At 33.2% G+C, this 54,200-nt stretch carries 78 protein-coding genes, 1 tRNA gene and 1 pseudogene (2 of these 80 cut by a window edge); 23 read left to right on the forward strand and 57 right to left on the reverse strand.

All coding sequences use genetic code 11. From position 1 onward, the window contains the following. Window positions 1–891: the 3' portion of a peptidase gene (locus tag ACW9XH_RS06125; RefSeq protein ID WP_457759754.1), read on the forward strand. The gene continues 18 nt to the left of window position 1, outside the view; 891 of the gene's 909 nt are visible here — the last part of the coding sequence; the start codon falls outside the window, past its left edge; the stop codon is at window positions 889–891. 105 nt (window positions 892–996) lie between these two features. Here the strand turns inward: ACW9XH_RS06125 and ACW9XH_RS06130 are convergent, their stop codons facing one another. Further along, the gene (locus ACW9XH_RS06130) at window positions 997–2,088 is read right to left on the reverse strand and encodes a DUF1297 domain-containing protein (RefSeq protein ID WP_457759755.1); all 1,092 of its coding nucleotides are present in this window, start codon (window positions 2,086–2,088) and stop codon (window positions 997–999) included. A gap of 95 nt (window positions 2,089–2,183) precedes the next feature. Between ACW9XH_RS06130 and ACW9XH_RS06135 the strand changes: the two genes are divergently transcribed. Genes ACW9XH_RS06135 through ACW9XH_RS06145 form a run of 3 tightly spaced genes read left to right on the forward strand, consistent with a single transcriptional unit; the run spans window position 2,184 to window position 3,379 of the window. Then, complete coding sequence (locus ACW9XH_RS06135; protein WP_457759756.1) at window positions 2,184–2,327, forward strand: hypothetical protein; 144 nt, start codon at window positions 2,184–2,186, stop codon at window positions 2,325–2,327. A gap of 58 nt (window positions 2,328–2,385) precedes the next feature. Then, window positions 2,386–2,943 carry a UbiX family flavin prenyltransferase gene (locus ACW9XH_RS06140; RefSeq protein WP_457759757.1) on the forward strand — a complete coding sequence of 186 codons (558 nt, stop codon included), beginning with the start codon at window positions 2,386–2,388 and terminating at the stop codon, window positions 2,941–2,943. Window positions 2,944–2,950: 7 nt separating this feature from the next. Next, window positions 2,951–3,379: an SRPBCC family protein gene (locus tag ACW9XH_RS06145; RefSeq protein ID WP_457759758.1), complete on the forward strand. Its 429-nt coding sequence runs from the start codon at window positions 2,951–2,953 to the stop codon at window positions 3,377–3,379. Here ACW9XH_RS06145 and ACW9XH_RS06150 read toward each other — a convergent pair. From ACW9XH_RS06150 to ACW9XH_RS06160, 3 genes are read right to left on the reverse strand one after another with little or no spacing between them, the layout of a single operon-like run. Then, the gene (locus ACW9XH_RS06150; RefSeq protein ID WP_457759759.1) at window positions 3,376–3,582 is read right to left on the reverse strand and encodes a Sec-independent protein translocase subunit TatA/TatB; all 207 of its coding nucleotides are present in this window, start codon (window positions 3,580–3,582) and stop codon (window positions 3,376–3,378) included. The genes ACW9XH_RS06145 and ACW9XH_RS06150 overlap by 4 nt on opposite strands. A gap of 26 nt (window positions 3,583–3,608) precedes the next feature. Then, complete coding sequence (tatC, locus tag ACW9XH_RS06155) at window positions 3,609–4,403, reverse strand: twin-arginine translocase subunit TatC (protein WP_457759760.1); 795 nt, start codon at window positions 4,401–4,403, stop codon at window positions 3,609–3,611. A 29-nt stretch (window positions 4,404–4,432) separates the two neighbouring features. Further along, entirely contained in the window at window positions 4,433–4,900 is a 468-nt protein-coding gene (locus ACW9XH_RS06160) for a hypothetical protein (RefSeq protein WP_457759761.1), read from the reverse strand. 59 nt (window positions 4,901–4,959) lie between these two features. Here ACW9XH_RS06160 and ACW9XH_RS06165 point away from each other — a divergent pair, with 59 nt between their 5' ends. Together ACW9XH_RS06165 and purS are read left to right on the forward strand one after the other, a co-directional pair. Next, window positions 4,960–5,382 carry a hypothetical protein gene (locus ACW9XH_RS06165; RefSeq protein ID WP_457759762.1) on the forward strand — a complete coding sequence of 141 codons (423 nt, stop codon included), beginning with the start codon at window positions 4,960–4,962 and terminating at the stop codon, window positions 5,380–5,382. A 135-nt stretch (window positions 5,383–5,517) separates the two neighbouring features. Beyond that, window positions 5,518–5,778 (forward strand): phosphoribosylformylglycinamidine synthase subunit PurS, encoded by a 261-nt coding sequence (gene purS, locus ACW9XH_RS06170; protein WP_457759763.1) that lies wholly within the window; start codon window positions 5,518–5,520, stop codon window positions 5,776–5,778. A gap of 2 nt (window positions 5,779–5,780) precedes the next feature. Here purS and ACW9XH_RS06175 read toward each other — a convergent pair whose 3' ends face one another. Both ACW9XH_RS06175 and ACW9XH_RS06180 read right to left on the reverse strand, forming a co-directional pair. Further along, on the reverse strand, window positions 5,781–6,083 hold the full coding sequence (locus tag ACW9XH_RS06175) for a CBS domain-containing protein (RefSeq protein WP_457759764.1): 303 nt from the start codon (window positions 6,081–6,083) through the stop codon (window positions 5,781–5,783). Between the two features lie 3 nt (window positions 6,084–6,086). Next, a pseudogene (locus ACW9XH_RS06180) lies at window positions 6,087–6,236 on the reverse strand (hypothetical protein); the annotation flags it as partial. A gap of 37 nt (window positions 6,237–6,273) precedes the next feature. On the opposite strand from ACW9XH_RS06180, the gene purQ reads away from it, so the two are divergent. From purQ to ACW9XH_RS06200, 4 genes are all read left to right on the forward strand, one after another. Next, the gene (gene purQ, locus ACW9XH_RS06185; protein ID WP_457759765.1) at window positions 6,274–6,954 is read left to right on the forward strand and encodes a phosphoribosylformylglycinamidine synthase subunit PurQ; all 681 of its coding nucleotides are present in this window, start codon (window positions 6,274–6,276) and stop codon (window positions 6,952–6,954) included. Continuing rightward, a complete protein-coding gene (purL, locus tag ACW9XH_RS06190; RefSeq protein WP_457759766.1) occupies window positions 6,951–9,131 on the forward strand; it encodes a phosphoribosylformylglycinamidine synthase subunit PurL in 2,181 nt (726 codons plus the stop codon). The genes purQ and purL overlap by 4 nt, the downstream gene beginning before the upstream one ends. Before the next feature lie 283 nt (window positions 9,132–9,414). Then, window positions 9,415–10,857, forward strand: a complete 1,443-nt coding sequence (locus tag ACW9XH_RS06195; RefSeq protein WP_457759767.1) for an amidophosphoribosyltransferase — start codon at window positions 9,415–9,417, stop codon at window positions 10,855–10,857. A 52-nt stretch (window positions 10,858–10,909) separates the two neighbouring features. After that, on the forward strand, window positions 10,910–11,188 hold the full coding sequence (locus ACW9XH_RS06200; RefSeq protein ID WP_457759768.1) for a DUF427 domain-containing protein: 279 nt from the start codon (window positions 10,910–10,912) through the stop codon (window positions 11,186–11,188). Window positions 11,189–11,296: 108 nt separating this feature from the next. Here the strand turns inward: ACW9XH_RS06200 and ACW9XH_RS06205 are convergent, their stop codons facing one another. Next, window positions 11,297–11,473 (reverse strand): hypothetical protein, encoded by a 177-nt coding sequence (locus tag ACW9XH_RS06205; RefSeq protein WP_457759769.1) that lies wholly within the window; start codon window positions 11,471–11,473, stop codon window positions 11,297–11,299. A gap of 519 nt (window positions 11,474–11,992) precedes the next feature. Here ACW9XH_RS06205 and ACW9XH_RS06210 point away from each other — a divergent pair. Beyond that, a complete protein-coding gene (locus ACW9XH_RS06210) occupies window positions 11,993–13,228 on the forward strand; it encodes a sensor histidine kinase (RefSeq protein WP_457759770.1) in 1,236 nt (411 codons plus the stop codon). Here ACW9XH_RS06210 and ACW9XH_RS06215 read toward each other — a convergent pair. The 3 genes from ACW9XH_RS06215 to ACW9XH_RS06225 form a co-directional block, all read right to left on the reverse strand. Next, window positions 13,223–13,594 carry a response regulator gene (locus ACW9XH_RS06215; RefSeq protein WP_457759771.1) on the reverse strand — a complete coding sequence of 124 codons (372 nt, stop codon included), beginning with the start codon at window positions 13,592–13,594 and terminating at the stop codon, window positions 13,223–13,225. The two genes, ACW9XH_RS06210 and ACW9XH_RS06215, sit on opposite strands and share 6 nt — an antisense overlap. A 19-nt stretch (window positions 13,595–13,613) precedes the next feature. Then, complete coding sequence (locus ACW9XH_RS06220; protein WP_457759772.1) at window positions 13,614–14,468, reverse strand: hypothetical protein; 855 nt, start codon at window positions 14,466–14,468, stop codon at window positions 13,614–13,616. 432 nt (window positions 14,469–14,900) lie between these two features. Then, entirely contained in the window at window positions 14,901–15,098 is a 198-nt protein-coding gene (locus tag ACW9XH_RS06225; protein WP_457759773.1) for a hypothetical protein, read from the reverse strand. A gap of 83 nt (window positions 15,099–15,181) precedes the next feature. Here ACW9XH_RS06225 and purC point away from each other — a divergent pair, with 83 nt between their 5' ends. From purC to ACW9XH_RS06245, 4 genes are all read left to right on the forward strand, one after another. Continuing rightward, window positions 15,182–16,006: a phosphoribosylaminoimidazolesuccinocarboxamide synthase gene (gene purC / locus ACW9XH_RS06230; protein WP_457759774.1), complete on the forward strand. Its 825-nt coding sequence runs from the start codon at window positions 15,182–15,184 to the stop codon at window positions 16,004–16,006. Between the two features lie 21 nt (window positions 16,007–16,027). After that, complete coding sequence (locus tag ACW9XH_RS06235; RefSeq protein WP_457759775.1) at window positions 16,028–16,333, forward strand: hypothetical protein; 306 nt, start codon at window positions 16,028–16,030, stop codon at window positions 16,331–16,333. A gap of 336 nt (window positions 16,334–16,669) precedes the next feature. After that, complete coding sequence (locus tag ACW9XH_RS06240) at window positions 16,670–17,173, forward strand: winged helix-turn-helix domain-containing protein (RefSeq protein WP_457759776.1); 504 nt, start codon at window positions 16,670–16,672, stop codon at window positions 17,171–17,173. Between the two features lie 148 nt (window positions 17,174–17,321). After that, a complete protein-coding gene (locus ACW9XH_RS06245) occupies window positions 17,322–17,726 on the forward strand; it encodes a PPOX class F420-dependent oxidoreductase (protein ID WP_457759777.1) in 405 nt (134 codons plus the stop codon). 81 nt (window positions 17,727–17,807) lie between these two features. Here ACW9XH_RS06245 and ACW9XH_RS06250 read toward each other — a convergent pair whose 3' ends face one another. Beyond that, window positions 17,808–18,188, reverse strand: a complete 381-nt coding sequence (locus ACW9XH_RS06250) for a hypothetical protein (RefSeq protein ID WP_457759778.1) — start codon at window positions 18,186–18,188, stop codon at window positions 17,808–17,810. A 92-nt stretch (window positions 18,189–18,280) separates the two neighbouring features. Then, the gene (locus tag ACW9XH_RS06255; RefSeq protein WP_457760028.1) at window positions 18,281–18,766 is read right to left on the reverse strand and encodes a DUF4352 domain-containing protein; all 486 of its coding nucleotides are present in this window, start codon (window positions 18,764–18,766) and stop codon (window positions 18,281–18,283) included. Between the two features lie 286 nt (window positions 18,767–19,052). Here ACW9XH_RS06255 and ACW9XH_RS06260 point away from each other — a divergent pair, with 286 nt between their 5' ends. After that, entirely contained in the window at window positions 19,053–19,460 is a 408-nt protein-coding gene (locus tag ACW9XH_RS06260; protein ID WP_457759779.1) for a hypothetical protein, read from the forward strand. 43 nt (window positions 19,461–19,503) lie between these two features. Further along, window positions 19,504–19,662 (forward strand): hypothetical protein, encoded by a 159-nt coding sequence (locus tag ACW9XH_RS06265; RefSeq protein ID WP_457759780.1) that lies wholly within the window; start codon window positions 19,504–19,506, stop codon window positions 19,660–19,662. A 239-nt stretch (window positions 19,663–19,901) separates the two neighbouring features. On the opposite strand, the gene ACW9XH_RS06270 is transcribed toward ACW9XH_RS06265, so the two are convergent. From ACW9XH_RS06270 to psmA, 25 genes are all read right to left on the reverse strand, one after another. Then, window positions 19,902–20,057, reverse strand: coding sequence for a hypothetical protein (locus ACW9XH_RS06270; RefSeq protein WP_457759781.1), 156 nt, complete (start codon window positions 20,055–20,057; stop codon window positions 19,902–19,904). A gap of 390 nt (window positions 20,058–20,447) precedes the next feature. Further along, the gene (locus ACW9XH_RS06275) at window positions 20,448–20,597 is read right to left on the reverse strand and encodes a hypothetical protein (RefSeq protein WP_457759782.1); all 150 of its coding nucleotides are present in this window, start codon (window positions 20,595–20,597) and stop codon (window positions 20,448–20,450) included. Between the two features lie 61 nt (window positions 20,598–20,658). Further along, window positions 20,659–21,108: a DUF2299 family protein gene (locus tag ACW9XH_RS06280; RefSeq protein ID WP_457759783.1), complete on the reverse strand. Its 450-nt coding sequence runs from the start codon at window positions 21,106–21,108 to the stop codon at window positions 20,659–20,661. A gap of 127 nt (window positions 21,109–21,235) precedes the next feature. After that, window positions 21,236–21,556, reverse strand: coding sequence for a hypothetical protein (locus tag ACW9XH_RS06285; RefSeq protein WP_457759784.1), 321 nt, complete (start codon window positions 21,554–21,556; stop codon window positions 21,236–21,238). Window positions 21,557–21,568: 12 nt separating this feature from the next. Continuing rightward, entirely contained in the window at window positions 21,569–21,817 is a 249-nt protein-coding gene (locus tag ACW9XH_RS06290; RefSeq protein WP_457759785.1) for a hypothetical protein, read from the reverse strand. A 190-nt stretch (window positions 21,818–22,007) separates the two neighbouring features. Beyond that, window positions 22,008–22,081 (reverse strand) — tRNA-Asn (locus ACW9XH_RS06295). 71 nt (window positions 22,082–22,152) lie between these two features. Continuing rightward, window positions 22,153–22,440 (reverse strand): hypothetical protein, encoded by a 288-nt coding sequence (locus ACW9XH_RS06300; RefSeq protein WP_457759786.1) that lies wholly within the window; start codon window positions 22,438–22,440, stop codon window positions 22,153–22,155. 16 nt (window positions 22,441–22,456) lie between these two features. Beyond that, window positions 22,457–23,014: a 50S ribosomal protein L6 gene (locus tag ACW9XH_RS06305; protein WP_457759787.1), complete on the reverse strand. Its 558-nt coding sequence runs from the start codon at window positions 23,012–23,014 to the stop codon at window positions 22,457–22,459. Next, entirely contained in the window at window positions 23,004–23,396 is a 393-nt protein-coding gene (locus tag ACW9XH_RS06310; protein ID WP_457759788.1) for a 30S ribosomal protein S8, read from the reverse strand. Before ACW9XH_RS06310 ends, ACW9XH_RS06305 begins: the two co-directional genes overlap by 11 nt. A 6-nt stretch (window positions 23,397–23,402) precedes the next feature. Next, window positions 23,403–23,579, reverse strand: a complete 177-nt coding sequence (locus tag ACW9XH_RS06315) for a 30S ribosomal protein S14 (protein ID WP_457759789.1) — start codon at window positions 23,577–23,579, stop codon at window positions 23,403–23,405. Next, window positions 23,579–24,100 carry a 50S ribosomal protein L5 gene (locus ACW9XH_RS06320; RefSeq protein WP_457759790.1) on the reverse strand — a complete coding sequence of 174 codons (522 nt, stop codon included), beginning with the start codon at window positions 24,098–24,100 and terminating at the stop codon, window positions 23,579–23,581. The genes ACW9XH_RS06315 and ACW9XH_RS06320 overlap by 1 nt, the downstream gene beginning before the upstream one ends. A gap of 4 nt (window positions 24,101–24,104) precedes the next feature. Beyond that, the gene (locus ACW9XH_RS06325) at window positions 24,105–24,821 is read right to left on the reverse strand and encodes a 30S ribosomal protein S4e (protein ID WP_457759791.1); all 717 of its coding nucleotides are present in this window, start codon (window positions 24,819–24,821) and stop codon (window positions 24,105–24,107) included. Next, window positions 24,821–25,288: a 50S ribosomal protein L24 gene (gene rplX, locus ACW9XH_RS06330; protein ID WP_457759792.1), complete on the reverse strand. Its 468-nt coding sequence runs from the start codon at window positions 25,286–25,288 to the stop codon at window positions 24,821–24,823. The genes ACW9XH_RS06325 and rplX overlap by 1 nt, the downstream gene beginning before the upstream one ends. Window positions 25,289–25,292: 4 nt before the next feature. After that, on the reverse strand, window positions 25,293–25,715 hold the full coding sequence (locus ACW9XH_RS06335) for a 50S ribosomal protein L14 (RefSeq protein WP_457759793.1): 423 nt from the start codon (window positions 25,713–25,715) through the stop codon (window positions 25,293–25,295). Further along, on the reverse strand, window positions 25,715–26,038 hold the full coding sequence (locus ACW9XH_RS06340) for a 30S ribosomal protein S17 (protein WP_457759794.1): 324 nt from the start codon (window positions 26,036–26,038) through the stop codon (window positions 25,715–25,717). The genes ACW9XH_RS06335 and ACW9XH_RS06340 overlap by 1 nt, the downstream gene beginning before the upstream one ends. Then, entirely contained in the window at window positions 26,035–26,301 is a 267-nt protein-coding gene (locus ACW9XH_RS06345) for a ribonuclease P protein component 1 (RefSeq protein ID WP_457759795.1), read from the reverse strand. The genes ACW9XH_RS06340 and ACW9XH_RS06345 overlap by 4 nt, the downstream gene beginning before the upstream one ends. Continuing rightward, on the reverse strand, window positions 26,298–26,504 hold the full coding sequence (gene rpmC, locus ACW9XH_RS06350; RefSeq protein ID WP_457759796.1) for a 50S ribosomal protein L29: 207 nt from the start codon (window positions 26,502–26,504) through the stop codon (window positions 26,298–26,300). Before rpmC ends, ACW9XH_RS06345 begins: the two co-directional genes overlap by 4 nt. Next, window positions 26,501–27,289, reverse strand: a complete 789-nt coding sequence (locus ACW9XH_RS06355) for a 30S ribosomal protein S3 (RefSeq protein ID WP_457759797.1) — start codon at window positions 27,287–27,289, stop codon at window positions 26,501–26,503. Before ACW9XH_RS06355 ends, rpmC begins: the two co-directional genes overlap by 4 nt. Before the next feature lie 2 nt (window positions 27,290–27,291). Then, entirely contained in the window at window positions 27,292–27,750 is a 459-nt protein-coding gene (locus ACW9XH_RS06360; RefSeq protein ID WP_457759798.1) for a 50S ribosomal protein L22, read from the reverse strand. A 5-nt stretch (window positions 27,751–27,755) separates the two neighbouring features. Beyond that, window positions 27,756–28,151, reverse strand: a complete 396-nt coding sequence (locus ACW9XH_RS06365) for a 30S ribosomal protein S19 (RefSeq protein WP_457759799.1) — start codon at window positions 28,149–28,151, stop codon at window positions 27,756–27,758. A 41-nt stretch (window positions 28,152–28,192) separates the two neighbouring features. Beyond that, window positions 28,193–28,459 carry a 50S ribosomal protein L23 gene (locus ACW9XH_RS06370; RefSeq protein WP_457759800.1) on the reverse strand — a complete coding sequence of 89 codons (267 nt, stop codon included), beginning with the start codon at window positions 28,457–28,459 and terminating at the stop codon, window positions 28,193–28,195. Continuing rightward, entirely contained in the window at window positions 28,456–29,268 is an 813-nt protein-coding gene (gene rpl4p, locus ACW9XH_RS06375) for a 50S ribosomal protein L4 (protein WP_457759801.1), read from the reverse strand. The genes ACW9XH_RS06370 and rpl4p overlap by 4 nt, the downstream gene beginning before the upstream one ends. Continuing rightward, window positions 29,268–30,263 carry a 50S ribosomal protein L3 gene (locus ACW9XH_RS06380; RefSeq protein WP_457759802.1) on the reverse strand — a complete coding sequence of 332 codons (996 nt, stop codon included), beginning with the start codon at window positions 30,261–30,263 and terminating at the stop codon, window positions 29,268–29,270. The genes rpl4p and ACW9XH_RS06380 overlap by 1 nt, the downstream gene beginning before the upstream one ends. Before the next feature lie 205 nt (window positions 30,264–30,468). Then, window positions 30,469–31,281, reverse strand: a complete 813-nt coding sequence (locus ACW9XH_RS06385) for a putative RNA uridine N3 methyltransferase (RefSeq protein ID WP_457759803.1) — start codon at window positions 31,279–31,281, stop codon at window positions 30,469–30,471. A 30-nt stretch (window positions 31,282–31,311) separates the two neighbouring features. Further along, window positions 31,312–32,049 (reverse strand): archaeal proteasome endopeptidase complex subunit alpha, encoded by a 738-nt coding sequence (psmA, locus tag ACW9XH_RS06390; RefSeq protein WP_457759804.1) that lies wholly within the window; start codon window positions 32,047–32,049, stop codon window positions 31,312–31,314. A gap of 135 nt (window positions 32,050–32,184) precedes the next feature. On the opposite strand from psmA, the gene ACW9XH_RS06395 reads away from it, so the two are divergent. Beyond that, a complete protein-coding gene (locus tag ACW9XH_RS06395; RefSeq protein WP_457759805.1) occupies window positions 32,185–32,601 on the forward strand; it encodes a DUF371 domain-containing protein in 417 nt (138 codons plus the stop codon). 244 nt (window positions 32,602–32,845) lie between these two features. Beyond that, on the forward strand, window positions 32,846–33,187 hold the full coding sequence (locus ACW9XH_RS06400; RefSeq protein ID WP_457759806.1) for a hypothetical protein: 342 nt from the start codon (window positions 32,846–32,848) through the stop codon (window positions 33,185–33,187). A gap of 16 nt (window positions 33,188–33,203) precedes the next feature. On the opposite strand, the gene ACW9XH_RS06405 is transcribed toward ACW9XH_RS06400, so the two are convergent. The 6 genes from ACW9XH_RS06405 to bioA all read right to left on the reverse strand — a co-directional run bounded on the left by ACW9XH_RS06405 (window position 33,204) and on the right by bioA (window position 39,469). Further along, window positions 33,204–33,854, reverse strand: coding sequence for a Snf7 family protein (locus tag ACW9XH_RS06405; protein ID WP_457759807.1), 651 nt, complete (start codon window positions 33,852–33,854; stop codon window positions 33,204–33,206). A gap of 93 nt (window positions 33,855–33,947) precedes the next feature. Then, window positions 33,948–35,057, reverse strand: coding sequence for a redoxin family protein (locus ACW9XH_RS06410; protein WP_457759808.1), 1,110 nt, complete (start codon window positions 35,055–35,057; stop codon window positions 33,948–33,950). A 4-nt stretch (window positions 35,058–35,061) separates the two neighbouring features. Further along, a complete protein-coding gene (locus ACW9XH_RS06415) occupies window positions 35,062–35,793 on the reverse strand; it encodes a cytochrome c biogenesis CcdA family protein (protein WP_457759809.1) in 732 nt (243 codons plus the stop codon). A gap of 186 nt (window positions 35,794–35,979) precedes the next feature. Further along, the gene (locus ACW9XH_RS06420) at window positions 35,980–37,113 is read right to left on the reverse strand and encodes an aminotransferase class I/II-fold pyridoxal phosphate-dependent enzyme (protein WP_457759810.1); all 1,134 of its coding nucleotides are present in this window, start codon (window positions 37,111–37,113) and stop codon (window positions 35,980–35,982) included. After that, window positions 37,097–38,074, reverse strand: a complete 978-nt coding sequence (gene bioB, locus ACW9XH_RS06425) for a biotin synthase BioB (RefSeq protein WP_457759811.1) — start codon at window positions 38,072–38,074, stop codon at window positions 37,097–37,099. Before bioB ends, ACW9XH_RS06420 begins: the two co-directional genes overlap by 17 nt. 72 nt (window positions 38,075–38,146) lie before the next feature. Continuing rightward, a complete protein-coding gene (gene bioA / locus ACW9XH_RS06430; RefSeq protein ID WP_457759812.1) occupies window positions 38,147–39,469 on the reverse strand; it encodes an adenosylmethionine--8-amino-7-oxononanoate transaminase in 1,323 nt (440 codons plus the stop codon). Between the two features lie 74 nt (window positions 39,470–39,543). On the opposite strand from bioA, the gene bioD reads away from it, so the two are divergent. Further along, window positions 39,544–40,230 carry a dethiobiotin synthase gene (gene bioD / locus ACW9XH_RS06435; protein ID WP_457759813.1) on the forward strand — a complete coding sequence of 229 codons (687 nt, stop codon included), beginning with the start codon at window positions 39,544–39,546 and terminating at the stop codon, window positions 40,228–40,230. A gap of 3 nt (window positions 40,231–40,233) precedes the next feature. On the opposite strand, the gene ACW9XH_RS06440 is transcribed toward bioD, so the two are convergent. Beyond that, entirely contained in the window at window positions 40,234–40,782 is a 549-nt protein-coding gene (locus ACW9XH_RS06440) for a hypothetical protein (RefSeq protein WP_457759814.1), read from the reverse strand. Between the two features lie 78 nt (window positions 40,783–40,860). Here ACW9XH_RS06440 and ACW9XH_RS06445 point away from each other — a divergent pair, with 78 nt between their 5' ends. Further along, entirely contained in the window at window positions 40,861–41,331 is a 471-nt protein-coding gene (locus ACW9XH_RS06445) for a hypothetical protein (protein ID WP_457759815.1), read from the forward strand. A 28-nt stretch (window positions 41,332–41,359) separates the two neighbouring features. Here the strand turns inward: ACW9XH_RS06445 and ACW9XH_RS06450 are convergent, their stop codons facing one another. Further along, on the reverse strand, window positions 41,360–42,754 hold the full coding sequence (locus ACW9XH_RS06450) for a hydroxymethylglutaryl-CoA synthase family protein (protein ID WP_457759816.1): 1,395 nt from the start codon (window positions 42,752–42,754) through the stop codon (window positions 41,360–41,362). Between the two features lie 110 nt (window positions 42,755–42,864). After that, a complete protein-coding gene (locus ACW9XH_RS06455; RefSeq protein ID WP_457759817.1) occupies window positions 42,865–43,569 on the reverse strand; it encodes a DsbA family protein in 705 nt (234 codons plus the stop codon). Window positions 43,570–43,641: 72 nt separating this feature from the next. Here ACW9XH_RS06455 and ACW9XH_RS06460 point away from each other — a divergent pair, with 72 nt between their 5' ends. Further along, window positions 43,642–44,598 (forward strand): TackOD1 domain-containing metal-binding protein, encoded by a 957-nt coding sequence (locus tag ACW9XH_RS06460; protein ID WP_457759818.1) that lies wholly within the window; start codon window positions 43,642–43,644, stop codon window positions 44,596–44,598. Here the strand turns inward: ACW9XH_RS06460 and ACW9XH_RS06465 are convergent. From ACW9XH_RS06465 to ACW9XH_RS06505, 9 genes are all read right to left on the reverse strand, one after another. Beyond that, on the reverse strand, window positions 44,585–47,260 hold the full coding sequence (locus ACW9XH_RS06465) for a polysaccharide deacetylase family protein (RefSeq protein WP_457759819.1): 2,676 nt from the start codon (window positions 47,258–47,260) through the stop codon (window positions 44,585–44,587). The genes ACW9XH_RS06460 and ACW9XH_RS06465 overlap by 14 nt on opposite strands. Window positions 47,261–47,267: 7 nt before the next feature. Further along, window positions 47,268–49,094: a glycosyltransferase family 2 protein gene (locus ACW9XH_RS06470; protein WP_457759820.1), complete on the reverse strand. Its 1,827-nt coding sequence runs from the start codon at window positions 49,092–49,094 to the stop codon at window positions 47,268–47,270. Window positions 49,095–49,324: 230 nt separating this feature from the next. Further along, the gene (locus tag ACW9XH_RS06475) at window positions 49,325–49,477 is read right to left on the reverse strand and encodes a hypothetical protein (protein ID WP_457759821.1); all 153 of its coding nucleotides are present in this window, start codon (window positions 49,475–49,477) and stop codon (window positions 49,325–49,327) included. 171 nt (window positions 49,478–49,648) lie between these two features. Then, complete coding sequence (locus tag ACW9XH_RS06480; protein ID WP_457759822.1) at window positions 49,649–49,774, reverse strand: hypothetical protein; 126 nt, start codon at window positions 49,772–49,774, stop codon at window positions 49,649–49,651. Window positions 49,775–49,841: 67 nt separating this feature from the next. Beyond that, window positions 49,842–50,150, reverse strand: coding sequence for a hypothetical protein (locus tag ACW9XH_RS06485; RefSeq protein WP_457759823.1), 309 nt, complete (start codon window positions 50,148–50,150; stop codon window positions 49,842–49,844). A 49-nt stretch (window positions 50,151–50,199) separates the two neighbouring features. Then, window positions 50,200–50,388 carry a hypothetical protein gene (locus ACW9XH_RS06490; RefSeq protein WP_457759824.1) on the reverse strand — a complete coding sequence of 63 codons (189 nt, stop codon included), beginning with the start codon at window positions 50,386–50,388 and terminating at the stop codon, window positions 50,200–50,202. A 328-nt stretch (window positions 50,389–50,716) separates the two neighbouring features. Then, a complete protein-coding gene (locus ACW9XH_RS06495) occupies window positions 50,717–50,932 on the reverse strand; it encodes a hypothetical protein (protein ID WP_457759825.1) in 216 nt (71 codons plus the stop codon). 263 nt (window positions 50,933–51,195) lie between these two features. Beyond that, entirely contained in the window at window positions 51,196–51,381 is a 186-nt protein-coding gene (locus ACW9XH_RS06500) for a hypothetical protein (RefSeq protein ID WP_457759826.1), read from the reverse strand. Between the two features lie 67 nt (window positions 51,382–51,448). Beyond that, the gene (locus ACW9XH_RS06505) at window positions 51,449–51,646 is read right to left on the reverse strand and encodes a hypothetical protein (RefSeq protein ID WP_457759827.1); all 198 of its coding nucleotides are present in this window, start codon (window positions 51,644–51,646) and stop codon (window positions 51,449–51,451) included. A 78-nt stretch (window positions 51,647–51,724) separates the two neighbouring features. On the opposite strand from ACW9XH_RS06505, the gene ACW9XH_RS06510 reads away from it, so the two are divergent. Then, window positions 51,725–52,774, forward strand: a complete 1,050-nt coding sequence (locus tag ACW9XH_RS06510) for a type II glyceraldehyde-3-phosphate dehydrogenase (RefSeq protein ID WP_457759828.1) — start codon at window positions 51,725–51,727, stop codon at window positions 52,772–52,774. Window positions 52,775–52,776: 2 nt separating this feature from the next. Here the strand turns inward: ACW9XH_RS06510 and ACW9XH_RS06515 are convergent, their stop codons facing one another. Beyond that, window positions 52,777–54,030 (reverse strand): hemolysin family protein, encoded by a 1,254-nt coding sequence (locus ACW9XH_RS06515; RefSeq protein WP_457759829.1) that lies wholly within the window; start codon window positions 54,028–54,030, stop codon window positions 52,777–52,779. A 137-nt stretch (window positions 54,031–54,167) separates the two neighbouring features. Beyond that, window positions 54,168–54,200, reverse strand: partial view of a threonine synthase gene (gene thrC, locus ACW9XH_RS06520; RefSeq protein ID WP_457760029.1) — the 3' end only. 1,305 nt of this gene lie beyond the right edge of the window; only the last 33 of its 1,338 coding nucleotides appear in the window; its start codon lies beyond the right edge, outside the window; the stop codon is at window positions 54,168–54,170.

Below are 54,200 nucleotides of genomic sequence, written 5' to 3' on the forward strand. Positions count from 1 at the left end.
GCAATTTCGACAATTGCTCTACTTTTAGTAGTAACCTCAACTATATCGTCTGCATATGCAGAAGTACCTAGTTGGGTAAAAAACAATGCAGGATGGTGGGCTGATGGGACTATCACTGAATCTGAATTTATTTCAGGTATAAAATTTTTAATAACTGATGGAATAATCGTAGTGCCTCCAACAGCCGTATCCTCTGAAACATCTGACGGTGTTCCTGCTTGGGTAAAAAACAATGCAGGATGGTGGGCTGACGGAACTATCACTGATGGTGAATTTGTAAATGCAATTCAACATTTAATGTCAGTTGGAATAATCAATCTCCCCCCATCTCAAACCACTCCTATAGAAGATAAATCTGTAATTTCTGATAGTTCAGAATTAGGTTTACTAGAAGCCCAGTTGGATAGATGTTCAGAAATCAAAAAATCCTATGATCGACTCAACTGTGAGAGATCCGCCAAATATGACATCACTGCATATCACTACAAAATGGTTGCAGAATCATATCCTGCAGGACCTGTGACTTTCTACTGGGCTGGATTGGGAACTGATGGAAATAGTCTCGAGATTACTTCTTCAGGTCAAGCAATGCTGAGACTACGTATTCTAGTTGAAAATACTGGTTCTAGTCAAGAATCATTGTTTTGTACTGGACCTGCAATCTGCAACTATGATGTAACAAACGGTGACACTGACTTCAAGTATTCAGGAATGGATTTCACAAATGGTCAGATCATTCTAAAACCTGGTGAGTCCAAAATATTCAACATGTTCTTTGGACCAAATATTGGCGGTGGCGGAACTACATTTGAATATGATTCCGGAAAAGACTACTACTTTAGAGGCAGTGAATCCTTTGGTAGTGTTTCAATCCCATTAAATTTGGGATGAGCACTTTTTTTAAATTTTTTAAAATCATTTATTTTATTTTGCCTGCAAATTTCTTAATTTTAGGCGTAATTTTTGGCAAAATATTGATTAATTTTAGAAAAATTACTATGTGACAATCTCATCCAACCTGTCTTCTTCTTGAGCCCGTTTAATCTCCATTGCAATTCTTCTGCCAACACCAAATGTTTGACCGTATTGATATTTTGTATAAGGACTAGTTGTTGCAACAATTGGGTTTCCTGGAACTCTTAATGACACATCATACACGATTAACTCTAAATCTTTTGTAATTACGCTTTGTAACGAAAACGGGCCAATTATCCCTGGAGCATATTCCTTCTTTACTGCTGCTACAAATTTGTCTCCCATTTTGAGTACCTTTTCAAGAAGTGATTCCCTAATGCTTGCAGGAGTGTGTCCTACTTCGATATTTTGTAAATCAACGTCCATTTCTAATTGCTCTTTTGCTGGAAGTGCATTGTAATCATGAATGTTAGTCTGCAGTCTCCTCTCAATTCCAATAAAATCCACTTGGTTTGAAATCGGGGTGTGAAAGAAATTAAAATTCATATATGTTCCTATTGCCAATTCTTCAATACTTGATTTTTCGAGATCCTTTCTTGCAATCACACCTTGCTTGATTTTTTCTTCAGATTTTGTCACATAGTCTTTGTATGATGAAACTGTAAAGAATGCTCTTTCTAGGGGTCTCTTTTTTTCTTGAACTTTGACAATACATGGCTTGTTGATTCGTTTAGGATCTTTGAATAATTTTGGATATTTTATTCTGGCTTTTTCTAAAAGATAGTATTGTCCTTTTTTAGCAGTTCTTTCTTCTGCTTGAAATAATTTTCTGTTTCCAAAAATTGGAACTTTGAATGAATTTTCTATAGTTTTGTATCCCAAGTATACTGTCAGTGATCTGTGTGGAACTATGATTGTACTAGAATCTCGCAGTTCTTTTTGATATTTGGCAGATGCCATGTCTTTGAATTTATCTAAAACTGTAATCTCATCTGCAATGCGGCCAAATCTTTGGTATGGGCCTTCCCTTCCTTTTTGACAAAAAACTCTGGTTTGAAAATCTTCATCTTTTGCACCGTCCATTATTTCTAGTGCTGAGTGACTCCCAAGAACGCCAATTTTTACATCAGAATAATCATTGACAATTTTCTTAATCTCGGAACTTTTAATCACATTGTGCCTGCATATTGGTATCTAATATAGCTAATTTTTGATTATTTAGATCGGTTGATCAATAGACTTTTTTCGATTAATGTTTGATACTTCATATGCTGTATAATTTTGAACTCCAAATGCTTGGAGTTCTTCTCATTCCTGCAATGATTGCTGCCGGTATTTTCATGTGGTTTAAACGAAGAAAATCAAACCAAGAATTATCTGATGTTGAAAATACAGATTCTGCAAATATCTAGTGTTATTTTCCTCTTCCTATCTAATACATAAAATACTGTGACTTTGATTGATTAATTATTGAAACTTGTAATTGGAATTACTGGAAGTACTGGTGTAATCTATGGAATTAGAATGCTTGAAACCCTCAAAAAATTAAACATTGAGACTCATTTGATACTCTCTGAATGGGGCGAAAAATGCATTTCGATGGAAACTGATTTTACTACTGATTATGTAAAATCCCTTGCAACAAATATCTCTGATGAAAAAAATATGGCTTCAAGCGTTTCTAGTGGCACTCATAGAATTGATGGGATGATTGTTGCCCCTTGCAGTATGAAAACCCTAGCTGCAATTGCAAATGGTTATGATGATACTTTGGTAGCTCGAGCAGCTGGAGTTACAATCAAAGAATCTAGAAAATTAATTCTTATGGTGAGGGAGACTCCTCTTTCTGCAATCCATTTGGAGAACATGCTAAAGCTTGCCCGATTGGGTATTGTAATTTTACCTCCTGTAACTGAATTTTATACAAAACCCAAATCAATTGATGATATTGTAAATCATGGTGTTGGGAAATGTTTAGACCAGTTTGACATAGAGCACAACTTATACCCTCGATGGGGCACTCTCTAAACTACCATTGCCTAAATTTTCTTTAGAAAAAATTGTCAACAGCAATCGGGACAATGTTTTTGAAATTTTCTCAAATTTTGAAAACTATCAAAGAATAATTCCGCAACATTATCCATCAGTTCGCGTTCGTTCAATGCGTGGAGATGTATCTGTAGTTGAAGAACATTTGATTTTAGGGGAAATGGAATTATTAATTATGACAAAACATGTTTCTCAAAAACCAATCTTGCATGAAATGATTGTAATTGGTGGTGATGCAAAGGGAAGTAGAATCAAGCAAGAATTCATTGAACTTGAAAATGTAACCCGAGTCCTAGTGGATGTTGATTTGAAATTTAAAGGAAAAATGAAGATCTCAGTCATGTTTGGAAAAAATAATTTCAAACAAGATTATGATAAAATATTGGATGATTTTGTAAAACTTGCTGAGAACTAGTCTGATTTTGCTTCTTTATCCTTGGAACTACTTTCTATCTCTTCTTTGAATTCTTTTAGATCTTTATCTGCCTCGATTTTTCCTTTCTCAAATTCACCTTTGGCTTTACCAAATGTTTTGGCCAGTTCTGGAATCTTTTTTGCACCAAAAATCAATACGCCGATGACTACTACTAATATGATGATCTCTGTGCTTCCTAGCATATTACAAAATATTCTTGATTTAAGATTTAAGTGTTCGACTTTTTTCGATCTTTACGTTCAATGATTATCATGCCTGCAGCATACAGTGCAACCATTGGGCCTGCAACAAACATCATTGTCACTCCTGTTCCATCTGGTGTGATCACTGCTCCGAAGATCACTATGATTACTATTGCATATCTGATATTTTTTCTCCAAAAGTCTGCATCGACAATCCCTGATGCTGCTATTGCATACATCACAAGAGGTAGTTGAAATGAAAAACCAAAAGCTAACAAAAATTGTAACACGAATGTTACAAATTCCATCACATTTAGAAAAGTAACTAGACCTGCACCCTCTCCGTATTTATACAAAAATTCCAACATGTATGGAATTACAAAATTATATGAGAATACACATCCTGCCACAAATAATCCTAATGCCGGTAATGAGATGCTTCTGCTAACATTAATCTCGTTTTCTTTTAATGCCGGTTTGATGAATCCTACCAATTCTCGGATGATAACTGGCATTCCTACAACAACTCCGACAAGAGCTGCAACATACATTTGAGCAAAGAATGCTTGACCTGGCGCTGTTTGAATTAATTGCACGCTTTCTGGAACTAAATTTATTCTCATGTGATTTGTTATCTGTGCTGCCATATTGTGAGTTGGTTCAAGTGTGGGATAATACAATGTGAATTGGTTAATCTGAATTGGTTCTGCATGAACCATTAAAAGAAATGCAGAAATTCCTCCTATCACTAAAACTATTCTAACAAGTCTTTTTCTTAATTCATTAAGATGTTCATTAATCCCGTCTAGTTCTTCGGACATTTGTTATCATTAATCTTAAACTATAATAATTATGTCGGGATTGGCAATAATTTTGCTTCTGGAAGTCCTGCTTCTTTGAGTGCATCGGCAGTAATTCCTCCAAATTCTAATGATATGACTGCCTTTACATTAAATTTAGATTCCATCTCTTTTGCCAAATTTGAAATGTCTGTGGCAGAATAGATTTCTTTAGAGCCTTTGAGGATTATCCTATCTCCTTTTTCCATCTCTTTACCATTGTATTTTCCTTGAAGGAATTTGGTAATTTCTGGTAATTCTTTTCTATCTATATTGTTGTAAAAATAACATATTCCTTTAACTGATTCATAATCATATGCTGTTCCATTTCTATACATGAAAACACCGATAAAATGAGCCTCATCTTCTGGTTCTCTAATGCATTTGATTTCCCAGTTTAGCAAATTTTTCTCATCATATGCATAACCTGCCAATTCCTCAGATGTGATTTTCCAGTATCTCATTCTGCCTTTTGCCATTATGAAATATTGTAAATTATTCTGATATAAATTCCATCTCTATGTGACTGGGCAATTTTTTGTCTTCTTTTATAGCAAATTCACATAATCACTATGTGATAGACCAAAAAAACCCCCTGTATCCTGTAGACCTTGATGATTATCCAAATCTATTTGATTTTGTATTGACTGCAGATGGATTGATCTACTTTCAAACTTTGAAAAGAAATTACATACTTGGAAAAGAGATGACTCTAGATGAATACAATAAACTTCGATTATTGTATGTGTATTATGCTACTGCTAATAGAAATCCAAAAGAAGTTTTTGCATGGCAAGATATTTGCATAACGCTAGACGATAGAGGAATTTTTGAGAAAGGCATGTATCTATCAAAAGAATCTTTGAAAAATAATTCAATGATTGTTGAAAATCCAAACTATCAATCTGGCCTTTACAGAATTTATGCAGAATATGTTAAGGAAAAAATGAATTCAAAGTAACCGGATCTGGCCTGGTGATATCTTGACAACACAAGTCCTCAAACCCGGATACCTGACATCTATTTCAAAATAACTATAAAAGCACAAAATTATTCGGAAGATAGATTAACCTCGATTTAATTTTTTAATTTACAAATGGCACTTTTCCAAGTTAATGTAACTATTGAAAATAAACCTGGAATTAGTGATCCTGAAGGCCAAACCATTCTAAATGATTTAGTTCTAAAAGGAACTCACAAAACTGTTTCAAATATAAAAACTGCAAAGATGCTAAAATTTACAATCAAAGAAAAAGATAAAAAATCTGCCCAAGCCAAAGTGCAGGAAATTTGTGATGAATTGAGAATTTACAATCCTATGGTAAGTATAGTTACAATGGATGTTTTTGAAACTTGACTCTATTCTGAATTTATGTTATCCATTGTGGCGTTAATCAGCAATTTACTTCTGAGAAACTCTGCTAAATTTGTCTGAGTTATCACTCCTACCAGTTTTTCATTTTCAAGCACGATTAAACGTCTGATATTGTCGTTTAGCATCTTTTGAACAGCATCTTCTATTTCTGAATCTGGTTTGACCCATTTGAAATTTTTAGACATTATGTTCTCTAATTGAATTTTTGATGAATTGAGATCTTTCGCTGTAATTTTTCTTACGATGTCGCTTTCTGAAACAATTCCTACGGTTTTTTCTTCATTCATGATTACAAGAAAACTGATCTCTTTGTCTTTTAGAATGAGTGATGCATTAAGTGCTGTTTTGTTATGATCTATGGTGATTACATTTTTTCCATGATGTCCCTTACTTGAGTCATAGCGATCAAGTGGTTTCTTTACATAAGAATTTACTCTGATTAATTCAAATTAAATATCTCTGAATGTTTGAAGAATTGTGAAAGTTGGAGTTATAGTTTTTCCAGGCAGTAATTGTGATCGTGATATGTATCATGTATTGACTGACGTATTTCATTTAGATGCAGAATATTATTGGCATGAAAAAGAATTGCCAAAAAATATAGATGCTGTAATTCTTCCAGGTGGATTCTCTTATGGTGATAGACTAAGAGCTGGCGTCATTGCAGCTCACAGTCCAATTATTAAAGACGTTAAAAAAATGGCTGAAAAAGGAATTCCTGTTTTGGGTGTATGCAATGGATTTCAAATTCTTGTAGAATCGGGATTACTCCCAGGAGTATTGCTCAAAAATGAGTCTCTTAATTTTATGTGTGAATGGACTAATTTGATTGTAGAAAACAACACCACTCCATTTACAAACAAATTCAAATTAAATGAGAAAATTCCAATCCCTATAGCTAATGGTGAGGGCAGATATTATGTTGATGATGAAACTATGAAGAAATTAAAAAAGAATAATCAGATTGTTTTTAGATACAGTGAGGTTGTAAACGGCTCATCCAATAGAATTGCAGGTGTATGTAATGAGGCTGGAAATGTTGTTGGAATGATGCCTCATCCAGAAAGGGCAGTTGAATCTGATATTAATCCAATTGATAACAAACCCTCATCTCTTATCTTTGAATCATTGATGGTGGAAATGGGTGTTAGTAAATGAGTCTTGAAGAGCGAGAATTATCTGAGTTAAAATCAAAAATTGGTAGGGCCCCAACTTCTACCGAACTCCAAATTGTAGCTGCTGAATGGTCTGAACACTGTTCTTACAAATCTTCAAAAAAACATTTGAAAATGTTGCCTATGGATGGACCTCTGGTAATTAATGAAAAAGGATATGATTCTGGAGTTTTAGATGTTGGTGATGGGTATGTTGTTACTGCACACATTGAAAGTCATAACCATCCATCTGCTGTAGAGCCATACGGTGGTGCTGCAACTGGTGTCGGAGGAGTAATTCGAGATATTTTATCTGCTGGAACAAGACCTATTGCAATTTTTGATGGGTTGAGATTTGGAGACATTGAAAAAGATTTGCAAGCAAGATGGCTTTTTAAAAATGCAGTAACTGGAATTGCTGATTATGGAAACTGTTTAGGCATTCCGACTATTGGTGGTGAAGTTGAATTTGATGAATGCTATGAAAACTATGCATTAGTTGATGTTGCTGCATTAGGTTTTGGTAAAAAAGAAAATTTGATTAAAAATCATGCAAAGAAAGATGACATTGTTGTGTTGATGGGTGGCGCGACTGGTAGGGATGGCATTGGTGGCTCTCAATTTGCATCTGATTCGCTAGAATCTGAAGATCGTTCAGCTGTTCAAATTCCTGATCCTTTTATTGAAAAATTGATTATCGAGGCTGTTTTGCAGGCTAGAAATGACGGTTTGATTCACGCTATGAAGGATCTTGGTGGCGGTGGTTTGTCCTGTGCAATTTCTGAAACTGCTGATGCACTAGATATTGGAATAGAGATGGATGTGGACAAAGTTCATACTCGTGAATCTGATATGCATCCAGATGAAATTATGGTGTCTGAATCTCAAGAAAGAATGTTGATTGTTACTAGTAAGACTAAATTGAAAAAACTAGAAGAAATTTGTAAAAAATTTCGTATAGGATGCTCTGTAATTGGCTTGGTAAAGTTTGATAATCAAGTTCATATCAAAAAAGGGAAAAAGACAGTTGCTAATTTGGCTGCTGATGTTGTAGCTAATGCGACACTACTTGATTTGCCATCAAAAGAGCCATCTTATTTGAAAACAATTGAGAATGAAAAGAAATTCAAACCTATTTCTGATTACTCTAAACTCATGATGAAGTTACTTGCGTCACCAAACATTGCAAGCAAGATTTGGGTTTACGGACAATATGATCATGAAGTCGGTATTAGAACTGTAGTAAAACCTGGAACTGATGCGGCTGTACTGCGATTAGATAACGGAAAATACCTCTCTGCAAAAATTGATGGCAATCCAAAACAATGCTACATTAATCCTCGAGAGGGTGCAATTGGATGCTTTGAGGAAGCATGCAGAAATGTTGTATGTACTGGAGCTAGACCAATTGGAATGCTTGATCATCTTCAATTTGGAAATCCAAATGATCCTGAAATCTTTTGGACATTTTTAGAATCTCTAAAGGGCCTGACTGATTTTGCCAAATCTTTTGAAATTCCATGTGTGGGAGGAAAAGTCAGTCTTTACAATGAGACTCCTGCAGGCTCAATAAAACCAACTCCTGTTATTGGTGTTATAGGACTAATTGACAAGAAACCATCTGTACCTCAGAGAATCTTAAAAGGTGATTGTTTGTTGATTGTTGGTGATACTAAAGATGAGCTTGGTGGTTCTGAATACTTTGAATATGTTCACAAATTTATTGGAGGAAAATGTCCTGCAGTTAACTTTGAGGATTCAAAGAAACATATGACATCTGTTCTTGATATAATCGATAAAAATCTCATCAAATCTGCACATGATTGCTCTAAAGGGGGATTGGCAATTGCAGTGTCTGAAATTTGTATGACTAATCAAATTGGTTGCAAAATTTCATTGGATAAAGTTCCTGCTGAAAAACTAGATGTTGACAGAATTTTATTTTCTGAAAGTCATTCTAGATATCTTTTATCATTTGACAAGAAAAACACCTCAAAGATTGAAGACATTCTCAAAAAGAACAAAGTTTCATTCAAACAAATCGGTCAGTTTGGCGGTGAGCAAATTCAATTCACAAATGCTTCAAAATTAATTATTGATCTTGATTTGAAAAAAGCACACAATATTTGGCTACATGCACTTCCAAATTTAGTTTTGCATGGTAAAAAAACTATTTCGTAGTAATTTTCATTTATCAATAAATTTCTCTTTATCTTCTAAATTCCATTACATTTTACTTTAAAAATAATTATGTTATTTCATCATTTACTTTGATTTACATGGTAAATTATGAATGAGCTATCTGGTCTTATCAATAATCTCTGATCGCTAAAACTGATCAGCATTTTTATTGTTCAAAGTTAGTTATGGATCAGGGAATGAAGGCGTTAACTGATTTTTCAGCTAAGTTTTACACTTTTTCGAGCCTTTTGATGATGTATTTGCCCAAGGGGTTGGCATAGATTTGCCTAAAGTCAAAGAAAACTGTGGTGTTGTTGGAATTTACAGTTTATCTGGAACAAATGTTGTTCCAATGGTCTTTGATGCATTACGAGCTTTACAACACAGAGGACAAGAAGCTTGGGGATTTGCAGTTCCAAACAAACCTCCATTTAAAAAAGTAGGATTAGTTTCACATTCTTCATCTGATTTTAAAAAAATTTCTCAAGAATATGCATCCCCCTGTGTTATTGGACATGTTAGGTATTCTACAATGGGTACTAGCACACTAGAAAATGCGCAACCTTTGAAAGTAAAAGATCTATGCATTGCACATAACGGCACAATTGCAAATGCTCAGGAACTATCTAATTTAGTTGGAGGATGCTCTTTCACTCCTCAAAATGCAAGTGACACACTTGTTGCAGCACAAAGGCTTGTAGCATTGATTTCTGAAAATGGTGGAATGGGAAAAGCACTATCTATCCTCAAAAATGAGATGGTTGGCTCTTATTGTTTTACATTCATCTCTGATGATAATTCTGTCTATGCTGCACGTGATCCTAAAGGATTCCGCCCAATGGTTTTAGGGCACAAGGAATCTGATGACACATACATTGTAACTTCTGAATCAGCTGCTGTTACTGCAGTTGGAGCAACACTTCAAAGAGATGTGGTTCCTGGCGAATTAATTAAATTAAGTAAAAACGGTTTGGAGACTGAACTCTTCTCAACTGATCCTTCTCGTGCACATTGCTCTTTTGAATTTACTTATTTTGCACACCCTTCAAGCAATATGGAAGGACACAACATTTACGTTTCAAGAAAAAAAATTGGACAATTCATGGCAAAGAAATTTCCAATCAAAGATGCCGATCTGGTAATTCCAGTACCTGATTCTGCAAGACCTGCAGCATTAGGATATGCTCAAGAACTCGGTGTGTCTTTTGATGAAGGTTTACTAAAAGACAGATATAGCAAGAAAGGTCCATTGCGAAGTTTTATTGAACCTCATCAAAGTGACCGTGTTGAAATAAATCGATGGATAATCCCAATTAGTGAAATAATTAAGGATAAACATGTGGTTGTAATTGATGATAGTCTCGTCCGAGGTACCAGCTCCAAGGCTATCATCAAGGCTCTTCGTCGTGCAGGTGCTAAAAAAATCAGCATGTTGATCACATATCCTCAAATTAACTATCCTTGCTATGCTGGAATTGATTTTCCATCTCAAGAGGAACTTGCTACATTTACTGATGGAAAAACAATGACTAGTGACGAGATTACTGAAATGGTTAGAAAAAGTATCGGTGTTGACTTTTTAGGGTATAATGATGCTGAAAATCTAGCTGACGCAGTTGGAATGCCAAAAGAGTCCATGTGTTTTACTTGTTCTTCTGGAAATTATGATTCATTGGGAATAAAACCTGATTTTTCTAAACGTGAGCAAGTCAAGGCTACGACCTAAAATCAGTTTATTTGCAGATTTAATTAAATATGGTTTAAAATATTCCATACTTATGAAAGCAATTTGGAATGATGTGGTCATTGCAGAAAGCAGTGATACTGTCGAAGTAGAAGGAAATCATTATTTTCCGTTTGATTCCATCAAGCAAGAATATTTTAAAAAAACTGAATTGACTACCGTGTGTGGATGGAAGGGAACGGCAAATTACTATTCAGTTATTGTAAATGGAGAAACCAACAAAGATTGTGCCTGGTATTATGCCGAACCAAATGATGCTGCCTCTAAGATCAAAGGAATGGTGGCTTTTTGGAATGGTGTTGAAATACAATAATTATTTTGTTGATTAATAATTCATTTTAATTATTAGAACCAATGTGATATTTGTTTATTGACGTATGATCTAAATTACAATTATTTTTTATTTGCATTTCTACTATGCTCAATTTTTGATGCAGTGATTGCACTGTGTAAATTTTTCCGTAATTGCTTGTTCGAGTGTATCTGGAACAAAGTAAATTTTGTCTAATTTTTTAATTTCAACGATTTTACAATGCGGTGTCATTGCTGCTAAATGGTGGACTATTCCTTCTGACCTATTTCCTAAATATCCTGGCATAACTATATAGTAATTTATCGAGAATATCTATTTTTGCTTAACAATTTATAGAATATCCTATGAATATATAGAATATCAGGCACAAAATCTACAAATTAAGCCGGTATATATTTACCATAATCTAGAAAGAGTATGTTTAAAAAAATACTTGGAAAATTGAAATTTGGTGTATGTAAAACCAAAACAGCAGACGATGTTAATGCATTCAAAGAGTCTGAAAAGAAACACGAGGAAAAGTCAAAATAAAATGAAATACAATTGCAGAGAATGCACATTTCATTGGGATGGATATTCGGATACTTTTGATAAAGTATTGATTCATGAAAAAACCCACCTGAAGAAGGTTATCGTCTAGTGGTCATTTGTAACAAATGTTACAATGAACACCATGATCAATGCATGGAAAAGGCCGGCATGTTTGAATGCAGCTGCGAAAGTTGTAAGAAATAACTCATTTTAATTTCAGAAATTATACTTTGGATATAAAGAGTAAAAAAGAATTCAATTCTTGAATTATTGTTGAATTTAAAAGAAAAAATTGTTTTAATTATTTCATTACAGGTACTTTTGATTATCTCTAGCTTTCTAGTTCTGGTTTACATTGAGCAGGAATGGCTTGTTCTTGGAAATTCTATAAATCAGGCCGGTTTGAATAGATTTTTGTCTGCAAATGTAATGTTGGATTTACATTCATCTTACAATCACTCTTTTGGAGATCGTTCTCCATCTCTTAATTCTCTGAGAGAAAATGTATATCTATTAAAATATGGTGGCATAATAAATAATGAAAAAATTAAGCCACTTCCTGATGAACTTGTGCCTTATTGGGAAGATGTATTATTTGATCTAGAAATATTAGAAAAAAATATTGAAGAATATAATTCTCCTGGTGGAAATACTGTTGAAAGACATGCTGTAATTGATTTGAATTATAAAACTTTGTTGACTAGCTCTGGCATTCTAACATCGAAAATCTCTATGTTTTTACAAAAGATAGATACTTTGTCAATTAATTTACAGATGGGCTTTCTTGTGATAAATTCACTTGTTCATGTATTGCTTTTAAATTTCATTTTTGGAATTTTAAAGAAAGAGTCTGAAGAAAAAATTAAATTAGAAAAATTTGCAATAATTGGAAAATTTGGTGCAAGTATTTCACATGATCTTAGAAATCCTTTAACTGTGATTAAAGGCTCTATAGACATTTTAAAATTAAAAAAAGATAAACCTTTATCTGAATTAGAAGAAAAACAATTTGCAAAAATTTCTCAATCTGTTGATGATATATCATATCTGAGTAATGATATCTTGGATTTTGCAAGAATGCCAAATCTTGATCTGAAAGAAGTTGGATTATTGGAGATTATTAAAAACAGTATAGATGAAATTAAAATACCTAGTAGTATTGAAATTAAAATTCCTAAAAATGACTCTAAAATTAAAGTTGACAGAATTAAAATTCAATCTGTAATTTCAAATTTAATTAAAAATTCAATTGATTCTATTGATGGCGAGGGTAGCATTTCCATTAAATTGACCGATGGGCTTGATGATGTACTTCTAACTTTTACTGATTCTGGTTCTGGCATTCCTTCAGATGTTTTTCCTCATCTTTTTGAACCTCTTTTTACAACAAAAATGCATGGTACTGGACTTGGATTGGCAAGTTGTAGAAGAATAATTGAACAACATGGGGGAACTATCGAAGTCCTAAATAATCCTACGAGGTTTTTCATTTATCTGCCAAAATCATGATTTTTTAGGATAAAACTTTCCTGCTAATTTTTTTAACTTTTCAGCGCTATATGGTTTTTCAATCAAATCCAACGCATTACTTTTTTTTGCCTTTGCCCATTTTGAATAATCTGCGTGGGCAGTCATAAGGATGACTTTGACATCTGGAAATTCTTTTTTTAATTCAAAGAATGTATCATACCCGTCTTTTTTGGGCATTTTTACATCTAAAAATATCAGCCCTGGTTTTTCTTCTCTGTATTTTGATATGCCCTCAATTCCATTTCTTGCCTTGATTACTGAATAGCCAAAAAATTCCAAAAGCGTGGATGTGGTGTCTAGAACTGCTTCATCATCGTCTACTACGAGAATTGAACCTTTGGTCATCTGAACCTCCTTCTTTTACTCATATGCCTTCAACTGAAATCCTTTGTAGTATTTCTGAGCGTTCCTTGTAAAATATCTGTGCTTCTAAAACGAAAGATGAAAACCATTTTTGGATGTCTACATCATTGACCAATACACGATTTAGCATTTTTTTAGATTTTTCTGTTTTTTTATCCATGTGTAAATTTGGTAAATACAATAAAGTAATGAAATACCAATAGGAGATCATATTGCCCATGATTTTTTCATTCATTGATTGAGACAGACTGTTTGATTTTATGTTAAAAAAAGAAATCAATTCAAAAAATTTTGAATTCTTTACGTCAATAATGTTGGGATTGTCAAACAATAGGCCTTTTCCAAGCAGTTTGAGGTTGTAGACATTTTCTCCTGTCATTTTTTTCAAAAAATCCCATCTGCCAAAAATTTTGGGAAGAATTAACTCATAATTTTTAGCCATTTGATCTATTTCGGTATTGCTCAAATCCAATGAATCCAAACAAAACAAAATTCCGAAAAGAGATAGTCTATACCTGTTTCCTGGGTTCCTTTTGGTCGATTTACTGTCAATTAAAATTAGATTCAGATTTAGGATCCCTTCTGAGTACTTTTTCCTGTCTGTTCGCCCTATTAGCAATCTTCTGAATTCTTTTTCCTTCACCCTGACCTTTTCATTATCTGTAATTAATGGCACTTTTGCCATCTCCCATGTGGTCATGGGGCCATAAAGTGCTAGAATTTTTAAAATATTTTGAACATTTTGATGATGTTTAGATTTTGACTGTTTTCCCCCATATCGTTTAGATGCTTCTTTTCGAATATAATATTTGTAAGATAAAAGATTGGGAATCCTTTCATCACTAATAATAACCATACCGCAATTGGCATGTTAATTTTATATAAAATTTCTTAATTACATACATTAAGAATGTCGAAAAGAATTACCATTGTATTGCAGGACGATTTGATAAAGAAACTCCGAGTTAAGCAATCAAAAATGATTCAAAATAGCACTGCATCTGTGAGTTTTTCAAGTGTGATAAATGATCTTCTAAAAGACTGCATGAAGATCAAATAATTCAAATCCCTTATACTCTTAATTGTTGTAAAAAAAATTCGTTTTTGATAGTTATCATTCGTCATCATAGTCATAATCGTCATCATCATAACATTCGATGAAATCAAAATCATACATTTTCATGTTATTTTTATATTGTAAGAGAACATATGACTTGGGTGTGCGAAACCTGTTTTTTACAATATCTATATAGTTAATTAAAAATTCTTTTATTATGATGAATGTGATTTAATCCTCATCGACTTTATTGTTGTACTCGTCTACTTTGCGATTATATTCATCAATCGCTTTATTTTCTTCATCAATGTCTTCAAAAATCTCTGGATTTTCCACTTGAGCTTTCTTCATTAATTTTTTGAACGTGTCAGGGTCATCCTTTTGAAGATCCAAAAGCAGTTTTCCTATTGATTCATCAAGATTGCTCATATCCTAACTTGTCTCTAAACTGGTATCTTTCTTATTGAATATACTCCTAGAAGTTAAATTATATTAAAATCAGTCATAATTTGTTGAAGTTTCTCACTAGTGGCAAGGTAAAGGATCTGTACGATGTAGATGAATCTAGTATTTTATTCAAATTCTCAGACAGAGTTTCAGCATATGATGTAAAGTTCAGGCAAGACATCCCACGAAAGGGGGAGGTTTTGTGCAAATTTGCAGAATTTTGGTTTAATGAATTGTCAGCACCTAATCATTTCATCAGGCGAGCATCTGATACGGAGATTGTTGTAAAAAAGATGAAAATGCTTCCAATAGAATGTGTTGTTAGAGGTTATTTCTATGGCAGTCTAGTTAGCAGATGGAAAAAAGGCGAGGTGATGTTGCCTGAAGGTACTGACACGACACTAGCTGCAAAATTGCCTGAGCCAATATTTGATCCTACCACCAAATCTGAACATGATGTTCCGATAAACAAAGCTAAGGCACTTGAGATGAATTTAGTTACAGAAGAACAATACAATTGGTTGGAGAAAACATCTGTTGACATTTACCAAAAGATGGCAAAAATTGCTGATAATGTTGGTTTTATTTTGGCTGATTTAAAATTGGAATTTGGATTATTGGATGGTAAAATCACATTAGGCGATTCTATTGGTCCTGATGAATATCGTCTGTGGCCTAAAGATTCCTTTAAGGTTGGAAAAATACAGGAGGCATACGACAAACAACTCTTGCGTGATTGGTTGACTGAAAATGGATATCAGAAACAATTCGATGATGCACGTGATGCCGGCAATGAACCTGTAGCTCCTGATATTCCGCAAGAAATAATTTCAAAAATGACTGAGCGATATGTGCTTGCATATGAGAAGTTAACTGGAAATACTCTTTAGTCCTCATTCTTATGATAAAATATGGTGCCTCTAGAAGACAAACAAGAGCTTGAAGCTTTACTGAATATTGTAATCAACCAAATTCCATCTTACACAAATATGGTAAATTCCACAAACTGGGATGTAAACCATGATGATTGTATATTCGGTATGGTGTATCATTCATTTGTTGCAAAATCTACTGAATACATGAAAAACAAGTTCATTGACACTGAACAAATTACAAACGCTGAATCCACTTTTCAAATGATGAACTCTATTTCTGAAATATTTGATGACCGACTTGCAGATATCAAACAAGCAATAGTGTTCTCATCAAACTCCTAGTCTGAATTTACTCCTACACCATACTGTACAACTCGAATTTTATTTTTGGCTCCTTGCCCCATGCCGTCCTGTTGGGTGATATGGCAACATGTTTCCCAGGATCTGGGCTTTTTGATATTTTTTAAAATTTCTGAAACCGTTACAACAATTATTCTACTGATATTATATTGATTGTAGCGCTATTGATATTATTTGTTGCATTACAATTGTTCTTGTACTGGTTAGTATCAATATCATAGCAGTCTAACATTCATTAAAGTAAACAAAAATTGATGCGATTAGACAAAAAAATATGATACGCGGATCTTTTAGATCGGTTTTGAAAGGTAATTCTGTATGTCTACGTTACTAGAAAAGCAAATCAAAGTTAATCGTATTGTTACGACAAATATTGGACACGCACGTGCAATTGACGACCCTGCACGAGCAAAAATCGTTGAAATTCTATATCATCAAACATTATCAGCTGATCAGATTTCTACTGCTCTAAAAAAGACAGGATACAAAAAAGCACTGACCACTGTACGTCATCATTTGGAAATTCTAAAAACTTCTGGACTGATTGAAATTGCAAGAATTGAGGAATCTCGTGGAGCCATCACAAAATTCTACAGCACATCTACAAAATTGTTAGACTTTCAAACTCCTGTTGATTTTGATTCCACATATTCAAAAATCATTAATAACACATCGACAAAAATTGAAAAAATCCTCAAAGGACTAACTCCAAAAACTCCCAAATCAAAGGGAAAAAAATCTGAGGACTATTCGCAATATTTGGTAATGGAGATTATGAATAGGGCAATGACTAATGTTCTTGAAAAATCTAGTGAAAAATAATCGATGAGTTTGAAATGATTAATCATCTAAAGCCGATCAATTCAAATTTTGTATTGGGACCAAAAATGTGCAAAAAATATCTGGAAAATACGTTTGTAATGGATAAAGTTGGAAAGACATCTGCAACAGTAAGGAAAAGTGAAAATTGATGGATAAGAAAGCTGTTGATCTATTTTCAGAAAAAAACCTGGTATTTATTGCAACTGTAATGAAAGACGGTTCACCTCAGGTTTCTCCTGTATGGGCAAATTATGAAAATGGGTATGTTTTGGTAAACACTGCAGAAGGCAGAATAAAACACAAAAATGTTTTACGTGATCCTAGAGTTGCAGTCTCTGTTGTGTCAAAAGACAATCCACTTGACATGACAACAATTCGTGGAACCGTGGAGGAATTAATTCCAGACTATGAATACAAACATGCAGACAAACTGACTTTACAATACATGGGGCGTGAACATTATCCATTCAAACGTGATGATGAAAAAAGAGTCATACTGAAAATAAAACCAAACAAGGTTTTCGTCTTACCTGAATTAAAGATGAGCGAGTAATAATTTAAAATGTTTCTAAATTCGAGTTTAGAAACATAATAGATTCAGTATGTCAGATTAGAAAAAAGGTAGCAGGACAGCTTAACGTCGACGTTTAGCTGCCTTTCTCTTTGGAGCGGCTCTGCGTTTTGGTGCTGCCTTTCTCTTTGGAGCTGCTTTTTTAGCTGCAGTTCTTCTCTTTGGAGCTGCTTTTTTAGCTGCCTTTCTCTTTGGAGCGGCTCTGCGTTTTGGTGCTGCCTTTCTCTTTGGAGCTGCTTTTCTTTTAGCCGCTGCTTTTCTTTTAGGAGCTGCTTTTCTCTTAGGTGCTGCGGATGCTGCATTTTTCCTTCGAGTTGCTGCTGCCTTTCTTTTACGAGCTGCTGCTGCTTTTAGTGCTGTTGCTTCTGCTAATGCTGCATTCCTCTTTCGAGTTCTTGCTGCTTTTTTAGCTGCTTCAGCTCTTGTTGCTTTAGATGTTACCATAACTTTTTTCAAAAATCATCGGTGTTATATGGTAAAAGTCACACATTACTACGCTTAATATCGAAAAATTTGACACATTTTTTATTTTCCGATCAACAATTTGTAAGACAAACAACAGCTGTATCAACAGTTGATTGATCTTTTTGTGGACGAATAATTATTTTGTATTGTTTTTCTTCATCAAACGGAATATCAAACTGTGTTGTTCTTTGAATTGGTTTGTTTGGTTCAAGTGCTTCCAAAAACAAATCATTTGCTGAGAATTCTCCAAAAACTGCTTCGTGTTTTTGATCTTTTTCATCTACGATGTAAAATTGCCCTCCAGAAATCACTGTTTTTTTGTCACTGATGTTTTTTGCAGTAATTCCAATCATTACAAACGTATTTTCTGGTACATTTTCTTTATCTCCGTTATGTGTTCCCTCAAATGTTATGACATATTCTACAGGTCCTACAATTACCGCATTTCCTACACTTGATTCAATGAAATTTGTCTCATATTGAGTATACATGAACATTGCAGCTCCCATCGAAGCAATAATTGCCCCAATTACAATTACAATTCCAAGTCCTGCCATGTTGTTTACTTTGATAATTTTGGTATATAGTTGAAACGCACAAAATAATGTCAAAAACATGCCTATTTTGAGTGAAATTGGGTATGTTTTCCAGTATTTTGTTACATCAAAGACAAACACATGATTATCTACTAATTCATTATAGTAATATTGAACAAGCCTTGAGACTGTTTTAGTCATTAATTACTTCTTGAGGGTTGTTCTTTTTTGCGATCTAGTTATGTTTGTCATAATTTCATCTGACGCGCAGGTATTCTTTTATTTCTCATGTTTGAGACTTGTACCAATGACTAAAACAGTTACTATTGCAGCAATTCTAGCATTATCTGCTGGATTATTGTTTGCAGTACCAAGTGCTGTCGAAGCAAACCACCTTGATCTATGGAAAGATCTTGATTCTGCAACAAAGTCAACAAAGGGAAATTCCCTTAACTTGACAGTTACTGCAGATGATGTAATTCCAAAAGATTTTCCAACCGTAGAAGTTAGTCCTTCCAAAGTTGTTGTAGGTTATGCTTGGCTGGACGCATTTGATGACAATGGTGACTTGAGAGGTGATGAAATTAGTGGTTTTGTTACAGCAATACATCCTACATTTGATGATTCTAATCAAAATCCCCATGCATGGCATTCTCAGTGTTACACTTGTCCCACACCCAACACAAGCAGTCCCACCAAATTTCTGTATCTCTGAGTTAGGAACAACTCAAGCAGGAATTCAAATTAAAGGTGACACCATGAAAGTAAATACTCCTTTGAAACAATCTGGAGCAAACTTTGATGGCCTTGACCTTGCAACATCTTTCACAGTAAATGCTGATGATGATTGCGAATCTGGATTAAGAGTATTAGGAAATTCTCTTAATCGTGGAACTCAAGTTGATATTGATGGATAACCCATCTTCTTTTTCTTTATTTTTTATCAAAAATTAGGGGGTTGAGCTTTTACGCACGACACTAATAGTTTGGGCATGTTTAGCTGGGAGAGCTTGGTGGAATTATGGTTGCATGTTGTATCTAGGCACAAGTGTTGCACCCCCCCTACAAATGCCTGTTTTTGAAAATTTCATAATGTGACTAAACATGCTAATTTTCAAGGGGGGTTTAACGCCTAGCCTTAATTTTGTAGATTAAGTCATTTAATCAAATTTTCAGTAATTGATGTGATCCAATCAAAAACTTGCAAAAAAAGACTTGATGTGAACTCTCTGAATTCATCAAAGACATTATTTGTAGATGCAAATGTTTCATTTATTGCAGATTCATCTATCTGTAATGGTGTCTTTTTCACTAATCATTTTAGAAAAAATTTGATTTTACTATATGTGTGCATTTTTGAACACACATTTTATGTCAAATAAGGGGGGTTTAGAGGAGCAATGGTGTTGATCTGCAGAATTATGTCTTAATTGATTAGCAATCTACTGTTTTAATTCTTTTTGAACTGTTTTTACAATAAAGTGTACTGCTAGCGCAATTCCCATAATTTTGAAGAAATTACTCATGGGCTTGGACCTCTTGTTTCTCATAGGAATCGAGAATTTCATCTATCATTTTAAAGAGATTCAATTCTGAATCAACTCCCATTTTGTTGTATTTTCAAGTTGGATTTTGCTAACATTGATGCTAACATTAATCTCAAAGTTTTTTGTTGCATGTCTGAATAAAACATTGAATCTGTTCATTTTACAAACACCATTACCGTTGCAATTGCTGTCAAAATGAATACTTTATTCTTTGAAGCCCTTAATTTCAAAATCTGGTTTTCTAAAAAATTTGCTTTTGAACTATGTTTTTTTGTGTTATTTCTTGTAAGAAATGTTGTTTTCATACTATGTTCTGGTGAATTATTGATATAAGGTCCGCGTAGAACTGATAAATCATCTATTTTTCTAAAATGTCTTTAGTAAAAATCTGGATGTTTTATCGTATTTTTCAGAAACGCTATCTACTGCCTCAAGCATTGATTGCTGGTTGATATTTTCCTTATCATCCATTACTACATAGACTCCGACTTTTTGCTTTCCATCTTCAGTGAAAATTTTGTTAATTACCTGTATGGAATTACAGAAATCGTTCACTTTACTCTCAAATTTCTCTTTCTCTTCTGCATTGAATCCCAAATATCTTGCAATTTGGCTATTTTTCATTACAACTTTGGCACCAATTACTAGAATTCCTGGTTGCTTTTTTGGTTCAAATACTTCAACAGGTATGCCGTATGGTCCTGCATGTTTTAGAAGAATCTGAAAATTGTTTTCAGGATTTTTTACCTCTTCAAATGACAACCCTTCATGAATTACCCATCTCTCCACATTGTCTCTCATCCTGGATGCACTCATGGAAAGTCTTTCAAATAAGTTCTATATGATTCTAAATCTAAATGATTGCTGTGCTAAATTTAGAATGTTTCTAAATTCGAGTTTAGACATATGAGTTATCTTTGCCTGGAAAACAAGAAATTATTATCTAGACGTTAACATTGAAGCCAGGATTGACTTTTTCTGTCAATTCAAAAATTATAGATATCACAATACTTACAATTGATACCAAAATTCCGATATATACAAATAATTTGGCTCTTATTGGATGAACTTTTCTCAAAATAAAATAACAAATCACTCCGCCAATAACACCTAAACCTACAATTGAAATACATAAACAAGTTTTGGCTTTAATCGGTGACTCATTTTTTAGTAGAAAATATGCAACTAATCCCCCCGGAATTAATCCAAATAGAATTGGTAGAATATACCACCAATTACTTCTAGGTTTTTCTGGGTATGACATTATAGTTTACCATTATTTTGCTACTATTGATTTTTTCTGTAATTGGGTAATCTCAATTTCTACTGTTTCCAAAGGATCTTCGACTTGATTGCGTTTAATTGAGAACATTTTTGGTTTTTCAAAGTCCTCTGTGCAATCTGGACATGCATAAACTAACACTCTATGTTCATTGGGGGCTTTTGGATTTGACAATCTTGGATAATACACTAGTCTTGCTCCGCAATCCACACAATATCTGTTGGCCCTTCTAGTTCTGACCAATGTAAACCTCCTGCATCATTCTAAGTATGCGATCATCTATTAGATCTATATTGTCTAATTGTGTAAACCAATTACTAACAACCGATCAATATTTCTAAATTCGAATTTAGAAATATGTTGAATTCTATACTTTGATTATGCTGTTATTGTAGAAATAGAATATTTCAAAACTCGAGTTTAGAAAGAAGAGCGCCTCCCACCAGACTTGAACTGGTGACCAACCGGTTAACAGCCGGTTGCTCTACCACGCTGAGCTAGGGAGGCACACGATTGTACCTTGGCAAAAGTGATTTAATCTTTGCGACTATGCATAATCCACTAAAATCTGAAAATCTTTAGTTAAATTTGACAAAAAATTCTTTGATTTCTTTTGCATGGCTTTCTACTAGTTCGATAATTTCCAAGTGTTCACCAGCTGTTGGTTCTCTTTGATGTACGATTTGAAATGCACTAAGTGCTGAACCTACCATTTCCCCTACAAAAAACCCGCACAAAAAATCACCTATGTTTCCACAATCCCACGTCTCACTAATTCTTGGGGATGCTCCTGCCGATTTGTATAGTTCTAACGTTTGGACGATTAAATCAATTGTTTGTTTTGAAAATTCAGGATCAAGGGTCATTTGTTAAACTAGAATTTTATTTTTCTATGCCTTTTTTCTTTTCAAATGCATAGATGCCGTCAAGGAAAACTCTATGATCTTTGTTCTTTACTTTGGATTTTAGTTCTATGTTGGCAGCTGTCTGTGTGATGTCTGTCCAAACTTCACCTGTAAGTAAAACATCTTCTCCTTTTGGAACCACTTTGGTGTTGCCAACAATGTGTGTTATTCTTGGTGCACGTTCTCCTTGGAAGTTTTCAATCAAAACATTCTTTCCTTCTACTTTGACCGTAATTGGAAAGTGAGAGAATACAACTTTCATTTTAATTGTATATCCTGTAACCAGACCTTCACAAATATTTCTAATAATTGATCTTGCAGTGTGCAATATTGCATAATCTCTCTTCTTCTGTTCTATTGAAGTTAAGAGAATTTTTCCTTCTTTTATCTCAATATTTACTGGAATTGATCTAAAGCTTTTGTGAGTTTTACCTAGCGGTCCTACAAAATGCAACATGTGTTTCTTCAGTGTGACTGTAACCCCTTCAGGAATATCTACCTGATCTTGGAATTTTTCTAGTTGCTCAGTAGACATAACCTATCAAAAATCCTCCAATTCCTTTCTTTATTGCTTCATGATGGGACATTACTCCTTGATTGGTTGTAACCACAAGCATTCCTCTATCATATGCGGGCAAATATTGTTGCTCCCAACTGTTGTATTCATCTGTTTTTACTTTGAATCTTGGGGATATTGCTCCACATTTTGTTATCTTTGCTAATAGTTTAATTTTGAATTTTCCTCCTCTTTTATCATCTATGTGTTCGAACTCTCCAATGTATCCGTCTTTTTGAAGTGTCTTTAGAACTTCAATACCTAGTTTTGATGTTGGGAGTATAAGACAATCTGATTTTCTTCTAGCTTCATTGTTGTAAAGTGTGACAAATAGATTTGCTAAGATGTTTGTTGCAGGCATGTTATATCACTTATTTTTCCTGAACCCTAAAGATGTTGCTACTTCTCTGAAGCATCGTCTGCATAACATTAAATCGTATTTTTGAATAACTGCTGTGTAATCTCCACATCTTTTGCACCATTTAGAGCCTCTTCCAAAGTCATGTTTTTTTCTTCCGGTTGCCTCATATGATCTGTCTTTCATTATGTTACGGTCACTCCAAATTCTTTTGTTAGATAATCCTTTGCTTCTTGACTTTTAATAACATGTTTTTTACCCACTCTTGCTTTGTGTTTACTTCGAGTTCTGATTCCATATCCTGGTCTTGATAATGTAATTGAAATCCCTAGTCCTAAAATTCCTACTTGCGGATCATATTTTACTCCTGGGATGTCTATGTGTTCATTAATTCCAAATGAAAAGTTTCCAAAATTATCAAATGATTTACCGTTTACTGTATTGCCTTTAGATTCAAGTAATCTTTTCAATAATGCTGTTGCATCATCGCCACGAATCGTTACTGCGACTCCTATTGGCTCTCCTTTTCTAACTCCCCAGTCTCTGTGTGCTTCTTTTGCATTACGTGTAGATGGTTTTTTCCCAGAAATTTGTTCCAGTGCAACTTTTGCAATACTGATTACATCTCCTGATTTTCCTAAACCCATGTTTAGTACAACTTTCTCTAAAGATATTTTCTTCATGGGGGTTTCTGTTATTTGAGACATATGATCACTTTAATTGAATTATTGGCTCCTCTTTTCCAATTGGCATAATAATATCTGCAGGAATTTCAATTTTTCTATCACCTAATGCAACAATGACTCTTTTTGGGAGGATGAATGTTCCTTCTTCAATGGTTTCAATTTTCCCAATTCTACCTGCGTTACTTCCTCGTGTAACCAGTCCTTGACAACCTGTTTCTAATTTAATTACTTCGAGAATTTTTACTTCTGGAATTTGAATCAGACAAGTATCTCCAATACTTACTTTGGTATCTGAAATTATTGAACGACCATCGTGGAATCCAATTTGTAATTTTCCTTTGTTTAGTGTGGTTTTAGTAGTAACTCTGACAAGTTTTTTAGATTTTTCTGATTCATTAATTTTGATTGGCTCTAGTAGTTTATTTTCAGTTGGGACTAGACGATAAATTTCTGGAACGTCCTGTAATTCTACAACATCCATTAATCCAATTGCATGGTGAAGTGATTTTCTTACAACTCCGTCAATCTTTACTCTTCCAGAATAAATTGCAGATTTTGCTTCTCTTAGACTGGTAACGATAGTCAGCATATCTCTAAGAAATACTGCAGTTGGTATTGAATCACTTTTTTTATGTGGGCCTGGTTTTACTGTAATTACAAATCTCTTGTCTTTTCTACCAATTCCCCAAAATTGTGGGGCCATTTGACGTTTGAGTTTTTTACTACCTGCAATACTTACCATTATTTCTCATCTTCCTCTTTTTTGACTTTTTCTGCTCCTTTTGTTTCTTTAGGGGCTTCTTTGATTGGTTCTGATTTTGTTTGTTCTTTCACTTTTTCTGTTTTTGGTTGTTTTCTAGGATCTTTTCCTTCTAGTTTAGCAATTCTCCATTTGTCTTCTGTGCTAAGCGAAGTAACTACAAGATTAGATGTGTGAATGTAAACGTCAAATTTATCCCCTTTAGTTTTCTCTTTCTTTACTCCTTCAATTGCAACACTGCTTTTTGGTATGGATATTTTGGATATTTTACCATCCACTCCTTTGAATTCCCCTCTTAGTATTGTAACACTGTCTCCTTCAACTACTCTTACACTTCTTTTACCGTATTTTTTATGAAGATCTTTTGAAAGTGCACTTCCAAGCTGTTTACTTTTAGTTTTGTATGTTGCCTGGTAAATCATCAGATTGCGCATTTTAGTTGGTTTCATTTTATTATACCACCATGGATGCCAAGTTAGCTACTCTTGGCCATTTTTCTGTAGCTTCTGCTGCAACCGGTCCTTTGATGTCTGTTCCTTTGGTTTCTCCTTCTGGAGTGATAAGTACCGCTGCGTTATCTTCAAAACAAACCCTTACACCGTTTAATCTTCTAACTGCATATTTTTGTCTAATTATCACTGCACCGTAAACTTGTTTTCTTAATTCTGCCGGTCCTTTCTTAACTACGACATTACAAAAGTCTCCGACTGATGCTGATGCGAGTCTTGATGATGTTGTATGGTGTCTTGGAACATTGATTACTTCTAAAATTTTAGCACCTGAATTATCTGCACACACAATATTTGCCCCAATTGGAATTACTTTGGTTACGTATGGTCTGAACTCTTCTACGCCTTTGCCTGCTTGCTTTGCCATTATGCTTTAACCTCCACAACAACATATGAGACTGATTTTGAAATTGGTCTGCATTCTGCAGTCAATACATGATCTCCTGCTTCAACATCAATACAACCGGGAACATGTGCGTGAATAGTACTTGTACCTCTGGCATATCTCTTAAATTTGCTAAAGTAAATTGGTGCATCTTTTTGTAATGTGATGGTTTGTTTTGCTTTGCTTCCTGTAACTTTACCGTCAAATAATTTTCCTCTTATTGATAAACCGCCATGGAATGGACAGTGTTTGTCTATGCATTCTCTTGTTGGTTCTTTGACTTTTAGTCCTATATTGTGGGTCATGCTTTTCCTCCAATTCTATCAAAAGGTCTTTTTACAATTTTGTTACCCTCTACCACTATGTCTTTTCCTTGAATTGAGAATTTCCAACTATTGGTTGACTTTGCAATGGATTTAGATCCGTTTTCGGTGTTTATTGTAAACATTGATTTTGTTTCATTGATAATTCTTCCATTTAATCCTACTACTTGTGGATTGGTGGATTTGATGATCTCAGTATTTAATCCGATGAATTCATGTGATGCTATGTTGTCTGCAGTGATCATTTTTCTCTCCTCATCTCGTTTAATCTTGTGAGCATTCTTGCAATGTCATGTCGTAATGGTTTTAGTTTTCCACTTTCTTTTCTCAAAGTTCCTTTGGAACCATCAATTCTAAGTTTAGATAGCTCACTACGTGTTTCTTGAACTTTACTTTTTAGATCTTTTTCGTTTAACTGTTTAATTGTCTTCATGCTGAGTCTGGTCATTTCAATTTGGCCTCCTCTTCTTCTAATGTCTCAAGTGATTCCATTTTCTTTGCTTCAAGTGCGATTCTTTCAGATTCTGATTTTGCAATATCTTTTTTGCCTTCTACTTTGACAACCTCGATTTTTGAACCTTCGACATCTATTTCTTCTACTTTGATTTTTGGTTTGTCGTTTGATTTTCCCTTCTTTGTTTTATCTGCTCTCATTTCAAATTCTGGAATGAGTTTTTCTTTTTTAGCAATTCTAATTCTAACTCCAATTAATCCCATTGCTGTTTTTACGTGTGCAATGTCTTCATCAACTATGATTTCTGCGTGATGACCTGCCCTTGGTAAAATTCCTTGTGTATGTTTCTCAAATGCTGAACGGTCGCCTCTAAGTTTTCCTGAAATTGTTATTTGAACACCCATTGCACCCCCTTCCATGATTTGTTTTAGTGTCCACATGGTTGCCCTTCTAAATGCAGTTCCTCTTTCCAAATGTGATGCCATTCTATTACACATTACACTTGGTGCTAATTCTGGCTTTTCAATTTCCACTACTGAAATTTGTGGGTTTTTTAATCCAAAGTCCAGTGCAAGTTTCTCAGTTAGTGCTCTAATGCCAGAACCTTTTCTACCGATTACGATTCCAGGTCTTGTTACATGTAATGCAACTCTAGTTCCTACCGGTGTTTTTGAAATTTCTGCATGAGAGAAACCTGCGTCTTTAATTGCATCTCTGAGATAATCTTTGAGTAACATCATATTGTAGTTGTCTTTGATTACGTTTTTCACAGCTGACATTTCTAAATCTCCTTTGCCACCAATTCTACATGAGTCAATACGTTGTTCTTTGGAGTTGCTCTTCCCATTGCTCTAGGGATGAATCTTTTTACAATCACTCCTTTGTGAACAGTTGCGTTTATGATTCTCAATCTATCTAAATCCATTCCTTTGTATTCTGCATTTGATTCTAAATTATCTAAAACTTTGATAAACTCTTTTGCAGTTTTTTGTGGATAACGTCCTGACATCACACCTGGGTCTGCTCTGTGAGCTACTTGATTTTTATATCTTCTAAATGGAACTGCTCTTTTTTTGGCAACCACTGCAATGAGATAGTCTCTTGCTTTTTCAATTGATAATCCTTTGAGTGATACTGCCACTTCACGTGCATGTTTGTGGGAGATGTCTTTTTCTCTTAATGAAGCACGTACATGTCTTGTTGGGTCATAATTTTGGAAAGCGTAATTGAATCTACCCATAATAATCACTTTAATGGCACGTAAAGGCTGGATCTTGACGCACCAACACCTGGTGCACCATGTGAAACCTTTTTGTTCGTTATTACATATTCTCCCAAATAATGTCCAACCATCTCAGTTGTTATTGTAACTGGTCGGAATTCTTTTCCGGAGAATGTGTTTACTGTAACTCCTACCATGTATGGTAGAACAATCAAATCTCTAACATGTGTTTTGATGGGATTTTTTAATTTACCTGCTTTTGCAGATTTAATTTCTTCAATCAATTTTCTTTTTCCGTCTGTAATCCCTCTGGTAAGTGATCGTCTTTGTCTGGAATTAAATAATAAGAATAATTTTTCTAGCGATAGGCTATCTAACTCCTCTTTCGGAATGCCTCTGTATAAAAATTCTTTAACCAATTCTATTCTCCTCTGTTAGTGTTCGATTTCCATGGTCCATATTATAGCATTCCTATCTTTGTTGCCAAATCTCTGGCCTTTTCGGTATTTTCAAACTGAACAAATGCTTTTTTGCCATAAATTGTTCTTGCAGTGTTTACTTTTCTAACATTTTGATTGTAAAGGGTCTTTACTGCTTCTGAAATTTCTGATTTATTTGCAGATATCTCTACAATGAAACAAATTTTACTTTCATTTTCAATCATTGCAAATGTCTTTTCTGTAATGTATGGTTTGATGATGATTTTCATTGCTTGATCTACATTCATTGTCTTTTCACCATTACTTCGAGATGTCTTGATTTTATCTTTCCAATCTCCTCTATTGCAGACTTGGAATATACTGTTAATCTAATTGGATCAGAGCCTGGGGCTAAATCTAAAACGCTCAAGTCTTTGACATTTCTTACTTCTACACCTGGTATTGCCCCTGTTGCTTGTGAAAGATTTGATGAATCAGCAGTTACAAACAAAACGCTCTTTCCTACTTTTTTACTTCTACCTCTGAGTCTTGATTGTCCAGAACGTGGTTTTCTTGCATTCAGTCTTTCTACATCTTGTGTTAATTTCAATGCGTCTAAAACTTTGGTAATCTCACTTGTTTTAGCAATAGATTCAATGTCATCTGATACTATGATTGGAAATGATTCTATGCCTTCAACTTTATGACCTCTTAATTCTACAAGATCTTTTGATGCTGTAGCTGCAATTGCAGAACATAATGCTAGTTTGTTTTCTTTTTTGTTTAATTTTTTATAAATTACCTTCTCGACAATTGGTGGATGTGCTTGTCTTCCTCCTCTTGTAGATGCTACTTCAGCTCCCTGTCCTTGTCTTCCACCGCCTCCTCCTTGCATTCTTGCTACACGAGAAACACCTTGACCTGTTGGCGGATCGTTTGAATCTGCAACTACGTCCATACCTGCCATTGGTTTTCTTCCCTGTCTTTGGAATTTATGGGATGTTAAATTGGTAACAGCCTTGTGAATCAAATCTCTTCTATATGGAGTTGAGAAAATCATTGGTAACTCAATTTCAGTATCTTTTGTTCCAGTAGTTGTATATGATGATATTTTCATTAGATAACTACCTCCAAAATGTTTGGTTTGATGATTTTGTCTGGTGCGTTTCTAATTTGACTTCTTAGTTTGATTAATCTCTTGTAAGTTCCTGGAACTGAGCCTTTTAGAATGATAAAGTCTCCTTTGACTAAACCAAAGTGCTTGTATCCTCCATCTGGATTAATTTTAATTTTATCTGATTCAGTATTTCCCATAATCATAATTCTTTTATCATATTCTACTCTTTGATGGAATCCAGTTTGACCTGCTCTTGGAACTGTGTACATGACACTTTGTGGTGAAATAGGTCCTAATGAACCCACTTCTCTAACTGTTTTTCTTGATTTGTGTTGTTTCTTTTTAACTCCCCATCTTCTCATTACTCCTTGCCATCCATGACCTTTTGTAATTGCTGCAACATCTACAGTTGAACCAGTTTCAAAAATTTGATCGATTTTAATTTCTTTTCCAAGAGACTCTTTTACATGTGCAAATTGTTTTGCAATATCTCCACCGCTAACCATTGCTTCAAAAATATATGGTTTTTTCATTTCTAATCCGGCAGCTCTTGGAGAAACTGCAACAATTGCAAAAATTTCTTTAATCTTTTTTAATCGTGATTCTGCATTTTCAATTGAACCTGCAATATTTTTAATTGTAATTTCTTTTGCAATGCTTTTTGGAATATCTTCAGCATAAACATCAAACTCCGCATGTTTTCCATCATGATCTTTTGAATATCCTCTAATTCCTAAAATCAATACTGGTGGTGTAACTAACACTGTTCCCAAACTAACTAGTTGTTTTCCTGCGTTTGGTACTTTGTCACGATCATCAATACTAACAATCTGAACACATCCTGCTTTGAATCCACAATGCGCTAAAATTTTTGGTTCTTCAGAATCTGATCTACTTGGCCAAGATCTAATTCTTGCTTCCATGCTTTTTGCGCGTACTCTACGTGAATATGCAAGACTTCCTCTACGTGGTTGGTGTCGTTTTCGAGCTCCCATGACTAAATCGCATCATCGATTTCCCTCTATTAAACCATGTGAGGTATCGTTAACCACTTATTTTTATTAGGTTAACCATCTATGCGTAATTTGTCACGGAGAAAATAATTCTGAAACAGAATTCCATATTGTAATTCCACCTACTATGATCCCAAAAACTCCCAACCCGATGGCAAATAATAAGAAATTTTTTCGTTCTGCCATGCTACGAGTTACTTTGAGCATTAAGTATCGATAATGTTCCAAGTAGTGCTTCCTCAAGACGTACTGTTTCAGTAGCTTGATTTGGGAAAAAATTTAATGATTTTGCATTTTGAACCTTGTTCATTTTACCTCCGATGATCTCATGCACTCCTTTTTCCGGAGATCCAAATACAACAAGTATTGGTTCATCTGATTTCACATATTTTGATAACTGTACATTGTTCACTGGCTTTCCTTTTCTTGATGTTATGATGATGTTTCCTTTCCATTCTGATAATACTGAAAACAAGTTTGCTCTTTCTTTAACTGAATATCCCCAATACATTGGGACTTCACTTTTGTCAATGTCTTTTACTGATAGTTTAGGATACCCTTCTTTGAATTTTACTGTCACTCTTTTTCCATTTGGAGTTTCTCCGTAATACTGGATTAGTTGATTTATTCCAACATCTACAAACTTTTTACCTTTTTGACTTACTACGATCCCTTCTCTAATGTCTCCTGCCATGATTTTCTTAGAATTTACTGGTGTAACGTGACTTGGAATTTTTAATGGGTGTAGTACTCCTGCAAATTTTAAATCATTCATTTTTGGAAATAATCTTCTTCTCAAAAATTGCGGTGTTTCTAAATATTTCAGAATCATTATCATTAATCCAGGATCTGTTTTTTTATTTCCTTCATGATAGACATAAATTGTATCAATTTTAAAAATTGCACAAGCCCTAGCTAGAATAGATATTTTTCTAGTCTTATCGATTTTAAGTGACTCATCTGATAAAGCAGACTCTGGTATTGCAACAGATAATTTCAATGTAATTTAATCTCTCAGGTCCTAAAATAATTATTTTTGTTCGTGTGGATATTTTGTTTTAGCATCATTTGCATATTTTGTGATTTGTTCTTCAGAAACTAATTCATACAATCCGGTTTCTTTTTTGATGTGTGCCATTCTGATGTGACTTGTTCCTTCTTTGTCTTCACTTGAAAGATAAATTCCTGCAGAAGCTAATATTGCAGCATCATCTAGTGAAAGATCTTCTTTGTATGTTTTCTCCAAAAAGTCTGTTACTTGATCAGAACCTGAACCTATTGCAATTGCATCATATGAGATGTATGTTCCACTAGGATCTGTTAGATACAACTGTGGGGTGTTATTTACAACTCCGCCGAGAATTAGTGCAACACCGTATGGTCTTACACCTGCATATTGTGTATATTGTTGACATTGATCAGCTAAATGTTTGGCAATTGTTTCAACTTCAACTGGTTCATCATAAATCATCTTGTTACTTTGTGAAAAGAATCTGGCATTGTCTACTTGACTTCTTGCATCTGGAATGTATCCTGCAGCTGCAACTCCAACATGATCATCAATTTGAAAAATCTTTTGAGCTGTAGTTGAAATTTGTAATTTTCTTGGTTTTTCTTCGACTGCAATAATAATTCCATCTTTACATTTTACACCGACTGCGATTGTCCCTCTTCTTACGGTTTCAATGGCGTATTCTACTTGGTATAGTCTGCCGTCTGGAGAGAATACTGTAATTGCTCTATCGTAACCTTGTTGTGCAGGAAGCATTTGATTGCAATGCTTTGATTATTCAATTTAAACCATGCCCACAATTGATAGTAATTACTAGTTTGATCGGAGCCTAATCTCAAAAGGACTATTGTAAATCAAACCTTAATTTGAAACTCGGATTGTGATGGATTTGTGGAGTTTGAAATTAAATTTTCAGGACATGAGAATATTCGTTCCAATCATCAAATGACATTGGAGATTACCAAAGAGTCTCATTTGACTCCTAGGGGCGATTGCATAGTTGGTGTTAATGCAAAATCTAGTTGTGCTGATTTGCCTGAAGAACTAAAAAACAAACTAAAAAACTCTGATTCCAAAGTAATTTTTTTAATTAAAGCTGGAGATGAAGAGTTCGTAATAGAGGGAAGGGGACATCCTGATCTTATTTTATCTCACAATGAAGACATAGTAATTAGAAAAAGTGATTTTATTTGCCCTCGAACACTGGCAATAAAGTGTGACAAAGCATCTGACTTGTTACCTAGGAGTATGGTGTTACTGCTTCAAGATCCTAAAACTATTGGCACATTTACTATTATTATTGAATAATACTGTGACAATTTTATACTCAATATGTTAATTTCATTCATGGGTCGAAAAACAAATTTTCTTCTTCTAGTTCCTTTGGCACTCTTTGCTGCAATTATTCTTGGATTTGGCATGTATATGACGATCTGTAAAAATTCAAACATCCCACTCAACTGCTAGATCTCTAATTTCTTTACATAATTCTCTGTTTTAGTTAATTCTGCTTTAGCACGATTCTCTTAAAGCATGAATCTGATTATTTTTTATGGTAAAACCTACAATTGAATTACCAATTTCAATAAAACCTACGGATGCAGAATTAAAGAAACTCAAAGATTATTTTAAAGAAATGCCTGTAGGTGAAATTCTTACAGGGTTGAAATTTGCAAAAAATAGATGGTCTGCAAAAGATGCTGGCACACTAAAGGTTGGAAGAAAAAGTATTGTTCAGAAAGAAGTTCATTCAGTTACTTCTGAACAGGCCCAGTGGAGATTAAAAAATTGGAAGATGATGATTGCAAATTATCGTAGACGTGGTTATAGCTATCCTACAATTTCTAGAATAAAGAAAATCTTGATACAAAAAAGTAAAAAGAAATCTAAATGATTCTTAATCTATTATTTTAGATAAAGATATCCGTTCTTTTTTGAGCGATTTGTTGTTTGAGTGAATCTGGAACGTCAGGAATTGTAGATTTTGTTTGTCCTGCAATTACACTGTGTGCTTCTTCTAGAATTGCTAATGTGTCTGCATTGGTTTCAGGTACCATGCTCATGCTGTCCCCGATACCTACAGATGAACCCGACATTACATCTCCGAGTATTTCTGACAAATCCTGCATTGATGCATTTGCTTCTGGCATAATTCCACTTAATGATGGACTTAATCCTTTGATTATTGCCATACATGGGCTGAGTGTAACTACAACATCTCCTAATTCTGAAACTGTATCTAATCTGAGTTTAACTTGTTCCATAGATAGTTTTGCACCGCTAACCATGTTCTTCATTTTTCTGACTTGAGTTAATTCTCCTGCATATGCTTGAGCGTAACTAGGTTTGTTGTTTCTTTGTGCGTTTACTATTTTTTCAAAAATCATATCGTGTTTAGCTTGTAATTTTATGTTAATTCCCTCTAATTTTGAAATTTGAAATTGTAATTTTTTTTGGGCAAAATCAATCTTATTTTTTAGTGGTTCATCTGGTCTTACTTTACCCATTACTTTTTGAGATATACTTTCTCCTTCTGTTTTGTTCCAAGAGTTGCTGATCATGCTTTGAATTCCTAATTGTAGTTGTTTTTTTTGTTTTAAACAGGGTTGTCCCTCCAGGTAGTGTCACTGGAGTTACAATAGTGAGTAGTTACACTATCCAAAGGTAAATGTGAATATCTGAAAGCCTTCTCCTTTTACTTTAATCTCTACAAGGTGAGATGAACTCGTATCACTATTGATGATATTGTACAAACCCGGTTCCTTTACTTGCAGAATATTGTCACCTGTGATGTCTTTTCCTGAATATTCTGATGGCAGGGGTTTGCCGTCTAGAAATATTTCTAATTCTGCAATATTTTCAGTAACTATGTTTACCTCTTTGGCATTGTATAGCAATTTGATAGTGCCAGTTTCAGAAACTAGTTCCATGCTGTCATCATAATTTTTCCAATCTCCTATTGGATAGAATTTATGCAAATCTATGTTTTCTGGTTCTAAATAGGAAATAGTTTTTCCAGGTTGAAATCCTTCTTCACTACCTAATTGATTTCGATTTTGTGCAAATTTGTAACCAAAATACAATTCAGGGGTTCTAAACAATGAATGCTGAAATTCTTCAACATCTACAAGAGACGATGTTGATGGTAACTGAATTCCCAATGATGTGGATCTTTCTTCTAGTAATTTCTGAATAATTTTCTCGGTTTCCTGATATCCTCCTTCTCCAATGTGATCATATCTGATGTATCCTTCATGGTCTGCAATGTATTTTCTTGGCCAATATCTATTTTCAAATGCTTTCCAAGTTTCCATGTCATTGTCCAATACCACTGGATAATTGATGCCATGTTTTTCAATTGCCATTTTTACATTCTCAGGATATTTTTCAAATTCAAATTCTGGTGAATGAATTCCAATTACCAATAACCCTTCTTCTGAATATTTATCACTCCATGCAGTGATGTATGGCAATGTCCTGATGCAATTAATGCAACTGTATGTCCAAACATCATACAGTACAACTTTACCCTTGATTTCCTTTTTCAATTCTTCAGGTGTGGTGTTTAGATAATCGGCTATGCCTACTAATTCTGGAGCTTTTTTGAATCCTGATTTATCAATTTTTGAGAGAGAACTAACATCTGTAAATGTGGTTGATGATTGTACATCTTGATCAAGTGATGAGAATATAACTCCAACAACGCCTAGTCCTGAAGCTATTATCGCTCCAAAGATTAACCCTGTTTTAATTTCCGAATTCATCATATCACCCTAGCAGTACCAACTCGTTAAGAAGTGGAAAATTTGCAATATGTGCAAGTTGATTTGTAAACACTAGGATGCCTAAAAAAATAATGAACGCTCCTAAAATTACATTATAATATTTTAGGTGTTTTGACATTGAGCGAATAATTTTCGTGGCTCTTGAGAAAAACACTCCAATCAAAATAAACGGAATTCCCAACCCTAACGAATATGCAAGTAGCAAACTAAATGAAATTGACGGTGTTGTTGCAGCTAAAGTAAGAATTGTTCCTAATATGGGTCCGACACATGGAGTCCATCCTACTGCAAATGCTAATCCAAATACAAAGGACATAGGATAACTTGATTTTAGATTTTTAGGAAAAAACTTCTTCTCTACATTTAATGAACGAATTTTTGTAGATAATAGTAAAAACAATCCAAATGCAACAATGATGATTCCTCCCACCATGTTTAGACTTTCTGTAAACTCACTTGCTGCGCTAGAAAGAACACTGTTGATTAAAACCCCTAATACAGAAAACACTACAGAAAATCCCAATACAAAAAATATTGTATTTAGAACAATGTTTGCTCTGTTAATGGATAGGACTGTTCCATTCTTGGAACCTAATTCTGTCACCGTTGTTCCAGATATGTATGCGAGAAAAGCTGGAATCATTGGTAAAATACAAGGTGCAATAAAGGAACTCAAACCTGCAAGTAATGCTACAAGAATAGTGGGATCTGCCATATCATAATATTACAATTTTTCCTTTAAAGCTTTCTTCCAATTCTGCTTACTATCCGTTTTTAACTAGGTTATGGATAATTTTGATATGAATAAGCGATTTATTATTGTTGGAATAGCCTTGGGAATTATCGTTGCTCTGGCAGTGATTATTGGCTCACCTGCAATTGGTGGCTTTGATGCAATGCGTTAATTGTAAAATTTTTTATGTGCTTTTTCAAATATTTCAAGTGCATTTTCAATATCTGTGACTGATAACCACGCAGTAATTGAAATTCTTAACCTTGCTTGGTTTTTTGGAACAGTTGGGTATCTTATGGGTTGAGCAAAAATACCGTTGTCAAACAAAAATTTACCAAACTCCATTGCCTTTTTTTCATCACCGATAATTATTGGTATGATTTGAGTTGTAGAGTTTATTTCATAACCTGATTCTTTGAGTCCTTTTGTGAATTGCTTTGTGTTTGATATTAGTTTTCTTTTTTGTTTTTCTCTGTTTGACTGAAATCTTTTAAATGAATATTCTACCAAAAAAGATGGTAAGGCAGAAGTATAGATAAACGATTTTGATTTATTGATACACAGATCAATTACATTGTTGTAAGATGAAACATATCCTCCAAATGATCCTAATCCTTTACTTAGACTACTTACATACAAATCAATTTTTTTTGCGACTTTGAAATGATCTGGTGTTCCCTTTCCATCTTTACCTATAACAAAATCCCCATGTGCATCATCTACTATTGTAATTGCATCTGATTTGTTTGAAATTTCGGTAATCTGTTTTAATGATGATAAATCACCATCCATGCTAAAAATTCCTTCAGTGATTATGAATTTATTTTTCCCTTTTTGCTTTATTTTTTTATTTAAATCCTGCATGTCATTATGTTTGTAAATTGAAATTTTAGCATCTGTTAATTTGCATGACTCAATAATACTTGCATGGTTTAATTCATCACTTAGAATTAAATCTCCTTTTTTTGCAATAGCTGAAATTGCACCTAGATTTGCCATGTATCCAGTTGGATAAATTAAAGAATTCTGATGTGATTTGTGTTTTGCCAGTGTGTCTTCCAATTTCTTGTATGCTTCATCATTTCCTGATACTAGTCTGGAACTTGATTGTAATTGTTTGATTTGAATTTTAGTTGTAGGAATTCCTAAATAATCATTTGAGCATAAATTTACTAGTTTTTTGTCATTGATAGTAATTGTTGAACCATTTGTTTTTCCATATCGTAATTTTCTGTAAAGATTATTTTGTTTTAGATTTGCTATCTCTGAATCTACAAAATTTAGTTTATGTTTTGAGACCAATTCTCTCTATTAACTCACGGTCCTTTTCAGCCTCATTTCCGCCCATGGTGAGATATCCTTCTGTAATTATGCCATTTGCCCCACTTTGTAGTAGTTCTTCACCTGAATCCGACAACCTTGATTCTCGTCCTCCTGAAATTTTGATCACTGATTCTGGTAATAGAAATCTAATGACAGAAAAAATTCTAACTATTTCTGTATTTGGAAGTTCTGTTTGTAATTCTAATGGGGTTCCAGGCATTGGAACAAGAATGTTTATTGTAACTTCTTCTGGAAACAATCTTCCTAGTTCAAGTGCAAGTTCTAACCTTTGTTCTCGTGTTTCCCCCAGTCCGATAATCCCCCCTGTACAAAGTTCTAATCCTGCATCTCTTGCAATCCCCAATGTCTTTAGTCTATCTTCATAAGTGTGGGTTGTACATATTTCTGAGAATTTTGATTTTGCAGTTTCTAAATTATGGTTATATCTTTTTACTTTGAGTTCTTTTAATTTTTTTGCCTGTTCTATTGTTAGAAAGCCTAAACTGCATTCTACACTAATTCCAACTTTTTTATTAATTTGAGAAATAATTTCACAAACTTTTTCAAAATCTTTTGATGATGGTTCTCTCCATGCAGCTACAAGACAATATGATTCTGCACCATCCTCCTTTGCTTTTTGTGCTTTAATAACCACATCTTCTGGGGATGGCAATTGATATGTCTCTATTCCAGTATCAAAGAATGCAGATTGTCCACAAAATGTACAGTCTTCACTGCATGCATTTTTTTTAATGTTGTTTAATTGTTCAACGTCAACCTTTTTTCCATTAAAATCATGAGTTATCTCATTTGCACATTTTGCTAAATAATGAAGATGTTGATCTGGAATGTTAAACAATTCTTTTACATCTTCAGATGAAATGCCTATCCCTGAAAATACTTTTTCTTGACATTCTTTAATGAATTCCAACGTATTCATTGTTTAGTTTGAAATTATTCCATTTATAACAATAATGGAAAGGTTAACTGCTTTTGGTTGTGGGGTTAACGGTCAGATTACCTTTGGTTTGGCATTTTTGATTGTGGTGATTGTCCTATTCAGGAGTAATTCTAATTCTTTTTCAGATATTGCCAGTGGTGGAACAATCATGACTATGTTCCCAAGGGTTCTAAGGTAAATTCCATTCTTTTTTCCTTCATCGAAAAATATCTTGTTTATTGATTTCTTTGGAGTTATTGGAATCTTTTTTTGTTTATTTTTGACTAGTTCAATACCCATAAGCATTCCTTTGTGTCGGATATCTCCTACAATGTCTATTTCAGATATTTCATCGTAGAATTTTTCAAAAACTTTGGATGTATCTTGTATTTTTTTAATTAGATTATTTTCTTTATACATTTGTAGATTTTCATATGCTACGGATGCTGCCAAAGGATTTCCTGTATAGGTATGTCCATGAAAAAGATGCCTCCATTCATTAAATTCCCCCAAGAAAGAATCATAAATTTTTTTATTTGCAAGAGTTGCAGCCATGGTAATGTATCCACCTGTTAACATTTTTCCATATGCTACGATGTCTGGTTTACTTTGCTGTTCTTCATATTGCAACATTGTTCCTAATCGTCCAAATCCAGTAGCTATTTCATCTAGTACAAATAAAATATCATATTTTTTACATAACTGACTGATTTTTTTCTGAAATCCTTTTGGATAAATTATAACTCCGCCTGCCATTTGAGCCCCACTTTCCATTACAAATGCTGCAATGTCATCTTTTTTTGCAAATCTTTTTTCAATTTTATCTAAACAATGATTTTGATAATCTAAAATTGTATGTCCTTTTGGTATTCTGTATTTGTTTGGTACTGGAAATTGAATGGTTGAAAATAACTGCTGTTTAAATTTACCAAAAAATTCAGGCACATATCCTACGGACATTGCTCCAAATGTGTCTCCATGATATCCGTTTTGTACCGTTGCAATTTTTGTTTTCTTTTTGTTTCCGATATTTTTCCAATACTGTAATGCAAGTTTTAATGCAATTTCCATTGCAGATGATCCATTGTCTGAATAAAATACCTTGTACATTCCAGGCGATATTTTTACTAGATATTTTGCCAATTTTTCTGCAGGCTCATTTGTTAAATTAAACATGGATGAATGCTGTAATTTTTTACTTTGATTTGTGATTGCCTTGACTAGTTGTGGGTTTGAATGACCCCATACATTACACCACATAGAGGCCACTGCATCAATCATTTTATGACCTTGTGAATCAGTAAGCCACACCCCTTTTCCATGCGTGATTTGTGTGAATTTGCCCCATTCTTTCATCTGGGTGTTTGGATGCCATACAAAACTAGTATTCTTCAAGCAGTGTTTGTAAAACTGTTGTTCATAAAAATTGAACGACAAGATTAATCAATCATTGATTACGATATTTTTTATTGAATTCACTCTTCATAACTGGTACTGATACGGATGTTGGTAAAACTTACATCACTGCAGGACTTGCTGTCGTACTTCGTAAAATGGGTGTAGATGTAGGAATTATGAAACCTTTTGCAGCAGGCACTGCTCAGAAAAAAGGATTCAAGTCCGAAGATGTGGAAATCCTTTCAAATGCTGCACAAGTTAACGATCCTGAAAGTCTAGTCAATCCACAATTTTTTCCAATTCCTGCATCTCCATACACTGCATGGAAAACTTTGAAAATAAAACCAAAAACAGCAACTATTCTTTCTAATTTTAAAAAATTATCAAAAATTCATAAAATGATTCTTGTTGAAGGTATGGGCGGGATAATGACTCCTATTACTGATGACTACTATGTTGCTAATTTAATTAAAAATATGAATATTTCCGCTGTTATTGTTACAAGAACTAAGATTGGAACAGTAAATCATACAATAATGACAGTTAAGATGTGTGAGAAATACAAAATTCCAATTAAAGGTATTGTCATTAATGATTTTGATTCAGATGGATATAAAACAAAAGAGTTGTCTCGTGATCTTAAAAACGTCTTAAAGATTCCCATTTTAGGTTCAATTCCATTTATTGATGATTTAAGTGACTCTTCACTGTATGATATTTTTAAGAAAAATCTAAATTTTAAATTATTATTAAAATAAAATTTAAACTCTTAAAATTTTAAATTTATTTGAGCCGCTAACATTGCTAAATTTTGCAATTTCATAGATTATCTTTGAGAATGTATTGTCTTCTTTATTTAATATGAATGATCTTTTTCCCGTCTGAATATTTTCTGATAGTACTAACCATATGTTTTCTTTTTCAGGCTGAATTTCCTCCAGTGTGGCAATTTTTTCATTTATTATTTCAAGGTCTGAAGATTTTGCTATGTAGATTAACAGTGTCTTTTTTGGATCATTTTCTAATGTTTTTGTATCTGGAACCACTATGTCTAATTCGTTTTCTTTATGCAATACTTTTCTTTGACTTGTAATTAGTGCATTTGTAAGCAAATAATGTAATAATCCTGTAGCTAACACCCCCACTGCTTCATCTTTTTCCCCCATTGTTAGAATTTGATCATAACAATTCTTTACTATATCATTGATGATTTGATCAAATTTCTTTTCCTCAATCCATCGGAGGATGTTTTCTGAATTTTTTATGTATTCAAATAGATATTCCTTTATTGGGTTTGATTCTTCTTCCATCTCTTAACAAATTCTGTCATTCTTTTTATAAAATTTTTCTTAGATGATTTTAAAAAGCAGTCTATGCCTTGATGGTTAATGGTTGTCGTCGGGGATCTAATTGAAATAGTTGATAAAGTATCGGATAATGGTAAAGAAATTAAAGATTTAGAAAAAATCCCGTGGATAATTCAAAGTGAATCTAAAATACCTATAGAGATTTTTTCATTATACTCGATTAATTCTGAAACAGTTACAATCAACGATGTACACAGTGAAACATTTGATCAAATAAAAAAATCTGAATTTAGCCATGTTTTTGTTCATGTAGATCAATATGAGGAGATGTTTATACTATTTTTTGAATTTGCTGTTGAAACAATTGCTGATAATTTTGAATTTGTACATTTTGGAATAGTTCCAACTAATGATTTTTTTAACACATTAAATTCAAATCCAATCCTAAAAATTAGAACTAAAAACTTTAAATTTTCTGAATCTGCTATGGGGCGAATTTTAGAAAAATTAAGTGAATTTAATTCAAAATACCCTAAAAATTTACAATTTTAAAATTATTTTTAATTTATTACTTTTATAATCATTCGTTGTAAATGTAGCGTCTTTCGCCTCTGGATTCTTTTTCAGTATCCACATGCACTAGAACAAATTCTTTTTTTGAATGAACCATTGATTCTTCTGGTGCTAGTTTATTTTCATGTAATTCTTCATATTCGTCCCATGTCAATCTTTTTCGATCTCCGATCTCTACTTCCAAATTCATGTCTTTTACTATTTCTTTGTAACCTGGTTGAACAACACCGCTAAACACCATTGCACTACTTCCACTTCCGTAAGATCCAAATCCAACTCGTTTTCCTTCTAAATCAATACCTTTTTGATATTCAAATTCTAAACTGCTTCGGAATCCCAAATAAAGTGATGCAGTATACAAGTTGCCAATCATAGTAGATGCAATTAATGAACTAGATAGTTTTGATTCATAAACTTCTTGGTAAGCTTGAGTTTTTGTAAATAATTTGGTAAATTCATGATCTTTTGCCATAAATTCCTCATCACCCAATACTGATTCAATTGTTCCACGTGGGTCTTTTGGTATTGGTTCATCCATTCCAATTTCTTGCAATATGTTCTTCCATCTGGGGAGTTGTCTCCATTCATGTCTTACTAAATATGCCAAAGCTTTCTTTCCCATGTTACTGTAGGGCAAATGCATGTTGATGTAATCCATATGATCCAAAATTGTTTCGCCTTCTTCCATCTTGATTAACCCTGATGAAACGACTTTCTTCTTGTATGATTCAAGTGCTTTTCTAACTTGAATCATGTATAGTAAATTTGAATATTGTCCATGAACAATAGGCGTTTCTTTTCCAAAAGGTCTGTAAAAATCATATTCATCTTTAATTGATGTTGATGTAACTTTAGGATCAAATGCCAATAATCTTGGGTTATCATTTAGAAGCATAACTACTGCTCCTGCACCTTGAGTCATTTCTCCACTGGACCCCATATCATATTTGGCAATATCTGAAACCACTACTAGTGCTTGTTTTCCTTCTGCTTCTCCTGCTCTAATCCAATTGGTGTTATCATAAAGTGCATATGAACCACTAACACAGGCAAATTTTGTTTCAACACCTCCACAATGCTCAAACGCACCTTGGCCGTAAACTTGCTCTAGCATTCCAATCACATAGGAATTCATTGCCTTCGATTCATCAAATGCAGATTCAGTTGAAATGTATAGTCTACCAATATCGTCTGGTGAAAGTTTATTTTTTTGCATAATTCGTAAACATGCGTTAGCTGCAAGACAAGCCGGGTCTTGATTGGCATCAACAATTGCCATTTGTGAAACTCCTAGACCTTTTTGTAATTTTACTGGGTCTAGCCCTCTATTCTTTGCAAAATCTGCTGCATCAATATACAATCTTGGTATGTAAATTGCAATGTCATCTATTCCAGCTGCCATAAGCTAGCTCCCGGAATTTCATTAATAAGGATATTGGGTAAATTCTAAGTAACTAGGAAGGGAATTTTAATAATTTTTTGATTATTTATGAATAAAATGATCGCTGATCGTTATTTCCCTAGTTCTGCATCTAAAACTTTCTCAAATGTTTCTAAAGGCTGTGCTCCAAATAATCTGGAAGTTTTTCCATCAGGACCTATCACAAAAAATGCGGGGGTTCCAGTCAATTCTAAACTTTTTGCATCTTGATTACTTGCAAGAATAGTTTGTGAATGCTTTCCATTTAACATACAATCCGACCACACATCCATATCTAATCCAATTTCCTGAGCAAATCTTCCTAAATTTTCCGATGATGCCCAACCATTATTTTCCCCTGTCCAATTAGAGTACAAAATATCATGATATTCCCAAAACAATCCTTGATCATTTGCACAATGGGCTCCATGTGATGCATTGATGGAGTCTGGACCAATTATGTTGTAATCTTTGAAAATCATCTTTACTTTGCCTGTTTCAACATATTTTTTCAAAATATCATCTTCTGTAGAATGAAAGAAAACATTGCAAAAGTGACATTGATAGTCCCCAAATTCAATTAGTGTGACTGCTGCTGCTGGATTTCCAAGAATGGGGGAACCATTTGCGAGAAACGTGTCTATTGTTATTTTTGCTGGACCTACTTGTTGAGTAGTAGGTGTAGGGACAATTTCAAGTTCTACTTGATTTGAAATATTGTTAAATCCAAAAAATATGATGACCATTACAATAGATGCTATTGCAGCTCCTATTGCTAGAGAAGGACCATGAATCAATAATGTTTATTTTTTTTGGCACATTTAGTCTTTTATAGACAATTTTTATTTTAGTATATCTGGTAAATCATAATGAGTTCCAAAAATTCGGTACTAATCATCGAAGATAGTCCTGCTGTTGGTATGTTGTTAGCTGAATTCATGAGAAAATTAGGATACACTGATATCAAAACTGCCGAATCTGGACATGCTGGAATGTCTCTTTTCAAACAGTTTGTTGAAAAAGATATTACTCCTTTGATATTTTTGGATTATAATCTTCCTGATAGTACTGCAAATTCTATCATGTCTCAAATTTTGCCGATTAAGCCTTTTACAAAAATTATCATTGAAACAGCAAATGGCAAAGAAGAGGACACCATAAAGGAAGTAATAGGATTGGGTGCATATCACTATCTTCAAAAACCAATTCATTTCAATGAAGTCGAAAAAATCATCACAATATTGGAAGAAGAAGAATCTTACTTGGAGAAAAAATCCCATCACAATAATCTTCTAGAGGATGATGATATTGATGAAGAAAAAATTATTGAACATATTGATTTTATTTTAAACACTACTAATCAAATCAGTTTAAATAAAATTATACAGATCCTAGGATTTTCAAATGATTTCATTAAATCTTATTTAAACAAATTAGAAACTGAAGGAAAAATTATTCCATTAGCTAATAAAAAAGAAATTGCCTGCAATCAATGTGATGATATACGCACATCACAAGTTTTCTATTGTCCTAATTGCAAAAATTCAAATTTTAAATTAGGAAAATTGATTGAACATTATGATTGTGGTAATATCACTGAAGAAAACACATATCAAAATGACCTGTGTCCAAACTGTAAAAAAGAAATTAAAGCATTAGGTGTTGATTACAGAATTATGCAAAATCATTACATTTGTAATGATTGCAGTGAATTTTTCCCTGAAATTTCTACAAGTTACATTTGTTTGAAATGTGAAAATAAATTCAAATTAGAAGAAGCACGGTGGAAATCAAGCATGAATTACAAGGTTATCAATACAAAATAATTCCATTTTTAACTAGATACTCTATTCCCTGCACGAATGTTTTATCATCGATTGAGCCTTCTGCCCACCATTTTGCATTATTTTTAATCCACTTGGGGATGTTTTGTATGGTTTTTGAGGTTTGAGATTCTTCACTAACATTAATTATTTTCTCTGTTATCAAATACTCTATTCCCTGCACGAATGTTTTATCATCGATTGAGCCTTCTGCCCACCATTTTGCATTATTTTTAATCCATTCGGGTACTGTTACAACAAGGTTAGAATTGATTTTACCAATTGAAACTATTTTGTATCCTTTATCATTAAATTCATCAATAAGTTGTTTTAATTGGATAATTTGTTCACTGTTGACATCATTCACATATGTTGAATTTTCTACCTTTGAAAATTCTTGAGCCTGAATGGAAATTACTGCAAATCCATAATTGTCTATGCTGCGAATACTTTCTAAAATTACTTGTTGATTTTCTACCCCTTCAAAAATATTTTTTGAAGGATTAAATTTACCTGTAGATGACGTCTGAGGGAATCTGTAAGTATCTTCTCCTGTAAATAGAAATGGTGGTGAATCACCATTCACTAAACTTGCACTGATATGTGTGATGTTATTTTCTTTCAGAATATCTAGTGTGTCTGAATTGAATTTATTGTCTGGCGGTATGAATATTTTAGGTGCAATGTTAGTATGTGTTTTAATTATTTTAATTGAATTTTTTAAATTTTCATTTTGTTCTTCTTTATCTAAATTTGTAAATGGGGTTAATCCACTACCTTTTGTTGCTATTTCCAGTTTTGATTGATTATCTTTTAGATGAATATTGACAAATTCTGTAATTTTTGGATCATTCCCAAATGCATTTGCAATCACTCCTATCGTTAGAGGGGTGTTGTTATCTGCAAATGTCTCCATAATTTTCATTTGTACTTTGTTTAACCAGTAATCTTGAACTCCATCTAATCTAAAGGCTATACAATTACACGAATCAATAGTTTCTTCAACAACTACATTTTCTATTGGGACTTCTTCTATGGGCTTAATTTCACTAATTTTCACAATATTTGAGTCCAGTTCAACAATTTCATCTAATAACTCACTGAGATTTGATAGTGATTCTTGATTTGGAGCATCATATTTCCCATTACTGTTTAATGCAAATTCTTGTGGGTGAATCATGATCATTGCATAACCTTTAGTATTGAGATTCTCAATAACTTTATTTTTAATATCCTCTTTATCTCGCATATTCCAATCTGTTGTTTTTACTAGTAAACCTGTTTCAGTTGTAGCTGGAATATTGTAAAATAAATCCCCCTCGATGAATATGGCATCATTATCATTTACATGTGATGTTAAATACGAAAAATTATTTTTCTTTAAAATATCAATAGTTGTAGAATCATACAAGTTTTGAGGAGGTATGAATATTTTAGAATTGATTCCAAATATTTCAAATAATTTTTTATTAGTGTCTATAATTTTTTGCTCTTGTTCTTTTTCATTTACATTTGTTAGGACATCGTTGTCCCAACTGTGATTTGCTATCTCTATATTATTTTCTTTTAAATTGTTTTTAATCGCTGATATAAGTTTCTCATCGGTTCCAATTGTTTTTCCTATTATTCCGACTGTTAGGGGGATTTCTTTTTCTGCAAATAAATTGATTATATCTATTTGTGTATCTGATAACCAATAATCTTGTATGTCGTCTAGCCTGAATGACACACAGTTGCATGATAATAGTGGATTATCTTTAAAATTAAACTTATTTTGATTTTTATAAATATTGAATTTATTCACATCTCCTGTAACATGAATAATTGTTTTTGGCCATAGTAGATTTTCAAGATTACTTTGCGAATTGATTTTTACAACATATGATCCAGATTTTAAATTGTCAAACTGGGCATTGCCTCTAAAATTTACATCGGATGTTACGATATCATTCCAATCTAAATCCGATAAAATTACTTTGTATGTTCCATCATTTGAAGTAATCAATTTACTTCCTGAAAAAAGGTTAATTGTAACTAATTCTTCAATCGTTTCTGGAATTGGTGTTACAATTTTTTGATCAGTTGCAATTCCTGGTTGTAATTTTATAGGTGAAAATGATGTGAGAAATATATCTTCTAAATAAACATCTGCCACATAATGATCATCTTGTAATGTCGTTGATTGAAGCCAATACCTAGCTGTTTCGCCATCATCATTAGTTGTTGTTCGCCTTAATTCGGAATTATCGTTGGATTTTAGCACTACTGTGGCTCCTCTAATTGGAATTTCGCCATTTTTATAAAATATCTGAAATTGTAAACCTCCAGATAAGGGAATGTTGATTGTAATTTTTTCAGGATTGTCTTTTAGCTGAACATATCCTACATCAGCATACATTCCATCGGCATAAACTTCAATTTTATATCTATGATTTATGGGAACTATGATGAAATCTGAATTACTGCTAAGTTTGTTTTCTAAAATTGGTTCTTTCTGAAAATCTTGATAAACTAAAATTTTCATTGAACTATAATCTGCTAAATCTCCGTTGGTATATTTTACATCAATTTCTATAGTTTGATTTTCTTCTGCATATACATTTTGAAAGCAAATTACAATCCCAATCATAAATATGAATAAAAATACTGATGAAATTTTATTCACGTTTACTTTACACTCCAATTCTTTTTGCGCTTGTCCAAGTAGCTTTTTTATTTCTTAATTGTTCTATAATTGCTTTTAGTAGCAAAAAGTCTATAATTTGCTTGAATCCATACACTAAGAATATTGTATACCACAACAATTTTGGATCTTCTTCATCTATTCTTAATGCCAAGGCAGTCATCAAAAAGTGAACCACTATGAAAATTAGTGAAATTTGTAAAATATACAACCCATCTCCCAAAATAACTCCCATGATGGCGTTTGCTGTGGCAATAAATCCAATTATTGGAGTTACCACCATGCCTAAGAACAGATAAGGTAATGACAATCTTTGCAAATAACCAAATCTAGGATTTGTTAGTGCATCTGAATGCCTTTTTAGAACTTGTATGTTTCCTCTATACCATCTCTTCCTTTGTGCAACAAAATCTTTCAACGTGTTTGGTGCTTCCGTATATGCTGTAGCTTTACTACTTCCTTGTGTAATCAACCCTGCTTTGAGTAGCTTTATTGTTTGATCAAAGTCTTCTACAATGGTATCTTTTCCATAAGCTCCAGCTTCTAACAAAAATGATTTTCTAAATGCGCCTAATGCTCCTGGAACTATGGTGATTGAACCAAATATGTCAAATGCCCTTCTTATAATTTGAATTCCTGTAATGTATTCTAAAGCTTGACATTTTGTCAACAGATTCATTCTATTTCTAACTTTGATGTTTCCAGCCACAGCTGCCACATGGTCATTCACTTCAAATCCTTTTACAATTTCTTTTAAAGAATTTCTCCCAATGATGGTATCTGCATCAACAATTACGATGATTTCTCCTTTAGCATACACCATGCCGTAATTTAGCGCCGTAGATTTACCACCATTTTCTTTATGTAATATGCGGATTTGATTTTTGTATCTAGATGCTACAGATAATGTAGAATCTTTACTGCCATCATCAACAAAAATTATTTCTTTATTTGGATATTTTGTTTCTAACAATCCTTCAATCGTATTTGCAATGACTTTTTCTTCATTATATGCAGGAATTATAATTGAAATTTTTGGAAATGATTTAACATCTTTTTGTGTATCTTCTCTATACTTACTTACAACAGCCATGGGAACAAACAACATTGTAGACCAAAATGATATAGTTAATGCCCATAACAAAATTATCCTTACTGGAGATTCCAATAATGTATATCCTTCATATGCAATCATTGTACCTATGATAAAAGGCGAACCTAAAAGAAATACAAGAAACACAGATGGCGCTCGTTTAGCTGATACATTTTTTGAGTATAGTTTGCCTGTTGCCCCCACCACATGATACAATGTAATTATCCCACCAATCCCCATAGCAATCATGCTGAGTGGACCTAAAATGAAAAAAACACTGGTTACAAGAAACACGACAATTGTAACTGTTAATCCAACTTGAATCAAATCGAGTTTATTTTTTGAAATTTTTATATTTTCAGTAATTTTTGGTTTATTTTTATTTAAAATTGGTTTTGCACAAAATTCATGATACCAATTATTTTGAAATCTTGAGGATTTTTCATCAAGTTTGATATCTGTTTTACATGAATTACATTTTATCATTTTTGGATTTAAGAAAATAGATTTGTTCTTTTTTTGAATTATTTTATTTTTTTTAATTGTATCATCATAAATATTTGAAATTTTTAAATCTAGAATTCTCTCCAAATAGTTTTTATCTGAATTTGTAATCTCTCTGTTTTGCCTGAGTCTTTCTAAGAGGTACTGATTTCTCCCCTCATCTCCTTTTGATTGTTCTATAGCATCTGCTAGTTTTAAAATGATGAAATTTTTGTTCAATTTTAATAATTATTAAAACATGATTTATGATTATATGTTAGTGCGTCATGAAATTTTTCCTTTCAGTCTATTTTTTTGCGCAAAATTATGAAAGAGTGTTTTTATCTAAAATCTTTAGTGTTCCCTATAAATTTCATAATATTCTACAGGATGGCTGAATTGCCTAAAATGATCAACTTCTCTCCAAAATTTCTCTTCATCAATATTTTTGCCTTTATCAATCCAAACATTTAGGATTTTTTGCATAAACATCTGAGTACTGTTATCAATTTGAGGCCTAACTCCATTTCTTTTTCAATTCTATCTCTTTCTTCCTTGAATTTTTTTAATAATCCTTTGAGATGATTTCCATTCATTTGTGCTATTTTCTCTTTTTTTGCCAATTGAATATCTTTTTTAAAATTGGATAAAAAACCCACATGTTTTTCATTGATTCTAAGATTAAAGAGTTACAAAAACAATGATGAATGCAACTAAAACAATTGCTATAGATATTTTCATAAATGATGACATATCTTTGATCAAATTATCGTGTATTGTTGTGGTTTTAAGTATTATATTTTTGGCAAATTTCCTGTTTTACCCAAATTTGATTTACAAACTTTACAGTAAAGTCTTATCTCCTTTGATGGGAATTCTGTTCCACAATTTTTACATATAAAAAATTTCTCATCAGCCATGTTTTTATTAATCATATAATGAACTTAAGAGTATTGATGTATCCTTTCAATTGCTTATTTTGTAAAATTATCTTGCAGGTCTTTTAAAGCCTGGTTTTATTATGCAGTTGGATGCAGAAGACTTTAGAAACTTTCTATCATGCATTTCACTTTTTGTTTTATCGTCATTTGATATTTCTTCAATTTTGTAAATTCTTTCGAGTGTTTTTGATGTTTTATTATTAATTGAAGGGAGGATGTTCAATGGTGAAATTTTCTTTTTGTTTTTATTTCTTGGTTTATCAGGATCCGTTGGATTTTTTTGAGTCCATGTGATGTTTTTGACATCTGTTGAAGATGACATTTCTTTATTGTAGTCACCCAAAGATTTTACCATAATTTACTATGAAACGTTCAAAACATAAGCGTATTGATTTGCTTTCACGTTATTTTCTGTTTTGATGAACTTTGTTGATTATTGATTGCATACAGTCGTGACAAATTACTGATTTTTCAGTCATTTTACGTATTGATTCGTGGTTTTGTAATTCTGAATCATGTGTTGCAGCAATGATCGTTTTATTACTCCATACTTCAAAATCTTTTTTCTCTTTTGAGCAAACAACACAATTCATGATTTTTAGAATTTTCATGTGGACTTAAGCATGTTGATAATTCTCAAAAAAGTTTAGAATTTAATTAATTAGGAACTACTGAACCAACTAAAATGATATTATTGATTTTTAACTGTGTCTTTCCATCCTGTAGTTTCAAACGAAGCAATATTGAAGAAGAAGAGTTCCTAAAGCATTTGAGCGTACATCATGATGAAATGCTAGATATTTCAAAAAAAGAAAATATCTCCATTAAAGCAGTAGAGATGATGACCTCCAACTCCAAAACGTTCATCAATTCTGGTTAATCTCAATACCGATTTATCTGAATCTGGAATAATGGATATGTTTAATTCAAAACACCTTTGTCGTCTTTGGTATCTGATTCAATTAATGCCTTGATCTGGGATGTGTTATCGCAGTTTTTTCTAAACCACACATTGTGTTGTAAAATTCTAACCATGCCTTCTCTCTTGGGACTATTTGGATCTTTGGGATGTTTTGTCAGTATTATGGCTTTTACTTTATTCTTACATGTTGTACAATAGACAAAAACTTCTTCCATATTTTATGATGAAAATCCCAGTTAAAATAAAGTTCCCTGTTTGGATATTTTATATTTTAGAGTTTAGAATACTGTTACCTGCCTGTAACATACATGATATACAATATCGATGAAACAATAATTGAAACGCCAACAATTATGAATCCTTCTTTTTTTGAAAAAACACTTGCTCTAAAACTCATAGATTTTTTACGAGAATTACAAACTTAAGGATTATGAAGTTAAAAATTTCATTTTTAAATGTACGATGAAATATTCCAATCCTAGGTAAATACCCAACAATCGTGTTCTGGCGTGTCTGATTTTCCATATCTTTCATGGAATTTAGGTCTTGTAATTAGGTAGTTTCTGAATTGTTCTTTTTTTATTGCCATTTGTAAATCAATTACTGTCCTTTCTTCCTTTATCATTTTTTTCATTCTTTGTTCAGGGGTTCGTATCTCTGACATGACTATCTCTGTATCTTGTATTGCCAGATACCACTTAAGATTATGACTGTTTCAATTATTACAAGTTTTATTTCATGCCTTTTTCTAATTTAATTTTTCGAATCACATCTCTAACTAATTCTTCATCTTTGATGACTAATTCTTGTATTTTTTTCTCATATTCTTCATCGCCCCATTTTTCTAAATTGAACATTTCTTTCACTAATTTTACGATTTCAGATTTATTTCTCTGATGATCCCGTTTTGCTATTTCTGAACCTTCCACTAATTTCTTGTAAGAATTATGAACTTAAGGATTCTGGATTACACTAATCTAAATAAATGGGTCCAACACATCAAATTTGTGAAGAAAGTCTTTGTTAACGGGTATGGCTCTATTGGAAGTAGAATTGTTTCATTTCTAAAAGATGATCCTGAAATTACTGTTGTAGGTGTTGGAAAATATTCCCCTGATAATAAAGTAAATGAAGCAATAAAGAAAGGAATTGATGTATATGTTCCAGAATCTAAATTAGATGAATTTTCAAATTATAAAATTTCAGGTTCTATTGAATCAGCATTAGATAAATCTGATTTTGTTATTGATGCGGCCCCTGGTGGACATGGTTATAAAAATAAAAAATCCCTTTATGAGCCAAAAAATATTCCTGCAATTTATCAGGGTGGAGAATCTACGATTGGTTCTGAAGCCGTATCTGATTTATTATTTAGCTCTAGAGCAAACTATGATCAAGCATTAGGAAAATACCATGTAATGCAAGGGAGTTGTAATGTTACAGGGATGGGGAAAATATTGGAGCCTTTGCGTGATAAATTCGGTGATCAATTAGTAAGATTTGATGTTACTCTTGTAAGACGATGGGCAGATATTGAACAAACTGAAAAAAAACTCTCAGACACCATTGAAATGACTGAAAAACCACACCATGGTGATGATGTTAAACTGTATTTTGGAAAAGATGCACCCTTGTATGTTCGTGCCATCAAAGTTCCTACCAGACAAATGCACTTACACATAATGGATATCAGATTCAAAGATACGGCACCAAAACCATCAGAAATCCATGAAATATTTGCAAATGAATTTGGAGTTGCAACATTATGGACTGCAAAGGGGACCAAAGATGTGCGAGATTGTGCGCAAAATATGGGCTTTAATTTTACAGATACCAACATGATCCATATTCATGCAAATATGACTACATCTATTGGCGACACAGTACAAATGATGTATTCTGATGATCAAACTGGAATTGTCATTCCTGAAAATCACATGCTTATGCAAGCAATGTTGTTTCAAAAATCTTACAAAGATGCATTTGCTCACACTGAATCTATATTTCACATGATGGAGAAAAAACAAAAACTACAAGAATATTTCAGTAAAAAATAATCTTATTTTTTAATTCTCTCTATTCTTATTTTTTCTGGAATGTTTTTTGTTACTTTTTCAACAACTATTCTTACGTTGTCAATCTCTAGTTTATCTCCCTCTTGCGGAATATCTTGTAATCTTTCATGAAGTAAACCGTTTAATTTACTATAATCGTCACCTTCGGGTAATTCGGATTTGAAAATTTTATTGATCTTTTCAATTTCAATTTCCCCATCTGTTTCAATTGTATCTTTATCAATCACATAATGATCTGCCTTGGGAGTTGCATCAGTCTCATCTTCAATGTCGCCAATTATTTCTTCAATGAGATCTTCTAATGTGACTAATCCTTCAACCCCGCCATGCTCATCAATTACGATAGCAAGATGTGTTTTCCTACCTTTCATTTCTTTTAGCAATGAACTTACCATTTTTTCTTGAGATACAAATACTGGCTCTCTTGAAATTTCTTGAAGAGATTTCATTTTACCCTCTGATTCCAACTCTTTTAGAACATCTTTGACATGAATAAACCCAACAATATCGTCATTTGTCTCTCCAAAAATCGGGATTCGTGAATGGACGTTTTGATTGATTAACGGTAATGCTTCAAACAATAACATTTTTGCAGGGAGTATGACCATCTTAGTTCTCGGGGTCATTACAGTTCGAATCACAGTATCATCAAATTCTAATGCACTGTGAACAAGATCACTTTCATCTTTTTCTAATGCTTTATCTGCTAAACCTTGTTCGACAATTCCTTTGATCTCTTCCTCTGTAATTGGGGGTGAGGTGTAACTACTACCAGTTAATTTTACCATGCTTCTTGTAATGATTTCAAACAATTTCACTATTGGCCATAATGCATAACTAAACACAAGCAACACTCGTGCAAACCGTAAAGCAATTTTTGTAGCATTTGCATTACAATATGTTTTTGGCGTAATTTCACCAAAAACTAATATCAGAAATGTCATTATCCCAACTGCGATTCCTAACCCATCATTTCCAAAAATTCTCATTGCAATACTTGTGGCAAATGCTGATGATCCTACATTTACTAGGTTGTTTCCAAGATTTACACTAGACATCATCCATCCAGGATTATGTTTTAATTTGTATAGTGCTTCAGCGCCTTTTACTTTTTGTTTTCTTAGTTGATTCACTTTTGAATTTCTTGTTCCAACTAAAGCAACTTCTAACCCGCTGAAAAATCCAGATAATCCAATAAGAACAGATAGTACTGTAATCTCAATCCATAAATCCACCATCATATTCTCCTTGAAAATACATTAGCCCATTTGTAACAAATACACATTTAGTTTTTTGACACCATCTTTTGGTTGTAATTTTTTTACAAACCATGGATTTAAAGTTAAAGATGAATCTTTCCTGAGGCTAATTAAGGCTAATTTTTAGGTGGAATGGCAAATCTGTTCTC

It is taken from the genome of Candidatus Nitrosopumilus sp. bin_32a, from assembly GCF_054095935.1.

Excerpts from the sequence above, each read along its gene's own strand:
- ACW9XH_RS06135 (WP_457759756.1), top strand. The coding sequence starts at position 2,184 with ATGCTGTATAATTTTGAACTCCAAATGCTTGGAGTTCTTCTCATTCCT.
- ACW9XH_RS06150 (WP_457759759.1), bottom strand. The coding sequence starts at position 3,582 with ATGCTAGGAAGCACAGAGATCATCATATTAGTAGTAGTCATCGGCGTA.
- tatC (WP_457759760.1), bottom strand. The coding sequence starts at position 4,403 with ATGTCCGAAGAACTAGACGGGATTAATGAACATCTTAATGAATTAAGA.
- ACW9XH_RS06160 (WP_457759761.1), bottom strand. The coding sequence starts at position 4,900 with ATGGCAAAAGGCAGAATGAGATACTGGAAAATCACATCTGAGGAATTG.
- purS (WP_457759763.1), top strand. The coding sequence starts at position 5,518 with ATGGCACTTTTCCAAGTTAATGTAACTATTGAAAATAAACCTGGAATT.
- ACW9XH_RS06175 (WP_457759764.1), bottom strand. The coding sequence starts at position 6,083 with ATGAATGAAGAAAAAACCGTAGGAATTGTTTCAGAAAGCGACATCGTA.
- purL (WP_457759766.1), top strand. The coding sequence starts at position 6,951 with ATGAGTCTTGAAGAGCGAGAATTATCTGAGTTAAAATCAAAAATTGGT.
- ACW9XH_RS06200 (WP_457759768.1), top strand. The coding sequence starts at position 10,910 with ATGAAAGCAATTTGGAATGATGTGGTCATTGCAGAAAGCAGTGATACT.
- ACW9XH_RS06205 (WP_457759769.1), bottom strand. The coding sequence starts at position 11,473 with ATGCCAGGATATTTAGGAAATAGGTCAGAAGGAATAGTCCACCATTTA.
- ACW9XH_RS06215 (WP_457759771.1), bottom strand. The coding sequence starts at position 13,594 with ATGACCAAAGGTTCAATTCTCGTAGTAGACGATGATGAAGCAGTTCTA.
- ACW9XH_RS06220 (WP_457759772.1), bottom strand. The coding sequence starts at position 14,468 with ATGGTTATTATTAGTGATGAAAGGATTCCCAATCTTTTATCTTACAAA.
- ACW9XH_RS06225 (WP_457759773.1), bottom strand. The coding sequence starts at position 15,098 with ATGAGCAATCTTGATGAATCAATAGGAAAACTGCTTTTGGATCTTCAA.
- ACW9XH_RS06235 (WP_457759775.1), top strand. The coding sequence starts at position 16,028 with ATGGTGCCTCTAGAAGACAAACAAGAGCTTGAAGCTTTACTGAATATT.
- ACW9XH_RS06240 (WP_457759776.1), top strand. The coding sequence starts at position 16,670 with ATGTCTACGTTACTAGAAAAGCAAATCAAAGTTAATCGTATTGTTACG.
- ACW9XH_RS06245 (WP_457759777.1), top strand. The coding sequence starts at position 17,322 with ATGGATAAGAAAGCTGTTGATCTATTTTCAGAAAAAAACCTGGTATTT.
- ACW9XH_RS06250 (WP_457759778.1), bottom strand. The coding sequence starts at position 18,188 with ATGGTAACATCTAAAGCAACAAGAGCTGAAGCAGCTAAAAAAGCAGCA.
- ACW9XH_RS06255 (WP_457760028.1), bottom strand. The coding sequence starts at position 18,766 with ATGGCAGGACTTGGAATTGTAATTGTAATTGGGGCAATTATTGCTTCG.
- ACW9XH_RS06260 (WP_457759779.1), top strand. The coding sequence starts at position 19,053 with ATGACTAAAACAGTTACTATTGCAGCAATTCTAGCATTATCTGCTGGA.
- ACW9XH_RS06265 (WP_457759780.1), top strand. The coding sequence starts at position 19,504 with ATGAAAGTAAATACTCCTTTGAAACAATCTGGAGCAAACTTTGATGGC.
- ACW9XH_RS06275 (WP_457759782.1), bottom strand. The coding sequence starts at position 20,597 with ATGAAAACAACATTTCTTACAAGAAATAACACAAAAAAACATAGTTCA.
- ACW9XH_RS06280 (WP_457759783.1), bottom strand. The coding sequence starts at position 21,108 with ATGAGTGCATCCAGGATGAGAGACAATGTGGAGAGATGGGTAATTCAT.
- ACW9XH_RS06285 (WP_457759784.1), bottom strand. The coding sequence starts at position 21,556 with ATGTCATACCCAGAAAAACCTAGAAGTAATTGGTGGTATATTCTACCA.
- ACW9XH_RS06300 (WP_457759786.1), bottom strand. The coding sequence starts at position 22,440 with ATGACCCTTGATCCTGAATTTTCAAAACAAACAATTGATTTAATCGTC.
- ACW9XH_RS06305 (WP_457759787.1), bottom strand. The coding sequence starts at position 23,014 with ATGTCTACTGAGCAACTAGAAAAATTCCAAGATCAGGTAGATATTCCT.
- ACW9XH_RS06310 (WP_457759788.1), bottom strand. The coding sequence starts at position 23,396 with ATGCCTGCAACAAACATCTTAGCAAATCTATTTGTCACACTTTACAAC.
- ACW9XH_RS06315 (WP_457759789.1), bottom strand. The coding sequence starts at position 23,579 with ATGAAAGACAGATCATATGAGGCAACCGGAAGAAAAAAACATGACTTT.
- ACW9XH_RS06320 (WP_457759790.1), bottom strand. The coding sequence starts at position 24,100 with ATGTCTCAAATAACAGAAACCCCCATGAAGAAAATATCTTTAGAGAAA.
- ACW9XH_RS06325 (WP_457759791.1), bottom strand. The coding sequence starts at position 24,821 with ATGGTAAGTATTGCAGGTAGTAAAAAACTCAAACGTCAAATGGCCCCA.
- rplX (WP_457759792.1), bottom strand. The coding sequence starts at position 25,288 with ATGAAACCAACTAAAATGCGCAATCTGATGATTTACCAGGCAACATAC.
- ACW9XH_RS06335 (WP_457759793.1), bottom strand. The coding sequence starts at position 25,715 with ATGGCAAAGCAAGCAGGCAAAGGCGTAGAAGAGTTCAGACCATACGTA.
- ACW9XH_RS06340 (WP_457759794.1), bottom strand. The coding sequence starts at position 26,038 with ATGACCCACAATATAGGACTAAAAGTCAAAGAACCAACAAGAGAATGC.
- ACW9XH_RS06345 (WP_457759795.1), bottom strand. The coding sequence starts at position 26,301 with ATGATCACTGCAGACAACATAGCATCACATGAATTCATCGGATTAAAT.
- rpmC (WP_457759796.1), bottom strand. The coding sequence starts at position 26,504 with ATGACCAGACTCAGCATGAAGACAATTAAACAGTTAAACGAAAAAGAT.
- ACW9XH_RS06355 (WP_457759797.1), bottom strand. The coding sequence starts at position 27,289 with ATGTCAGCTGTGAAAAACGTAATCAAAGACAACTACAATATGATGTTA.
- ACW9XH_RS06360 (WP_457759798.1), bottom strand. The coding sequence starts at position 27,750 with ATGGGTAGATTCAATTACGCTTTCCAAAATTATGACCCAACAAGACAT.
- ACW9XH_RS06370 (WP_457759800.1), bottom strand. The coding sequence starts at position 28,459 with ATGAATGTAGATCAAGCAATGAAAATCATCATCAAACCATACATTACA.
- rpl4p (WP_457759801.1), bottom strand. The coding sequence starts at position 29,268 with ATGAAAATATCATCATATACAACTACTGGAACAAAAGATACTGAAATT.
- ACW9XH_RS06380 (WP_457759802.1), bottom strand. The coding sequence starts at position 30,263 with ATGGGAGCTCGAAAACGACACCAACCACGTAGAGGAAGTCTTGCATAT.
- psmA (WP_457759804.1), bottom strand. The coding sequence starts at position 32,049 with ATGCTTCCTGCACAACAAGGTTACGATAGAGCAATTACAGTATTCTCT.
- ACW9XH_RS06400 (WP_457759806.1), top strand. The coding sequence starts at position 32,846 with ATGGTAAAACCTACAATTGAATTACCAATTTCAATAAAACCTACGGAT.
- ACW9XH_RS06405 (WP_457759807.1), bottom strand. The coding sequence starts at position 33,854 with ATGATCAGCAACTCTTGGAACAAAACAGAAGGAGAAAGTATATCTCAA.
- ACW9XH_RS06410 (WP_457759808.1), bottom strand. The coding sequence starts at position 35,057 with ATGAATTCGGAAATTAAAACAGGGTTAATCTTTGGAGCGATAATAGCT.
- ACW9XH_RS06415 (WP_457759809.1), bottom strand. The coding sequence starts at position 35,793 with ATGGCAGATCCCACTATTCTTGTAGCATTACTTGCAGGTTTGAGTTCC.
- bioB (WP_457759811.1), bottom strand. The coding sequence starts at position 38,074 with ATGAATACGTTGGAATTCATTAAAGAATGTCAAGAAAAAGTATTTTCA.
- ACW9XH_RS06440 (WP_457759814.1), bottom strand. The coding sequence starts at position 40,782 with ATGGAAGAAGAATCAAACCCAATAAAGGAATATCTATTTGAATACATA.
- ACW9XH_RS06445 (WP_457759815.1), top strand. The coding sequence starts at position 40,861 with ATGGTTGTCGTCGGGGATCTAATTGAAATAGTTGATAAAGTATCGGAT.
- ACW9XH_RS06450 (WP_457759816.1), bottom strand. The coding sequence starts at position 42,754 with ATGGCAGCTGGAATAGATGACATTGCAATTTACATACCAAGATTGTAT.
- ACW9XH_RS06460 (WP_457759818.1), top strand. The coding sequence starts at position 43,642 with ATGAGTTCCAAAAATTCGGTACTAATCATCGAAGATAGTCCTGCTGTT.
- ACW9XH_RS06480 (WP_457759822.1), bottom strand. The coding sequence starts at position 49,774 with ATGGCTGATGAGAAATTTTTTATATGTAAAAATTGTGGAACAGAATTC.
- ACW9XH_RS06485 (WP_457759823.1), bottom strand. The coding sequence starts at position 50,150 with ATGGTAAAATCTTTGGGTGACTACAATAAAGAAATGTCATCTTCAACA.
- ACW9XH_RS06490 (WP_457759824.1), bottom strand. The coding sequence starts at position 50,388 with ATGAATTGTGTTGTTTGCTCAAAAGAGAAAAAAGATTTTGAAGTATGG.
- ACW9XH_RS06495 (WP_457759825.1), bottom strand. The coding sequence starts at position 50,932 with ATGGAAGAAGTTTTTGTCTATTGTACAACATGTAAGAATAAAGTAAAA.
- ACW9XH_RS06500 (WP_457759826.1), bottom strand. The coding sequence starts at position 51,381 with ATGTCAGAGATACGAACCCCTGAACAAAGAATGAAAAAAATGATAAAG.
- ACW9XH_RS06515 (WP_457759829.1), bottom strand. The coding sequence starts at position 54,030 with ATGGTGGATTTATGGATTGAGATTACAGTACTATCTGTTCTTATTGGA.